Annotated in this window: 55 protein-coding genes and 3 pseudogenes (2 of these 58 running past the window's edge); 10 read left to right on the top strand and 48 right to left on the bottom strand. The window is 69.4% G+C overall.

All coding sequences use genetic code 11. The features are described 5' to 3' along the window. On the bottom strand, positions 1 to 944 hold the 5' portion of the coding sequence (locus WJ35_RS15730; protein WP_069239499.1) for an NAD(P)/FAD-dependent oxidoreductase. It extends 349 nt beyond the left edge of the window; only the first 944 of its 1,293 coding nucleotides appear in the window; it begins with the start codon at positions 942 to 944; the stop codon falls past the left edge of the window. Between the two features lie 109 nt (positions 945 to 1,053). Here WJ35_RS15730 and WJ35_RS15725 point away from each other — a divergent pair, with 109 nt between their 5' ends. Then, on the top strand, positions 1,054 to 1,773 hold the full coding sequence (locus WJ35_RS15725; RefSeq protein ID WP_069239498.1) for a class I SAM-dependent methyltransferase: 720 nt from the start codon (positions 1,054 to 1,056) through the stop codon (positions 1,771 to 1,773). Between the two features lie 46 nt (positions 1,774 to 1,819). Here WJ35_RS15725 and WJ35_RS15720 read toward each other — a convergent pair whose 3' ends face one another. The 38 genes from WJ35_RS15720 to WJ35_RS15535 all read right to left on the bottom strand — a co-directional run bounded on the left by WJ35_RS15720 (position 1,820) and on the right by WJ35_RS15535 (position 38,440). Further along, positions 1,820 to 2,254, bottom strand: coding sequence for an excinuclease ABC subunit A (locus WJ35_RS15720; RefSeq protein ID WP_011880101.1), 435 nt, complete (start codon positions 2,252 to 2,254; stop codon positions 1,820 to 1,822). Between the two features lie 10 nt (positions 2,255 to 2,264). Next, entirely contained in the window at positions 2,265 to 2,690 is a 426-nt protein-coding gene (locus tag WJ35_RS15715) for a signal peptidase (protein ID WP_069239497.1), read from the bottom strand. Between the two features lie 32 nt (positions 2,691 to 2,722). Beyond that, positions 2,723 to 3,949 (bottom strand): beta-ketoacyl synthase N-terminal-like domain-containing protein, encoded by a 1,227-nt coding sequence (locus WJ35_RS15710; RefSeq protein ID WP_069239496.1) that lies wholly within the window; start codon positions 3,947 to 3,949, stop codon positions 2,723 to 2,725. Between the two features lie 14 nt (positions 3,950 to 3,963). Next, the gene (locus WJ35_RS15705; RefSeq protein ID WP_069239495.1) at positions 3,964 to 5,193 is read right to left on the bottom strand and encodes a beta-ketoacyl-ACP synthase; all 1,230 of its coding nucleotides are present in this window, start codon (positions 5,191 to 5,193) and stop codon (positions 3,964 to 3,966) included. Further along, positions 5,193 to 5,918 carry a 3-ketoacyl-ACP reductase FabG2 gene (locus tag WJ35_RS15700; protein ID WP_069239494.1) on the bottom strand — a complete coding sequence of 242 codons (726 nt, stop codon included), beginning with the start codon at positions 5,916 to 5,918 and terminating at the stop codon, positions 5,193 to 5,195. The genes WJ35_RS15705 and WJ35_RS15700 overlap by 1 nt, the downstream gene beginning before the upstream one ends. Continuing rightward, entirely contained in the window at positions 5,915 to 6,418 is a 504-nt protein-coding gene (locus WJ35_RS15695; RefSeq protein ID WP_060231009.1) for a hotdog family protein, read from the bottom strand. The genes WJ35_RS15700 and WJ35_RS15695 overlap by 4 nt, the downstream gene beginning before the upstream one ends. Before the next feature lies 1 nt (position 6,419). After that, a complete protein-coding gene (locus WJ35_RS15690; protein ID WP_069239493.1) occupies positions 6,420 to 7,607 on the bottom strand; it encodes a beta-ketoacyl-[acyl-carrier-protein] synthase family protein in 1,188 nt (395 codons plus the stop codon). Then, the gene (locus WJ35_RS15685; protein WP_069239492.1) at positions 7,604 to 10,012 is read right to left on the bottom strand and encodes an MMPL family transporter; all 2,409 of its coding nucleotides are present in this window, start codon (positions 10,010 to 10,012) and stop codon (positions 7,604 to 7,606) included. Before WJ35_RS15685 ends, WJ35_RS15690 begins: the two co-directional genes overlap by 4 nt. Then, the gene (locus WJ35_RS15680; protein ID WP_155121923.1) at positions 10,012 to 10,680 is read right to left on the bottom strand and encodes an outer membrane lipoprotein carrier protein LolA; all 669 of its coding nucleotides are present in this window, start codon (positions 10,678 to 10,680) and stop codon (positions 10,012 to 10,014) included. Before WJ35_RS15680 ends, WJ35_RS15685 begins: the two co-directional genes overlap by 1 nt. After that, positions 10,671 to 11,099 carry an acyl-CoA thioesterase gene (locus WJ35_RS15675; RefSeq protein ID WP_069239491.1) on the bottom strand — a complete coding sequence of 143 codons (429 nt, stop codon included), beginning with the start codon at positions 11,097 to 11,099 and terminating at the stop codon, positions 10,671 to 10,673. The genes WJ35_RS15680 and WJ35_RS15675 overlap by 10 nt, the downstream gene beginning before the upstream one ends. Next, the gene (locus tag WJ35_RS15670) at positions 11,096 to 12,706 is read right to left on the bottom strand and encodes an HAL/PAL/TAL family ammonia-lyase (protein WP_069239791.1); all 1,611 of its coding nucleotides are present in this window, start codon (positions 12,704 to 12,706) and stop codon (positions 11,096 to 11,098) included. The genes WJ35_RS15675 and WJ35_RS15670 overlap by 4 nt, the downstream gene beginning before the upstream one ends. After that, the gene (locus tag WJ35_RS15665) at positions 12,693 to 14,399 is read right to left on the bottom strand and encodes a glycosyltransferase family 2 protein (protein WP_069239490.1); all 1,707 of its coding nucleotides are present in this window, start codon (positions 14,397 to 14,399) and stop codon (positions 12,693 to 12,695) included. The genes WJ35_RS15670 and WJ35_RS15665 overlap by 14 nt, the downstream gene beginning before the upstream one ends. Then, on the bottom strand, positions 14,399 to 16,096 hold the full coding sequence (locus WJ35_RS15660) for an AMP-binding protein (protein WP_069239489.1): 1,698 nt from the start codon (positions 16,094 to 16,096) through the stop codon (positions 14,399 to 14,401). Before WJ35_RS15660 ends, WJ35_RS15665 begins: the two co-directional genes overlap by 1 nt. Beyond that, positions 16,093 to 16,728, bottom strand: coding sequence for a hypothetical protein (locus WJ35_RS15655; RefSeq protein ID WP_060230994.1), 636 nt, complete (start codon positions 16,726 to 16,728; stop codon positions 16,093 to 16,095). Before WJ35_RS15655 ends, WJ35_RS15660 begins: the two co-directional genes overlap by 4 nt. Continuing rightward, complete coding sequence (locus tag WJ35_RS15650; protein WP_010092650.1) at positions 16,725 to 16,976, bottom strand: acyl carrier protein; 252 nt, start codon at positions 16,974 to 16,976, stop codon at positions 16,725 to 16,727. Before WJ35_RS15650 ends, WJ35_RS15655 begins: the two co-directional genes overlap by 4 nt. 3 nt (positions 16,977 to 16,979) lie before the next feature. Continuing rightward, on the bottom strand, positions 16,980 to 17,279 hold the full coding sequence (locus WJ35_RS15645) for a phosphopantetheine-binding protein (RefSeq protein ID WP_059715586.1): 300 nt from the start codon (positions 17,277 to 17,279) through the stop codon (positions 16,980 to 16,982). Next, positions 17,254 to 18,048, bottom strand: coding sequence for a lysophospholipid acyltransferase family protein (locus WJ35_RS15640; RefSeq protein WP_069239488.1), 795 nt, complete (start codon positions 18,046 to 18,048; stop codon positions 17,254 to 17,256). The genes WJ35_RS15645 and WJ35_RS15640 overlap by 26 nt, the downstream gene beginning before the upstream one ends. Continuing rightward, positions 18,032 to 18,736, bottom strand: coding sequence for a beta-ketoacyl synthase chain length factor (locus WJ35_RS15635; protein ID WP_069239487.1), 705 nt, complete (start codon positions 18,734 to 18,736; stop codon positions 18,032 to 18,034). The genes WJ35_RS15640 and WJ35_RS15635 overlap by 17 nt, the downstream gene beginning before the upstream one ends. 810 nt (positions 18,737 to 19,546) lie before the next feature. After that, positions 19,547 to 20,950, bottom strand: coding sequence for a PAS domain-containing sensor histidine kinase (locus tag WJ35_RS15630; RefSeq protein ID WP_080484349.1), 1,404 nt, complete (start codon positions 20,948 to 20,950; stop codon positions 19,547 to 19,549). A 54-nt stretch (positions 20,951 to 21,004) separates the two neighbouring features. Then, on the bottom strand, positions 21,005 to 22,462 hold the full coding sequence (locus tag WJ35_RS15625; RefSeq protein ID WP_011880080.1) for a nickel-dependent hydrogenase large subunit: 1,458 nt from the start codon (positions 22,460 to 22,462) through the stop codon (positions 21,005 to 21,007). 8 nt (positions 22,463 to 22,470) lie between these two features. After that, entirely contained in the window at positions 22,471 to 23,508 is a 1,038-nt protein-coding gene (locus WJ35_RS15620; protein WP_011880079.1) for an NADH-ubiquinone oxidoreductase, read from the bottom strand. Beyond that, a complete protein-coding gene (locus WJ35_RS15615) occupies positions 23,505 to 25,007 on the bottom strand; it encodes a sigma-54-dependent transcriptional regulator (protein WP_059475439.1) in 1,503 nt (500 codons plus the stop codon). Before WJ35_RS15615 ends, WJ35_RS15620 begins: the two co-directional genes overlap by 4 nt. Positions 25,008 to 25,127: 120 nt before the next feature. Beyond that, on the bottom strand, positions 25,128 to 26,204 hold the full coding sequence (gene hypE / locus WJ35_RS15610; RefSeq protein WP_011880077.1) for a hydrogenase expression/formation protein HypE: 1,077 nt from the start codon (positions 26,202 to 26,204) through the stop codon (positions 25,128 to 25,130). Next, entirely contained in the window at positions 26,201 to 27,337 is a 1,137-nt protein-coding gene (hypD, locus tag WJ35_RS15605; RefSeq protein ID WP_011880076.1) for a hydrogenase formation protein HypD, read from the bottom strand. The genes hypE and hypD overlap by 4 nt, the downstream gene beginning before the upstream one ends. Next, positions 27,334 to 27,591: a HypC/HybG/HupF family hydrogenase formation chaperone gene (locus tag WJ35_RS15600; protein ID WP_011880075.1), complete on the bottom strand. Its 258-nt coding sequence runs from the start codon at positions 27,589 to 27,591 to the stop codon at positions 27,334 to 27,336. Before WJ35_RS15600 ends, hypD begins: the two co-directional genes overlap by 4 nt. Next, entirely contained in the window at positions 27,582 to 28,757 is a 1,176-nt protein-coding gene (locus WJ35_RS15595) for a hypothetical protein (protein ID WP_011880074.1), read from the bottom strand. The genes WJ35_RS15600 and WJ35_RS15595 overlap by 10 nt, the downstream gene beginning before the upstream one ends. Then, entirely contained in the window at positions 28,754 to 29,791 is a 1,038-nt protein-coding gene (gene hypB, locus WJ35_RS15590) for a hydrogenase nickel incorporation protein HypB (RefSeq protein WP_011880073.1), read from the bottom strand. The genes WJ35_RS15595 and hypB overlap by 4 nt, the downstream gene beginning before the upstream one ends. Positions 29,792 to 29,820: 29 nt before the next feature. Further along, positions 29,821 to 30,168 carry a hydrogenase maturation nickel metallochaperone HypA gene (locus tag WJ35_RS15585; protein ID WP_011880072.1) on the bottom strand — a complete coding sequence of 116 codons (348 nt, stop codon included), beginning with the start codon at positions 30,166 to 30,168 and terminating at the stop codon, positions 29,821 to 29,823. Continuing rightward, positions 30,156 to 31,409 (bottom strand): hypothetical protein, encoded by a 1,254-nt coding sequence (locus tag WJ35_RS15580; protein ID WP_011880071.1) that lies wholly within the window; start codon positions 31,407 to 31,409, stop codon positions 30,156 to 30,158. Before WJ35_RS15580 ends, WJ35_RS15585 begins: the two co-directional genes overlap by 13 nt. Next, positions 31,406 to 31,954 (bottom strand): [NiFe]-hydrogenase assembly chaperone HybE, encoded by a 549-nt coding sequence (gene hybE, locus WJ35_RS15575; protein WP_080484347.1) that lies wholly within the window; start codon positions 31,952 to 31,954, stop codon positions 31,406 to 31,408. The genes WJ35_RS15580 and hybE overlap by 4 nt, the downstream gene beginning before the upstream one ends. Positions 31,955 to 31,956: 2 nt before the next feature. Next, positions 31,957 to 32,184, bottom strand: a complete 228-nt coding sequence (locus WJ35_RS15570) for a rubredoxin (protein WP_011880069.1) — start codon at positions 32,182 to 32,184, stop codon at positions 31,957 to 31,959. A 2-nt stretch (positions 32,185 to 32,186) separates the two neighbouring features. Continuing rightward, positions 32,187 to 33,050, bottom strand: a complete 864-nt coding sequence (locus WJ35_RS15565; protein WP_011880068.1) for a hydrogenase expression/formation protein — start codon at positions 33,048 to 33,050, stop codon at positions 32,187 to 32,189. 17 nt (positions 33,051 to 33,067) lie between these two features. Then, positions 33,068 to 33,601 (bottom strand): hydrogenase, encoded by a 534-nt coding sequence (locus tag WJ35_RS15560; protein ID WP_011880067.1) that lies wholly within the window; start codon positions 33,599 to 33,601, stop codon positions 33,068 to 33,070. Next, complete coding sequence (locus tag WJ35_RS15555) at positions 33,598 to 33,948, bottom strand: HypC/HybG/HupF family hydrogenase formation chaperone (protein WP_045579643.1); 351 nt, start codon at positions 33,946 to 33,948, stop codon at positions 33,598 to 33,600. Before WJ35_RS15555 ends, WJ35_RS15560 begins: the two co-directional genes overlap by 4 nt. After that, on the bottom strand, positions 33,939 to 34,616 hold the full coding sequence (locus tag WJ35_RS15550; RefSeq protein ID WP_014725812.1) for a HyaD/HybD family hydrogenase maturation endopeptidase: 678 nt from the start codon (positions 34,614 to 34,616) through the stop codon (positions 33,939 to 33,941). The genes WJ35_RS15555 and WJ35_RS15550 overlap by 10 nt, the downstream gene beginning before the upstream one ends. 7 nt (positions 34,617 to 34,623) lie before the next feature. Then, on the bottom strand, positions 34,624 to 35,334 hold the full coding sequence (gene cybH / locus WJ35_RS15545) for a Ni/Fe-hydrogenase, b-type cytochrome subunit (protein ID WP_011880064.1): 711 nt from the start codon (positions 35,332 to 35,334) through the stop codon (positions 34,624 to 34,626). A gap of 118 nt (positions 35,335 to 35,452) precedes the next feature. After that, complete coding sequence (locus tag WJ35_RS15540) at positions 35,453 to 37,309, bottom strand: nickel-dependent hydrogenase large subunit (protein ID WP_011880063.1); 1,857 nt, start codon at positions 37,307 to 37,309, stop codon at positions 35,453 to 35,455. A 57-nt stretch (positions 37,310 to 37,366) separates the two neighbouring features. Then, positions 37,367 to 38,440 (bottom strand): hydrogenase small subunit, encoded by a 1,074-nt coding sequence (locus WJ35_RS15535; protein ID WP_034192889.1) that lies wholly within the window; start codon positions 38,438 to 38,440, stop codon positions 37,367 to 37,369. Between the two features lie 658 nt (positions 38,441 to 39,098). Between WJ35_RS15535 and WJ35_RS15530 the strand changes: the two genes are divergently transcribed. From WJ35_RS15530 to WJ35_RS32150, 3 genes and pseudogenes are all read left to right on the top strand, one after another. Next, the gene (locus WJ35_RS15530) at positions 39,099 to 40,166 is read left to right on the top strand and encodes a HoxN/HupN/NixA family nickel/cobalt transporter (protein WP_011880061.1); all 1,068 of its coding nucleotides are present in this window, start codon (positions 39,099 to 39,101) and stop codon (positions 40,164 to 40,166) included. A gap of 31 nt (positions 40,167 to 40,197) precedes the next feature. Beyond that, a complete protein-coding gene (locus tag WJ35_RS15525) occupies positions 40,198 to 41,808 on the top strand; it encodes a carbamoyltransferase C-terminal domain-containing protein (RefSeq protein ID WP_046424893.1) in 1,611 nt (536 codons plus the stop codon). Between the two features lie 230 nt (positions 41,809 to 42,038). Continuing rightward, a pseudogene (locus WJ35_RS32150) lies at positions 42,039 to 42,606 on the top strand (IS3 family transposase); the annotation flags it as partial. A gap of 6 nt (positions 42,607 to 42,612) precedes the next feature. Here WJ35_RS32150 and WJ35_RS32145 read toward each other — a convergent pair. Next, a pseudogene (locus WJ35_RS32145) lies at positions 42,613 to 42,741 on the bottom strand (IS110 family transposase); the annotation flags it as partial. A gap of 63 nt (positions 42,742 to 42,804) precedes the next feature. Here WJ35_RS32145 and WJ35_RS32140 point away from each other — a divergent pair. After that, positions 42,805 to 43,131, top strand: a pseudogene (locus WJ35_RS32140) (IS3 family transposase); the annotation flags it as partial. On the opposite strand, the gene WJ35_RS15510 reads toward WJ35_RS32140, so the two are convergent. Further along, positions 43,128 to 44,063, bottom strand: coding sequence for a LysR substrate-binding domain-containing protein (locus tag WJ35_RS15510; RefSeq protein ID WP_011880059.1), 936 nt, complete (start codon positions 44,061 to 44,063; stop codon positions 43,128 to 43,130). The pseudogene WJ35_RS32140 and the gene WJ35_RS15510 overlap by 4 nt on opposite strands. 138 nt (positions 44,064 to 44,201) lie before the next feature. On the opposite strand from WJ35_RS15510, the gene WJ35_RS15505 reads away from it, so the two are divergent. Both WJ35_RS15505 and WJ35_RS15500 read left to right on the top strand, forming a co-directional pair. Further along, complete coding sequence (locus WJ35_RS15505; RefSeq protein WP_011880058.1) at positions 44,202 to 45,422, top strand: MFS transporter; 1,221 nt, start codon at positions 44,202 to 44,204, stop codon at positions 45,420 to 45,422. Continuing rightward, positions 45,419 to 46,315 carry an oxidoreductase gene (locus tag WJ35_RS15500; RefSeq protein ID WP_011880057.1) on the top strand — a complete coding sequence of 299 codons (897 nt, stop codon included), beginning with the start codon at positions 45,419 to 45,421 and terminating at the stop codon, positions 46,313 to 46,315. The genes WJ35_RS15505 and WJ35_RS15500 overlap by 4 nt, the downstream gene beginning before the upstream one ends. A 218-nt stretch (positions 46,316 to 46,533) precedes the next feature. Here WJ35_RS15500 and WJ35_RS15495 read toward each other — a convergent pair whose 3' ends face one another. Then, positions 46,534 to 47,472 (bottom strand): AraC family transcriptional regulator, encoded by a 939-nt coding sequence (locus WJ35_RS15495; RefSeq protein WP_196222102.1) that lies wholly within the window; start codon positions 47,470 to 47,472, stop codon positions 46,534 to 46,536. 88 nt (positions 47,473 to 47,560) lie between these two features. On the opposite strand from WJ35_RS15495, the gene WJ35_RS15490 reads away from it, so the two are divergent. Then, a complete protein-coding gene (locus WJ35_RS15490; RefSeq protein ID WP_230459703.1) occupies positions 47,561 to 48,088 on the top strand; it encodes a cupin domain-containing protein in 528 nt (175 codons plus the stop codon). Positions 48,089 to 48,380: 292 nt separating this feature from the next. Here the strand turns inward: WJ35_RS15490 and WJ35_RS15485 are convergent, their stop codons facing one another. Next, positions 48,381 to 48,713 carry a response regulator transcription factor gene (locus tag WJ35_RS15485; RefSeq protein WP_045579636.1) on the bottom strand — a complete coding sequence of 111 codons (333 nt, stop codon included), beginning with the start codon at positions 48,711 to 48,713 and terminating at the stop codon, positions 48,381 to 48,383. A 173-nt stretch (positions 48,714 to 48,886) separates the two neighbouring features. Continuing rightward, positions 48,887 to 49,336 carry a DUF3331 domain-containing protein gene (locus WJ35_RS30190; protein WP_043292624.1) on the bottom strand — a complete coding sequence of 150 codons (450 nt, stop codon included), beginning with the start codon at positions 49,334 to 49,336 and terminating at the stop codon, positions 48,887 to 48,889. A gap of 378 nt (positions 49,337 to 49,714) precedes the next feature. On the opposite strand from WJ35_RS30190, the gene WJ35_RS15475 reads away from it, so the two are divergent. Continuing rightward, a complete protein-coding gene (locus tag WJ35_RS15475) occupies positions 49,715 to 50,956 on the top strand; it encodes a PAS domain-containing sensor histidine kinase (protein WP_226098053.1) in 1,242 nt (413 codons plus the stop codon). Between the two features lie 196 nt (positions 50,957 to 51,152). On the opposite strand, the gene WJ35_RS15470 is transcribed toward WJ35_RS15475, so the two are convergent. The 3 genes from WJ35_RS15470 to WJ35_RS31280 form a co-directional block, all read right to left on the bottom strand. Beyond that, positions 51,153 to 51,794 (bottom strand): response regulator transcription factor, encoded by a 642-nt coding sequence (locus WJ35_RS15470; protein ID WP_011880051.1) that lies wholly within the window; start codon positions 51,792 to 51,794, stop codon positions 51,153 to 51,155. 583 nt (positions 51,795 to 52,377) lie between these two features. Continuing rightward, the gene (locus WJ35_RS15465) at positions 52,378 to 53,331 is read right to left on the bottom strand and encodes a GlxA family transcriptional regulator (protein WP_011880049.1); all 954 of its coding nucleotides are present in this window, start codon (positions 53,329 to 53,331) and stop codon (positions 52,378 to 52,380) included. Beyond that, entirely contained in the window at positions 53,289 to 53,699 is a 411-nt protein-coding gene (locus WJ35_RS31280; RefSeq protein WP_131754498.1) for a hypothetical protein, read from the bottom strand. Before WJ35_RS31280 ends, WJ35_RS15465 begins: the two co-directional genes overlap by 43 nt. A gap of 25 nt (positions 53,700 to 53,724) precedes the next feature. Between WJ35_RS31280 and WJ35_RS15460 the strand changes: the two genes are divergently transcribed. Next, positions 53,725 to 54,384 carry a carbonic anhydrase gene (locus tag WJ35_RS15460; protein ID WP_011880048.1) on the top strand — a complete coding sequence of 220 codons (660 nt, stop codon included), beginning with the start codon at positions 53,725 to 53,727 and terminating at the stop codon, positions 54,382 to 54,384. A 139-nt stretch (positions 54,385 to 54,523) separates the two neighbouring features. Here WJ35_RS15460 and WJ35_RS15455 read toward each other — a convergent pair whose 3' ends face one another. After that, positions 54,524 to 55,046: the 3' portion of a lipocalin family protein gene (locus WJ35_RS15455; protein WP_011880047.1), read on the bottom strand. Its footprint extends 47 nt past the window's final position; only the last 523 of its 570 coding nucleotides appear in the window; its start codon lies off the right edge, out of view; it ends in the stop codon at positions 54,524 to 54,526.

The following is a 55,046-nucleotide window of genomic DNA, read 5'->3' as shown; positions in this document are numbered from 1 at the left end:
CGCATGGCAATCGTGACGCCCGACGAGAAGATCGGATCGAGAAACTCGCCGGCATTGCCGAGCAGCGCATAGCCGGGGCCGTGCAGCCGCTCGACGTTGGCCGCATAGCCGCCGATATGGCGCACCGGCATCACGAACGGCTTCTCGCCGACGAGACGGGCGAGCGTCGGCTCCGTCTGCAACAGCTCGCGCAACAGCGCTTCGCGCCGCGCTTCCGGCACGTCGAGGAACGCCGCTTCGGCGACGCAGCCGACCGACGAGCGGCCGTTCGTCAATGGAATCATCCAGAACCACACGTCGCGCCGCTCCGGATGCACCGCGATGCAGATCTTGTCGCGATCGGTCGACCCGGCCGGCAGGCGATCCTCGACGTGCGAGAACAGCGCCGCGCGCGTCGGCATGCGCGTGGGCGCCTCGAGGTCGAGCAGCCGCGGCAGCACGCGGCCGAAGCCGCTCGCGTCCAGCACGAACGACGCTTGAACGGAATATTCGTGGCCGGCCTCGTCGACCACGTCGAGCCGCGGCGTATCGCCGGCGTGAAACGCACGCACGGCATGACCGAATCGCACCTGCGCGCCCTGCTTCTCCGCGCAGCGGATCAGCAGATCGTCGAACGCGGCGCGTTCGACCTGATAGGCCGTGCCCCAGCCGTCGGAGAACTTGTCGCGGAAATCGAACGACGACATGCGATCGCGATGCACGAAATACGCGCCGTTCTTGAACTGGAAGCCCGCCTCCACGACGGCCTGCAGCATGCCCGCCTCGTCGAGGTAATGCATGCTCTGCGGCAACAGGCTCTCCCCGATCGAAAAGCGCGGAAAATGCTGGCGCTCCAGCACGAGCACCGACCGCCCCGCCTTGCGCAACAGTCCCGCGGCCACCGCGCCGGAAGGCCCGGCGCCGATGATCGCGACGTCGACCGAATTCGATTTCATCTCGTTCATGCTTGCCCGTTCATTTCGATTGATTGGGTATCTTACGTTTCTCACGCCGCAACATGGCGTTGCAAACTACAATGGGCGCCAAACAAATCCCGGATTCCGACCAAGGCCCATGACGTCCCACCGTACGCACGCTCCCGCCTATGTTCCCGAAACCCGCTTCGGCGTCTGGTTCCTGCGCACGCACACCTGGGAACATCACGTGCTGCGGGTGGCCATCAACGACCTGAAGCGGCTCATTACGACGCCGCTGCCGGCCGCCCCGGTCATCCTCGACGCGGGCTGCGGCCAGGGCAAGTCGTTCAGGCTCCTGAACGATGCGTTCTCGCCGCGCAAGATCGTCGGCATCGAATGCCACGACGAATCGCTCGCGCAAGCGACGCACCAAGCCGGCCGCTGCGCCACGCCGGTCGAGCTGCATCGGGCCGACTGCACACAGATTCCGCTGGCCGACGCGAGCGTCGACATCGTGTTCTGTCACCAGACCTTCCACCACCTCGTCGAGCAGGAGCGCGCGCTGGCCGAGTTTCGCCGCGTGCTGAAGCCGAACGGCCTGCTGCTGTTCGCCGAATCGACCGACGCCTACATCAAGTCGTGGGTCATCCGGCTGCTGTTCCGGCATCCGATGCACGTGCAGAAGAGCGCGGACGGCTATCTCGCGATGCTGCGCGGCGCGGGCTTCTCGTTCGACGAGCGGAACGTATCGCTGCCGTACCTGTGGTGGAGCCGCGCGAAGGACTTCGGCCTGCTCGAGCGCATCGGCCTCTACACCCCCAAGCCCGGCAAGCGCCGCGAAACGCTCGTCAACGTGGCCGCATGCAAGCCTGCCTGAGCCCGACGAGGCCGCCTCGCGGCGGCCCGTTGCGGATCGACGCGCGTTACCGCTTCAACGTCACGACTTCGCCCGTCAACGCCACGCCGGCCACGAATGCGCCGGCGCCGCAGGTGTACGCGCTCGTGCTCGAGTGCAACACGTTCCGATAGTTGCTGTTGATGCCGATCACGGCATTGCCGCCTTCCTGCTTGGCGCGCGCCTGAAGCTCGATCACGGCCGACAGGAACACGTGCTGGCACGCGGCCTCGTCGCTCTTGCCGAACGCGTTGGTCTTCTTGTTGGTCGCGAACGTCCCGTACGACTTGAGCACGCGCGGATGCGGCCGATCGCCGAAATACAGCGCGATGCTGTCGTCGACCTTGCCCGGCTCGCTCGTCAGTGCGCTGTCGATCGGGTAGGTGTCGATCGTGTCGCGCGCGTAGGCGGCCGGGGCAGCAAACGACGCGGCGAGCAACGCCAGTGCGATGCGATGTTTCATCGGTACTCCGTTATCGGACGTTCAGTTTCACGACATCGCCCGACACGGCGATCGCGCCCGCGCTGGGGCTCACGCCGCACGTATAGCCGGTAGTCGAATTCGACTGGTTCTCGTGAAAACGCGTCGTCACGTTGACGACCGCATTCCCGCCGTGGTTCTTCGCATACGTGCGCAGGCGGCCCAGCGCCTCGGCGAGCGCCTGATCGCACGTCGGCTGCTCGTTCAGCGTGCCGCGCTGCACGCGCACGGACGCCGAATGCGGGCCGATGACGGCCTTCACGTCCGGATGCGGCTGCGCACCGAAGTAGACCGCGACACCGCTGCTGTCCGCCGCCGTCGCCGCTGCCGGCAAAGGCAGCGAACGCACCACCGTGCCGCACCCCGTCAGCAACGCAGCCGCGGCCAGCATGCCGGCCAGAAGTCCTGCTTGTTTCATGGTTATCGCCCTCTCAGCTCATCAGGTTCAGATCAATCGTCCTTCCAGGCGTCCAACAACAGGCTCGCGCAACTGCCGCCGAATCCGAACGAGACCGACAGCGCCCGCTCGATCCGCGCGTCGCGCGCGGTGCGCACGAGCGGCATGCGCCCGACCGCGGGATCGGGCGTCCCGTCGACGGCCGTGCCCGCGATGAAACCATCGCGCATCATCAGGATCGCGTAGATCGCCTCGTGCGCGCCGCTCGCGCCGAGCGGATGGCCGGTCATCCCCTTCGTCGACGAGAATGCGGGCACGTCGTCGCCGAACACGTCCGCGAGCGCCGCCAATTCCTCGACGTCGCCGAGCGGCGTCGACGGCGCGTGCGTGTTCACGTAGTCCGGGCGCCGTCCGCCGCCGGCTTCGACCGCATCGCGCATCGCGCGGGCGATACCGCGCGCATGCGGCGCCGCCATGCCCGCGTTGTCGGTGCACTGGCCGAAGCCGACCAGCTCCGCATGGATCCGCGCGCCGCGCGCGCGTGCGTGCTCGAGCGATTCGAGCACGAGGATGCCCGCGCCCGACGCGATCACGAAGCCGTCGCGGCCGATGCCGTACGGTCTCGACGCCTGGTCCGGCGTGTCGTTGAATCGTCGACCGGACAACACGCCCATCGCATCGAACATCAGCGTCATGTTGTCGTGCAGCGCGTCGCTGCCGCCCGCCAGCACGACGTCCTGGCAGCCGGACCGGATCAGCTGCATCGCCTGCCCGATCGCGAGCGCCGAGCTCGTGCACGCGGACGACGGCGAATACGCGACGCCTTCGATGCCGAACAGCTGGGCGACGCAGGCCGACGCGGTGCTGCTCATCGCCTTGGGCACGACGTAAGGCGGCGTCTTGTCGATGCCGCGCTGCGCGGCAATCGCCATCGCGTCGTCATAGGCGGCCATCGAGCCGATGCCGGAGCCGACGATCGCGCCCGCGCGCGGCGAACGCAATCGCGCGGGATCGAGCGCTGCGTCGTCGATCGCCTTCGCCGCCGCATGCGCGGCGAAGCGCGCGGTGTCGCCCATGAAGCGCTCGTGCTTGCGCGCGAACGGCGGCTCCGCCGCGACACTGGCGACGCCCGCGACCTGGCTGCGGAACCCGCGCGCGCGCCATGCATCGACGCGCGCGAGCGCCGAGCGGCCCGCGCGCAGCGCCGCCGACACGCCGTCGAGCGAATTGCCGAGGCACGACACGATGCCGAGCCCCGTGACGACGACGCGCGCAGGCATCGGGCGGGCGGCCGTCACGCGGCGATGCGCCGGAAGATCAACGACGTGTTGATCCCGCCGAACGCGAAGTTGTTGCTCATCACGAACTCGGCGTCGATCTCGCGCGCCGCGCCGACGATGTAGTCGAGCGCCGCGCACGCGGGATCGACGTTCTCCAGGTTCAGCGTCGGCGCATACGCGTTGCGCTTCATCATCTCGATCGTCCACCACGCCTCGAGCGCGCCGCAGGCGCCTAGCGTGTGGCCGACGTAGCTCTTCAGCGAGCTGATCGGCATGCGCTCGCCGAACACCGACGCGGTCGCGTGACTCTCGGCGACGTCGCCGCGATCGGTCGACGTGCCGTGCGCGTTCACATACGCGATCGCCGCCGGATCGAGCCCGGCGTCGCGCAGCGCGAGCCGCATCGCGATCGCCATCGTCTCGGCCGTCGGCTGCGTGATGTGCGCGCCGTCGGAATTGCAGCCGAAGCCGACCACCTCCGCATGGATCGTCGCGCCGCGCGCGATCGCGTGCTCGTATTCCTCGAGCACGAGCGTAGCCGCCCCCTCGCCGACCACGAGCCCGTCGCGATCGACGTCGAACGGGCGCGGCGTCAGCCTGGCCTCGTCATTGCGCGTGCTGGTCGCGTACAGCGTGTCGAACACCGCGACCGCCGGGCCCGACAGCTCCTCCGCGCCGCCCGCGAGCATCAGCGTCTGCTTGCCGGTCGCGATCGCTTCGTACGCGTAGCCGATCGCCTGGCTGCCCGACGCGCACGCGGACGACGTCGGCACGATCCGGCCTTTCAGGTCCCAGAACAGGCTGACGTTGACGGCCGTCGTGTGCGGCATCATCTGCACGTAGCTGTTCGACGTCACGTCGCGCATCGAACCCGTTTCGAGCATCGCGCCGAACGCGCGGATCGGCTCGACCGAGCCCGACGACGACCCGTACGCGACGCCCATCCTGCCGTCCTTGATCGACGGATCGTCCGCGAGACCGGCGTCGGCGAGCGCGAGCTCGCTCGCCCGCACCGCATACATCGACACCGGGCCCATCGACCGCGTCTTCTTGCGCGGATAGGACTTCGGCACTTCGAACGCCGGCAACGGACACGCGAGCCGCGTATGCAGCGCTTCGTAGCAATCCCATTCCGGCATGCGCCGCACCGCATTGCGCCGCTCGCGCAGGCGCGCGTCGATCTCGTGCCAGTGCTGGCCGAACGCGGTCACGCCGCCCATTCCCGTCACGACCACCCGCTTCATCAGATCATCCCGCCGTTGATGCCGATCACCTGCCGGGTGACGTAGCGCGCCGCATCCGACATCAGGAAGCCGACGACCGACGCGACTTCGTCGGGTTGCCCGACGCGCCCCATCGGCACCGTCTTCAACGCGTGCTCGAGCGGCACGTCGTCGAGCATCCCGGTATCGACGAGACCGGGTGCGACGCAGTTGACCGTGATGTTGCGCGACGCGAGCTCGACCGCGAGCGCCTTCGTCGCGCCGATCAGGCCGGCCTTCGCCGCGCTGTAGTTGACCTGCCCGCGATTGCCCATCACGCCGGACACCGACGCGATCGTCACGATGCGGCCGCCTTTGCGCAGCCGCACCATCGGCATCGTCAGCGGATGAACGACGTTGTAGAAGCCGTCGAGCCCGGTCTCGATCACGACGTCCCAGTCCTCGTCGGACAGCGCCGGAAACGCGCCGTCGCGCGTCACGCCCGCGCTGCAGACGATCCCGTAGTACGCGCCGTGCGCGGCCACGTCGGCCTCGAGCAGTTGCCGGCAGGCCGCGCGGTCGCGCACGTCGAACTGCAGCACGCTCGCCGTGCCGCCCTGCGCGCGAATCGTCTCGGCGACGGCCTCCGCATCCGCGCGCCCGCTGCGGCAATGCACCGTCACCGCGAAGCCGTCCGCCGCCAGTCGCAGCGCGACGGCCCGGCCAATGCCGCGGCTCGCGCCGGTCACGAGAACTCGCCGAGTCATGAATTGAAGCTCCCTTCGATAAAAGACTGAAAATCGTCCGGCTGGTACACCTTGACGATCGCTTCCGCGCAGCATTGGCCGTCGGCATGGATCGCGCATTCGTACGCGCCGTGCCCTTCGTCGCCGCGCAGCAGTTCGCGCGCCGCGATCCGCAGCGTCGCCCCCGCCTCGAACGCGGCCCGATGCGCGCTGTAGCGGTTCGCGCCGAGCAGCACGCCCGGCTTCGCGCGGCCGCCCGCGTGCCGCGCCAGCAGCCCGACGTGCGCGGCGATCGCCTGCGCCATCAGCTCGATGCCGATCCACGCGGGCATCGCGCCGTCGTCGTCCGCGTACCACGCGTCGCGGCGCGCGGTCGCACTCACCTCGATCGCGGTTTCGGAACAGCGCTCGATCGTGTCGAGCAACAGCATCGTGCCGCGATGCGGCAGCACGTCCCGCACGTCGCACACGGCGAGCTCCGCGCCGTCGTGCAAGGTTTCCATCAACGAACCGGTCTGCATGTCAGCGCCCCAGGATCAGGCTGGCATTGCTGCCGCCGAATGCGAACGAATTGCTCATCACGTACTGGCTTCCGGTGTGGCCGGCAAGCCGGCGCTCTTCCTGCACGAGATCCAGCGCCGGCAGCGCGGGGTCCGGCACGCCGTCCCACACGTGAACCGGCAGCGGCGTCCCGCGCGCGAGCGCCAGCCACGCGAACGCCAGCTCCGTCGCGCCCGCCGCGCCGAGCATGTGTCCGGTCAGCGGCTTCGTGCCGCTCGCGGGCACGCCGCCGGGAAACACGCGCGCCATCACGCGCGCTTCCATCTCGTCGTTCAGGCGCGTCGCCGTCGCGTGCAGGTTCACGTAGCCGAGCGCCGACGGACTCACGCCCGCGTCCGCGAGCGCCTGCCGCAGCGCGTCCTCCGCGCCGCGCCCCTCCGGGTCCGGCGCGGAGATGTGATGCGCATCGCTCGACTCGCCGACGCCGGCCAGCCGGATCTCCCCGTCGTCGCGGCTCATCACGAACACCGCCGCGCCTTCGCCGATGTTGATCCCGCAGCGATTGGCGCTCATCGGGTTCGTGCGCGCGGGGCTGACCGACTCGAGCGACGCGAAGCCCTGCATCGTCAGCGCGCACAGCGAATCCGCGCCGCCGACGACGACCGCGTCGCACAGGCGCAGGCGCAGCAGCCGGCGCGCGGCCGCGAACGCCTTCGCGCTCGACGTGCACGCGGTCGACAGCGTGTACGCCGGCCCGGCGACGCCGAGCGCCGCGCGCACGAACGGCGCGGCCGTGCCGATTTCCATCTGCCGGTAATCGAACGCCGGCGGCATCGCACCCGACGCGGCGCGCTGCGCGAACGCCTCCTCGGCCGCGCGGATGCCGGACGTGCTCGTGCCGATCACGACGCCGATGCGGCGCGGCCCGTAGCGCGCCACGGCTGCGTCGACGGCCGGCGCGATCTGCGCGAGCGCGGCCAGCAGCAGCCGGTTGTTGCGGCAATCGAAGTGCGCAAGCGCGGCCGGCGGCGCGCACTCGAGCGGTGCGGTCACGCGCCCGACCCAGCCGCCGGCCGGCGCATCGGCGCGCGGCGCCATCCCGGGCGCGACCCCGCGGCCCAGGGCGTCGACGATCGCGTCGGTCGTGGCGCCGAGCGCGTTGATCATGCCGGGCGCCGACAGGTAGACGGCCGTACGAGTCGAATTCATGCGCGGCGCTCCTGGCCAGATGGCGTGGCGAGCGGCGCGAACAGCACCGAGAACACGATCCCCATCGCGAGGGTCGTGCCGAAGCCGCGCAGCGCGGGCATCGCGCTCGCGCCCAGCATGCCGAACGACAGCAGCGTCGTCGCGGCGGAGAGCAGCACGCCGGTCCACACCGCGCCCAGGTTCGCGGCTTCCCGGATGCAGCCTTCGCGCAGGAAGACCGCATAGTTCGCGCCGACGCCGAGCACGAGCATCAGCGCGAGCCAGTTGAACAACGTGAGGGGGATGCGCAGATAACCGAATACCGCCAGCGTCAGGCCGATCGCGAGCACGATCGGCAGCGTCGTCGCGATCCCGCCGCGCACGCCGTAGCGCCACATCAGCAGCGCGGCGACCACGACGAGCGCGCCGCCCAGCCACCAGCCGCTGTCGATTCGGTACGCGCCGAACAGCTTCGACACGCCCGCCGCCTTGTCGACCCACGACACGCCCGGCAACGTGCGCGCGACGGCCGCGAACGTCGCGACGTTCGCCGCATCGACGCGCTCGGGAATCGCGAGCGCCGCGCTGACCGGGCCGGCGCCGCCGTCGATTCGACCGAGCCACAGATGCCGGAACGGCGCCGACCAGCGCGCGGCCAGCCAGCTGTCGACCGACAGCGTCGCCGCGGCGTCGGCGGAGAACGCGCGCAGCCACGCGTCGGCGACCTCGTCGCGAAAGCCCGCGTGCGCGAGCGTCGCGCGCAACGCAGCCCTATCGGCGAATACCTGCGTGGCGAGCACCGCACGGTCGCGCGCCTGCCGCTTCGCCGACGGCACGAACGTCGCGAGCGACTGCACGCGGCCGACGCGTTGCGCATCCAGCGCGCCGATCAGCGCCTCCGATCGCTCGAGCACCTGTTCGTCGGACGCGCCCTGAACGACGAAGAATTGGGCGGTGTTCGCGAGGCCCACCGCCGCACGAATGCTGCTTTCCTGCCGCGCGAGGTCCGCGTCGCGCTGAATCAGCAGATGAACGTCGTCGTCGCTTTTCAACAGCGCCCAGCCCGGGATGGCGACCAGCGCCACCAGCACGGCGACGGCCACCGCGCGCCGGCCGGCCAGCAGCGACTGCCAGCCGCTCAGCAAGCGGGCCGCGTTCGCGAACACGCGCGCCGGCACGCGCCGCGGCGGCCGGGTCAGCATCAGCGGCAGGAAGCCCGTCACCGCCGCGAACGCCGCCGCGATGCCGACGATCGCGAAGCACGCGATCTGCTTCAGCGCCGGGAACGGCACCCACGTCAGGATCGCGTAGCCGAGCAGGCTCGTCGCCAGCGCGACGGCGAGCGCCGGCCGCACGGCGGCCGCGCCGCGTCGCGCATCCCATTGCGCGCCCGACGACAGGTACACGACGAAGTACTGGATCGAGTAATCGACCGCCTCGCCGATCAGGCTCACGCCGAACACCAGCGTCAGCAGATGCAGCTTGCCGAACACGGCAAGCGTGGCCGCGAGCGCGCAGACGATGCCGAACGCGGTCGACGCGAACGCGAGCACCAGCAGGCGCGGCGTGCGGAACACGCTCAGCAGCAGCAGCGCGATGCCGCCCAGCGACACCGCGCCGATCACGTGCACGTCGCGCTCCGCGCTCGCGCGCGCGGCCTGCGCATAGAACACGGCGCCGGCGCGGTCGACGCGAACGCCGGCGAAGTCGGCCGCGAGCGCACGTTGCGCAGCGTCCGTCGCGACGCGTACCGCGTGCTGCACCGTCGATTCATAGGCCGACCCCGGCAGCGACGTCATCACCAGCACGCTCGTCGCGCCGTCGCGATGCGAGACCAGCATGCCGTCTTCCATCGACAGATCCGACGCCGCCAGCGGCAGCGCGCCGAGCCAGTGCTGGAGCCAGCCGAACGGATCGTCCGACACGGCGGTCGGCAGGCCGTCGACGGGCGGGCTGTAGAGCCGCCGCGTCAGTGCATCGGCGAGCGCGGCGTCGCCGCGCTCGAGCGACGCGCGGTCGGCATCCGTCAGCAAGCCGAAGCGGGCCGGCAGGTAGGTCGCCGCGATCTGCGACGGATCGAACGGCGGCACCTCGACCGTGACCGAGCGAAACGCGCCGCTCTTCGCGAGCAGCGCGCCGAACTGCTTCGCGGCGGCCTTCGCGCGCGCCGCGTCGCGGTCGGTCACGAGATAGACGGTGCGCTCGCCGAGCGCCGCCGACAACCGGTCGACCGCCTGCTCGGCAACCGGATTCGCCTCGGTCGCGGGCAACAGCGCCAGCAGGTTCGTCTGCAGCGGCGACGCTCCGGTGAAGCGCCACAGGATGATCGCCGCGGCAGCCAGCGTGACGAGCAGCCACGCGCCGCACAGCAAGCGCCGTCGCGCGCGTGCAGGTGCGCCGCCGCTCACGTCGCGCGTCGTGCTCATCAGCGCGCTCCGAGCCACGCGCGCTCGGCCGGCGCCGGCGCGTCCACCGGCGTCGGCCGCGCAAACTCCAGCACGCTCGCGTTGCCGTTCGCGAACGTCATGCCGAGCGCGCCCAGATACGCGCCGCCGCTCATCTCGAGCACGCGGATCGCCTGCGCGAGCTGCGGCTGGTTCGGCCGCAGCGTCATCCGCCAGCGCTCGCGCGTGCCGGTCGCGTCGACGTCGAACTGCGCATAGAGCGCCGACAGGTCGCCGCCGAGCATGTCGCGCATCATCCGCGACACCTGGGCGACGCCGCGGCCGCTCCCGCCCGCCGCGACGAGCCGTCCGTCCGCACCCACCTCGCGCATGCCGCCGTCGGTGATCACGTAGGTCGCCTTGTACGGCGTATCGATCCGCCAGACGACGCCGGACGCGCGGTCGAACAGCATCGATCCCGTGCTGACGAGCGGCTGCTTCATCGCCGCGAGCGTCTGGGTCTGCCGAAACTCCGCGCGGATCGCACCGACCCGCGCAAGCCGCGCGGCGATGTTCGACACGAGTGCGGCATCCGCGGATTGCGCCGCCGCGCTCGACGCCGGCGCGGCTACGGCTGCGCCGCCGGCCAGCGTCAGGCATGCGGCCGCGAACATCGTCACGAGCCGTCCGTTGCGCAGCATCAGGCCCATTGCGCACGCACCCGTTCGATCAGCGCCGCCGGCGACACGAACTGCAGTTCGCGCGTCGTCGCGTCGATGGCCAGTTGCACCGTATACCCCTTCGTCAAACGCTCGCCGGACACGGCATCGACGATTTCATAACCGATCTTCAGCCGGTTCTCGAATTCGAGCAGCGTCGCGCGCACATCGACGCGCTGGCCATAGACTGCGGGCCGCACGTACTTCAGGTGCGCTTCGACGACCGGCCACAGATAGCCGGACGCCTGCATCGCCGGATAGTCGTAGTCGATCGCGCGCAGCAGCGCCGCGCGTCCGGCTTCGAAATACTTCAGGTAATGGCCGTGCCAGCAGACGTTCATCGCGTCGACGTCGTGGAACGGCACTTCGACGCGTGCCGTCGCGGTCAGCGCCGGACGAGCTTCGTTCATGCCGCCTCCTCCTGCCCGATGCTCTCGCGCGATGCGCCGATCGCGTCGCACGCGGCGAGCCGCGCGGTCAGCGCGCGCAGCTCGGCTTCGAGCGGCCGGTCTTCGACGACGAGCGGCGAGCCCCGGTTCACGTCGTCGACGAACGCGCGCAACGGCGCCGACAGATGCGTGCCGGCAACCTCCCGCATCCGCAGGCGCACTGCCTGGACGGTCGCGAGCACGTGCGCGGCCGCGACCTGCTCGGTCAGCTCCAGCACGCGCAGGCAGTCGCGTGCGGCGATCGTGCCCATGCTGACCTTGTCCTGGTTGTGCGACTCGGTCGAGCGCGAGAACACGCTCGCCGGCATCGTGTGCTTGAGCGCTTCCGCGGTCCACGCCGACGCGGAGATCTGCACGGCCTTGAAGCCGTGGTTGATCGGCGCGCGATCCGGCGCCGCGCCCGTCAGGTTGCGCGGCAGGCCGTTGCTGAACTTGTCGTCGACGAGCAGTGCGAGCTGGCGGTCCATCAGGTCCGCGAGATTCGCGACCGCGGTCTTCAGCGCATCCATCGCGAACGCAATGTGCCCGCCATAGAAGTTGCCGCCGTGCAGCACGCGGCCGTCGTCCGGATCGACCAGCGGATTGTCGTTCGCGCTGTTGAGCTCGTTCTCGACGTCGCGGCGCACCCAGCTCAGCGCGTCGCGCACGACGCCGATCACGTGCGGCGCGCAGCGCACCGAGTAGCGATCCTGCAGCCGGCGGGTGGGCGATTCGTCGCGTCCCGCGAGATCCGCGCGAATCCACGCGGCCGCTTCGGCCTGCCCGGCGTGCGGCTTCGCGTCGAACAGCAGCGCGTCGAAATGGGCCGCGCGCCCGTCGAGCGCGACGGTCGTCAGCGCTGTGAGGCGCGCGGCGATCCGCGTCAGGTAGTCGGCCCGCGCGAACGCGAGACACGCGAGGCCCGTCATCACGGCGGTGCCGTTCATCAGCGCGAGCCCTTCCTTCGGCGCGAGCGTCAGCGGCTCGCGGCCGAGCGTGCGCCATACGGCCCGCGCGTCGCGCTCGCCGCCGTCGTGGATCACCGTGCGTTCGCCGGCCAGCGCGGCGGCGACGTACGACAGCGGCGTCAGGTCGCCGCTCGCGCCGACCGACCCTTCCGACGGAATGCGCGGCAGGATCCGGTAATTCACCAGGTCGGCCAGGCGCTCGAGCAGCATCAGGCGCACGCCGGAGTAACCGTAGGCGAGCGAATTGAGCCGCGCGGCGACGATCGCGAGCGTCTGCTGCGCATCGAACCACGCGCCCATCCCGCAGCCGTGATAGCGCGTCAGTTGCAGCGGCAGCGCGTCGACGAGTGCCGCGGGCACGTCGACGACGCATGCGTCGCCATACCCGGTCGTCACGCCGTAGACGGTCCCGCCGTTCGCGAGATGGTCGCGCAACCACGCCGCGCCGCGCTCGATGCGCGCGCGCCAGGCGGGCGCCGCGTTCAGTGCAAGCGGTGCCCCGTCGCGCGCGATCGCGACGACGTCCTCGATCGTCAGATGCCGTGCGCCGACCACGACGGCCGCCCGGCCCGCTGCCCCCGCGGCGCTTGCCGCGACGTCGCTCATCTCATGCTCGGCCACGCGGCCCTCCATCGGGCCGCGCCCAGAAATCGAAGAAGTTGAACCATTGATACGGCGCCTTGCGGCAATAGTGTTCGAGCCGCGCCGCATAGCGCTGCGCCCAGACGGCGACCTGCGCGGCCCGTTCGCGGCGCGGCAGCTCGATGCGTTCGGCGAACGGTTCGAAGTACAGACGGTATTCGCGCCCTTCCTTCAGGCAGAAGAACAGATAGACCGGGCAGCCGAGCGCGTGCGCGAGGATGTACGGCCCCTGCGCGAACGGCGCGTGCTCGTCGAGAAAGCGCGCGTCGACGGTCTTGCCCGCGTCGTGCGGCGGCACGCGGTCGCCGACGATCACGAGCAGTTCGCCCGCGTCGATGCGCGCCTGCATCATCATCGCGGTGTCGGGACCGAAATCCGCCACCTCGACGAGCTGCTCGCCGAACGCCGCGTTCGCCTGCGCGAGCATGCTGTTGAAGCGCTTCGCGTGGCTCGTGTAGACGATCGCGGTCACTTTCGCGTGCGCATCGCGCAACGCCAGCGCCCGCGTCATCTCCAGGTTGCCGAGATGCGCGCCGATCACGAGCGCGCCGCGTCCGCTCGCCGCGAGCGCGTCGAACGCCGCCGCATCGTCGAACCGCACCGCGAGGCGATCGAGCCGGCCGGACCACGCGACGAACTTGTCGAATCCCGATTGCGCGAACGCGAGCATGTGCCGGTATGCGCTGCGCCATCCGGGCTGCGGTACGGCCGCGGCATTTGCATCGCGCAGGCGGGCGATATAGGTATGCGACGCCGCGCGTGCGGTGCGATTCGTCAGCACGAAATAGCCGACGATCGGGTATAGCCAGAGCGACGTGAAGCGCGTGCCGAACCAGCGGCAGCTCCACGCCAGCAACGCCATGCCGGCGCGACTGCCGCGCTCCGGCGTGCGCCACCATGCGCGTGCGCGCGCCGTCGGCGCGGCGCCGCGCCGCCCGACGAGCCGGCGTGCGACGAGCAGCGGCGCGCGCACCAGCATCCCGGCCACCAGCCGCGTATGGCTAGCGCTGATGCGCACGTTGTCCCACAGCACGTCGAAATGCGACACGCCGTCGGCCGGATAGACGACGCGCGTCGGAATCGTGCGGAACGCGAGGCCGCGCCAGTGAAGCCTCACCAGGATCTCGCTGTCGAAGTCCATGCGGGTCGGCATCGACACCGCATCGATCAGCCGGCAGACGGCGTCGAGCGGATAGAGCCGGAACCCGCACATCGCGTCGGGAATGTCGAGCGACAGCGTCTCGATCCAGACCCAGACGTGCGTCAGGTAGCGGCCGTACAAGCGCGCCTTCGGCACGCTGTGGTCGAAGCGCGGACGGCCGAGGATCACCGCGTCCGGCGCGGCCTGCGCGGCGGCGACGAACGCCGGCACGTCGGCGGCATCGTGCTGGCCGTCCGCGTCGATCTGGATCGCATGCGTATGGCCTTGCGCGCGCGCCGCGCGCAGCCCGGCCATCACGGCGGCCCCCTTGCCGCCGTTGACGGGCAGGCTCAACAGCGTCATGCATCCCGCGTATTGCGCGGCGAGTGCGGCGAGCGTCTGCCGCGTCGCCGCATCGCTGCCGTCGTCGACCACGATGATCGGCAGCCCGTGCACGGCGAGCCGCGCGAGCGTCCCGCCGATCGCGTCGCGATGGTTGTAGATCGGAATGACGATGCAGACGTCGATCATCACGCGCTCGCTCCGTACACGATCGTGCCGGACGTGCACTCGCGCTCGCCGCGCCGGAACGCGAACTTCACGCAGCCGCGCGCCGGATCGTGCGCGATGCGCAGCGCGAGCACCGCGCCCGGCGGCACCGGAGCCTTGAATTTCAGATGCTCGACGCAACGCAGCTCGCGCACGGCCGGCAGCTCGCGCGCGGCCAGACGCGCCGCCCAATCGATCTGCACGACGCCGGGCAGGATCGGCATGCCCGGAAAATGGCCGTCGAAGTGCGCGAGCGTGGCGGGCACGCGCAGTTCGTAGTGCCATCCGTCGTCGTCATGCCGTTCGGCGAGCAGCTCGAAGCCTTCCGGCGTCGGCGCGAACGCGGCGGCGATCGCCGCGGCCGGCAGCTTGCCGCGCGCGTCGAACGGCATCGCGCGCCGGAAACGCCAGTGCCGCGGCAACGCGGCGGCGTCGAAGTACGCGCCGAGCGCATGGCGCAACGCGGTCGCCACGGCGACCCGTCCGTCGGCGGCCAGCGCGTCGCGCCCGGCCGCGGACAATACCGCGACGACGCCGACGTGCGCGCGCGTCGCGCCGTCGACCACCACGGCCGCCGCCTGCGCGACGTAGGCGTGCGCGAGCAGCCGCGCCTCGAGCTCGGGCAGCGACACGCGCTTGCCGTCGAGCTTGACCACGCGATCGCGGCGGCCCGTCAACTCGAAGCGGCCATGCGCGTCGAAGCGCGCCGCATCGTCGGTGCGGTGCCACCGGTCGTGGCCGAGATGCGCGGAGCGAACGCACAATGCGCCGTCGTCGTCGCAACGCACGTCGATGCCCGTCATCGGCTGCCATGCCTGCGTGCGGTCCTGGCGCCGCCATGCGATGCCGCCCGTCTCGGTGCTGCCGAAGATCTCGAGCGGCGCGGCGCCGAACGCCGCTGCGTACGCCGACGCCGCGTCGGCCGGCAACGGGCCGCCCGACGAAAAGAACACGCGCGGCGCGATGCCCGGCATCGGGAATCCCGGCAGCGCGGGCCAGCGCATCAAATGCGACGGCGTCGACACCACGATGCCGTCGCCGTATGCGGCCAGCCGCCGCTGCAGCTGCTGCGGGTCGAGCGACAGCGCGCGGTCGAACGCGCGGCCCGCCGCCAGCGGCCACATGATCCTGAACAGCAGCCCGTAGATGTGGTGATGCGGGACGCTCGACAGCGTCACCGCCGTGCCGACCCGCTCGGCCCACTCCCGCTGCAGGGTGCGCACTTCCGCGTCGAACTGGGCGAGCGACTTGCGCAGCGCCTTCGCCTGGCCGCTGCTGCCCGACGTGTACAGCGTGATCGCGGCATCCGCGTCGATCGCGCGCGACGGAACCGGCGCGCCGTGCTCCGCGCGGCCGGGCGCGCATGCCGCAAGTGCGTCGTCGTCGAGCAGCATGTCGTAGGCATGCGCGAGATCGCGGAGATAACCGGGCGCCGCGCTCGCCGGGATCACCGCTTCGCATCCCGTCGCCGCGACGGCGAACAAAGCGCAGGCGAATTCGTAGGGATCGTCGGTGGAGATCGCGACGCGGCGCGCGCCCGACGACTCGACCACGCGCGCGATCGCGTCCGCGCGGGCGCGAAGCTCGGCCAGCGTGATGCGCGCGTCGCCGTCGCGGCAGACGACCGTGCGTGCATCGGCGTCGGCATCGGCGGACAGGAGGTCGTGCAGCGCGATCATGCGGCCCCCGCCCCGGCCTGCCGGCCCGTGACGAACAGCCGGCGCCAGACCCATTCGCCGGCGATCAATGCGCCGATCAGCACATAGGCGATCGCACCGTTGTAGAGGGCCCATGCGGCATGGCTCCAGTACAGCGCCGTATAGACGGAGAACGCGCCGTTCAGCACGAAGAACGCGCACCAGACCTGCGTGACGCGCCGCGTATAGCGCACGACGGCCGGCGCGGGATCGGGATGGCTCAGCCGTGCGAACTTCTCGATCATCGACGGGCCGCGCCACAGCGTCGCGCCGAACGCGGCGAGCAGGCCGGCGCTCACGCAGGCCGGATACAGATGCAGCAGCCGCGCGCTGTCGGTCACGGCAATCGCGACCGACATGCCGGTCAGTGCCGCCGCGACGCACCAGTCGAGCGTCGCGAGCCGGCTGAGCGCGGCGGCGAACGGGCCCTTCCCGACCGTGCGCTGCAGCCACAGCAGCGCGAGCAGCAGGCAGCCGACGTAGCGCGGCGCCAGCCCGTGCCACGCGCAAAGGATCGCGAGCGGATAAGCGATCGCCAGCGCCGCCCGCGCCACGGCGCCGGCATAGCGCGGCAGCACGGGGCCGGTCGCACGCATGCGCGCCGCCGGCGTCATTGCTTGCGGGCGAGCAGCGCGTGAACCGCGGCGATCACGTCGCCGACGGTGCGCACCGACTTGAATTCTTCCGGCTTGATGCGCTGGCCGGTCATCTCCTGCAGCTTGATGGCCAGGTCGACGGCGTCGATGCTGTCGAGATCGAGCTCCTCGAACAGATGCGTGTCGGGCGTCACGCGCTCCGGCTCGATCGCGAAATTCTCGTTGAAGATCGCGCGGATGCGCTCAAGGATTTCTGCGTCGGTCACGTGTCACTCCCCGGTTGCCGGAACGGCGTGGTTCGATTGCTGATGCGCCTGCTGGCTCGCGATGAACGCGGCCAGCGTATTGATCGAGCGGAAATGCGCTTTCGTGCGCTCGTCGTTCGCGGCGATCGTCAGTTGGAATTTCTTGCGCAGCATGATGCCGACTTCGAGCGCGTCGACCGAGTCGAGCCCGACGCCGTCCGTCGAGAACAGCGGCGCGTCGTCGTCGATGTCGTCGACCGTCATGTCGTTGAGATCGAGCATCTCGATCAGCAGCTGCTTAATTTGCAGTTTTAAAGTATCCATGCTGAATGAGACTTTGAGTAATGTGCACTTCCACCTCGCGGGCAATGCTGCGCGCGGCGATCGACGGCGACGCGACGTTCGCTGCCAGCCGGTCCAGATCCATCGGTTCGAGCACGTCGATGCGCATGCGGAACGCCCGCGACGGCACGTGATACCAGCGCAGCTCCTTCGTGAACACCGGCGGATCGCAATCGATCAGGACCGGCTGGATCCGGCTGCGCGATTGAAGCGCCATGTGCGCGAAGCCGCGCGAAAACGCATGCAGGCGATTGGCGCCCGGGCTGCGCGTGCCTTCCGGAAAAATGATCATCGTGTAGCCGGCCGCCAGTTGGCGCGCGCCGGCATCGACCAGTTCGACCGCATCGGCATTGCTCACGTACTCGGCCGCGCGCACGATGCCCCAGAAACACGGGTTGCCCCAATGGCCGCGCTTGACCACGCAGCAGGCCTTCGGCGTCAGCGACAGCAACACCATCACGTCGAGCCAGGTCGGGTGGTTGGCGACGACGATGGCCGGGCCGCGCTGCGCCAGACGCTCGACGCCGCTCAGTTCGAGCGTCATCACGCCGATGCGCTGCAGCACGGCGACCAGCATGCGGAAGAAGTGATGGATGACGAGCGTCACGCCCCGTTGACGCGAGCGCCGGTGCGGCCAGAGCGTGCCCGCGACGATCGCCAGCAGCGAGAACGCGGAGCCGCACAGCGCGAAGAAGCCCAGGCACGCGCCGGTCGCGAACAGCCGCCAGCCGTAGTCAAGCCGCGTGCGCATGCCAGCTCCATCGCCACGATGCATGAGGGCTGCGCCACGACGCCGTCGTGCGCGTCGACAGGCAACGCAGCAGCGCGGCGCTTTGCGTGCCGGCTGCATCGTCGGCATCTTCGTGCGCGCAGTCGTCCGCATCCTCGGCGGCCATCTCGCAGGTCAGATAGCCGGCCGGTTTGGCCGCGCCCAGCAGGATGGCGAGGCCGACGCTCTCCGGATCGTCGTCGACATCGCCGTAGACGGGATCGGCAGGTTCGTGCGCGTAGACGAGCAGCACCGGCGACGCCGGCGAGGTTTCGTATTGGGAATAGGCTTCGAGCATCGCGTAGCCGAGCGTCTCCGGCCCGGCCGCGATCGCGGTCGCGGTCGAGCGGTCGCGCCTGGCGATGCCGAAGATGCCGGTGACCGCATTGAGAACCGAGAGGCTGAACGCCGTCGGCGACACGGGCTCGCGCGCGCCGATGGCGGCGAGTATGCCGGTGGTGCGCGCCAGCTCCCCGTGGCGCGATGCGAACACCATGCGCAGCGGATCGTCGTCCGATCCTGCGCAGTCGTACGCTGCCTGAAGCGCGACACGCGACAGCCGGCTCAATCGGCGGCGCACCATCGGATCGATAAATTCGACACCCGGCACCCCCGCGGTCGAAATCGACGTCCATCTGGCGATTGGCATGGTCCAATGCAAATCGGCCATTTTTTTGTTCTCTTTACGGTTACTTCGCTGAGGGTAGTTTTTTTAATGCGCCGCTCGCGATGCGCAGTCAGATGCCGTTTCATCCAGCATGCCGTCCTGCACGTCGGACTCGGCGGTTCGAGACATCGGCTTACCGGCTCCCCGGAGCCATACAGCCGATCACGCAGGAAATCGCGGCGTCACGCAACACAATCGACGGACGGCCGACCGTCGGGCGGTCTTGTTTCGGCGAGACTGTAACAGGACCGTCGTGCGAAATCAACGCGACGACGCCGGCGTCAGACGATATTTAATCCGATTTGTCAATTGTTATGAAACGCTCGATTCGAAAGCGTCAAACGGTCGGGAGTATAACGCGTTAGCGGTCGAGCGCATAACCGGCGAGCGCGATGCGGTGAACCGGATAGCCGGTGTCCATTAGGGCGCGCGTCTCGACGCGTTATGCGTGCGCATGCCGCCGCCGGGCGCACCGTTGCGTCGAACCGCGGGCCTCGTTCCTGACACTGATGCGTCTGGCGCAACCGGCGATGTAGTCGCGGGCATTTCGAGCGCGCCGAAGAACGCGCAATGCGGATCATTTATCCGAATCCAGTATCAGCCGCCGCGGAGGTATTCAATTACGTCGCGGGGTTTCCCCATTCGATACGGAGATACGATTCCACGAGCGGTTTGTCGCGTCTCGATGTGGCGATAATCTTGCCGTCGCGATGGCCGGTATTTTCTTGCAGCGAGACGGGCGTTGGTCTTCGCCTCGGTGTTTCCAAAATCGCTCGTTGGCGTCTGACTTGCCGAGCCCCGCCCGACGCCGCTTCAACTCTGCGGCAACGCCAGCGTGAAGATCGCGCCGCCCTGCTCCGCATTGCCGGCCGTCAGCGTTCCGCCGTGACGATCGACGATGCCGTAGCTGATCGACAAGCCGAGCCCCGTTCCGCGCCCCTGCGGCTTGGTCGTGAAGAACGGCTCGAACAGGTGCGGCAGATGCTCGTCCATGATGCCCGTGCCGTTGTCGCGCACCGTGACGATCACCTGGCCGTCACGGTGGGTCGCGTCGATCCAGATCTCCGGCGTGCCTCGATGCGCGCTCGACGCGGCGTCGCACGCGTTCTGGATCAGGTTCATCATCACCTGCAGCAATTGCCCCGCGCTGCCGTGCACGAGTTGCGGCTCGCCGGGCGACCAGTGAACGTCGAAATCCGGCCCCGCGCCTTTCCTGATCCAGTGAATCGCGCGCGTCACGACCTCGTTGATGTCGACCGCGCCGAGCTCCTCGCGATCGACCGCGGAGAACCTGCGCAACGCGCTGACGATGTCCGCCGTGCGCTGCGCGCCTTCGACCATTCCGTCCACCAGCGACGGCAAGTCGGCCAGAATCGGATCGATCCGCAACTCCGTGCGCAGCCGGGTGCGCTCGGCGGCCGATAGCGGCTGCGCCGTCGCATCGATGAAGCGCGTCAGGCGCTCGCCATACCGCTTCAGCACATGCACGTTGCCGAGCACGAAGCTGATCGGGTTGTTCAGCTCGTGCGCGACGCCGGCGACCAGACGCCCGAGCGCCGCCATTTTCTCCGAGTGAAGCAGTTGCTGTTGCGCGTGCTTGAGCGCGTCGTGCGCTTCGCGCAGCTGCCGATACGCGCGTTTGAGCTCGCCCGTCGGGCGGCCTACCAGCAGGTAGCCGAGCCTGCGGCCGCGCGGCCCGCCACGCGGCGTACAGCTGAAGTCGACCGGCACGGCCGCGCCTTGCCGATCGCGCATGTTCAGTTCGACCACCGTGCCCTGCGCCGGCGTGCCCGACGCCGTGACGGCGCGCAGCGCGGTGACGCTCGCGTCGTCGGCGAGCCAGCTCTCGAAGCGCGATCCGCGCAGCACGCTGTCCGGCTGCCCGAGCAGTTCGCACATCGCGGCATTGGTTTCCTCGACCTCGCCGCGCGCGTTGCACGCGGCCAGCACGTCCGACATCGACGACAGCAGCCCGAGAATGAACTGCTGCGATTGCTCGAGCTGCGCGTTCTTCTCCTCGAGCGCAATCTCGTCCTGCACGAGCTGCGAGTAGACCTCGTCCATCTTGTGGATCACTTCGAGCCAGGCTGCGTCGTCGAGACCTTCGGCATCGGGCCGGGCGTCCGGCCCCGCGGCGGCGTGGCTCAGCGCATCCGCGCCGGGCGCCGCGCGGCGCTTCGCCGCCGGTTTGGGTGGGTTCGATCGATTGCTCGCCATGACGCTGTCAGTACGCTGTTCGTAATCCGGGTTCGGCCGACCGTGGCGGCCGGCTCAATGCACCGTGCAGACCATGCACGGGTCGAAGGACCGCACGATGTGCTGGACCGCCACGGGCGTCGTCTCGCCCGGCTCGACCGGCGCGCCGATCAGCGCGGCTTCGAGCGCGCCCGGACGGCCGCCGGCATCGCGCGGCGAGAAATTCCACGACGTCGGCGCAATGATCTGATAATTCGCGATCCTGCCGTCCTTCACCGCCAGCCAATGGCCCAGACTGCCGCGCGCGGCTTCGTTGAGGCCGACCGCGCGGCCCTCGTCCGGCAGCGCGAAGGCCGCGCAATACGGCATGCCGGGCGCGAGCGCGCGCACCCACTGCTCCATCATCGGCACGACGCGGGCCAGCTCCAGCAATCGCGCCAGCACGCGCGTGTACACCGAGCCGCCGCAACGCGCGACGGCGTCGGCGATCAACGGGTGACCATCCGCCAGTTGCCGCGCGATCGCACCGGTTTCCAGCACCGCGCCGTTCAGCCGCGGCGCCTTGTTCCAGGTGTAAGCGCCCGGCTTGTCCGCGCGCGGCTCGGTGAGCCCCGCAAACGGATGCCGCGCGCCGCCCGCATCGTCCAGCCATGCATGCGTCGCGTCTTCCGTGATCGCGTCGAGATCGAGCGCATCGGCCTGCTTGCGCTGCGCGTCCCAGACGCCGCCGCGGAACGCGTGCGCGCCGTCCGGTTGCGGATACGCGCCATACGACAGGTACAGGTCGGGGCCGGCGCCGAGGCGGTCGAGACCGAGATCGTCGGCGAGCGTCAGGAAGAACCGCAAATCGCCACGCCGTTCGCCGCGCGCGCGCCAGGCGGCGAGCGCGGCTTCGCTGTCGAGCTGCGCGATCTCCTCGAGTGGCGCGTCGAACAGCACCTCTTCGAGAAACTGCCGGAATTCGCCGATGAACCCCAGCAGGCGGATCCGCTCCGCGTTGTCGATCGCGCGCGCGCTGCCGCCGGGCTGGATCGAACCGGTGTGCGGCCACTTGCCGCCGAGCGTGCCCATCAGGCGTAGCCAGCGTTGCCGCGCGGCAAGCGAGGCGCGGTGCCGTTCGCCCTGATAAGGCGTGAAGCGCGACACCGCTTCGGCGTGCCACGCGCGCGCCGCATAGACCGGCCGCACGAAATCCGGCATGAAGAACAGATAGAAGTGACTGAGGTGATCGGCGAGGTTCTCGGCGGCGAGCATCAGGTTCGTCGCGATCTGGCCGTTCGGCGCGGGCGTCACGCCGGCCAGGTCGGCCAGCGCGCGCGCGGCCGCCACGCCCTGCGACACCGAGCAGATACCGCAGATGCGCGGCACGTAGACGAGCGCATCGAGCGGATCGCGATCGAGCAGGATCTGCTCGAAACCGCGAAACATCGTGGCGTTCACATGCGCGTCGCTGACCCGGCCGTCGACGACCTCGATGCGCACCTCGAGGTCGCCTTCGACGCGATTGAACGGACCGATCACGAGTCGAGACATCAAGACACCTATTTATTACGGGGCCGCGAACGGACCGCGGGCGCGACTTTCAGATGATCGGCCGTCGCGTTTTCGCGCACGCGCTTCGGCGTCGCGGCCTTCGACAACGACGCGAGCGCGACGAACCACGCCTTCGGCATGTCGCTCGGCAAGCCGATCGGGATGCCCGCGACGTTCGGCGTGCGGTGGAACGCGTGGCCGGGCTCCTCGAAGCCCGGCTCCGTGCAGTTGATGCACGCATAGCCGCCGCGCGTGCACGAGCCGTCGCCGTTCCACAAGCGCGTGTTGCAGTCGGCATGCGCCTGCGTGCCCTTGCAGCCCATGTGCTCCATCATGCAGCCGAGATCGGACGGACGCACGGCGCTCGCCTTGTACTCGTAGAACTCGTTGCGCGTGCAACCGTGATGGACGAGCTGGTCGGCATAGAAGCGCGGCCGGCCGAGCGTATCGAGCGCGGCCGGATCGAGCAGCGACATCGACAGCGCGCTCAGCGTCTCGACGACCCAATCCGGATGCGTCGGGCAACCGGCCACGTTGACGACCGGAAAGCCGCTGCGCGACCGGTACGCCGCGCCCAGCAGCCCGCCCGGCTGATCGCCGTCGTACTGGAGCCCGCAGGCATCGGCCGGATTCGCGCCGGCCGCGGTGATGCCGCCGTAAGCGGCGCAGGTGCCGATCGCCACCGTGTAATGCGCGACGCTCGCGAGCCGGGCGACCCAGTCGATCATCGGCACCCCGGTGCCGGCCAGCACGTGAAAACGCCCCGTGCCGTTCGGGCCGCGCAGCATCGCGCCTTCGACGCACAGCGCATGCAGCTCGACGGTACCGTCGAGGCACGCCAGCAGCACGTCGCGGGCGTCCGCGCCGGTTTCGAGCGACAGCGACGGATGCCACAGCAGCCGAATGCCGGCGCGCGACAGCATGCCGGAGAAGTCCGGCGTGTCGGCGCACAGCAGCGACATGTTGCAGCCGCCGCAGCCGCCCGACTGCAGCCACAACACGTTGAACGCGCCGGTGCCGTCGGGCGCGCGGGTATCGACGCTCATTTCTTCTCCAGACCGAATCGCTGCATTTTCTGGCGCAGCCCGGCGCGCGACAGGCCCAGCTCGGACGCGGCGCGCGTCTTGTTCCACCGGTGCCGCAACAGCGCCTCCTTGATCAACATCGTCTCCATCGCATCGAGCCGCTCCTGCAACGTGCCGGCCGACGCAATCTGCGCTTCCGGCCGGCGTGCGGCCGGCCCCGACTGCCCGCGCAGCACCTTCGGCGAAAACGCGTCGGCGCGGATCAGGTCGTCGTCGCTCAGCGCGACCGCGCGGTAGATCTCGTTGCGCAGCTCGCGAATGTTGCCCGGCCACGCATAGCCGAGCAGCACCGCCAGCGCATCGCGGGCGAAGTCCAGCCCGGCCGGGCGCGACTCGTGCTCGGCGATGGCCTGCAGCAGCCGGTGCGCGATCGGCACCAGATCGCCGCTGCGCTCGCGCAGCGGCGGCAGCGCCAGCGTGGCCGTCGCGATCCGGTAGTAAAGATCCTCGCGGAAACGCCCGGCCTCGACTTCGCGCTCGAGGTCGCGATGCGTCGCGGCGATCACGCGGACGTCGACCGGCACCGCGCGCGTCGCGCCGACCGGCCGCACCTCGCCTTCCTGCAGCACGCGCAGCAGCCTGACCTGGAAGGCGAGCGACGTGTCGCCGATCTCGTCCAGGAAGATGGTGCCGCCGTTCGCGCGCTGAAATAGCCCCGCGTGGTCGTGAACCGCGCCGGTGAAGGCGCCGCGCTTGTGGCCGAACAGCTCCGATTCGAGCAGCGTGTCGGCCACGGCCGCGCAGTTCTCGACGACGAACGGGCCGGCCGCGCGCGGGCTCGCGTAGTGGATCGCGCGCGCGAGCATCTCCTTGCCGGTGCCGGACTCGCCGAGGATCAGGATCGACAGGTCGTAGCGCGCGAGCTTCGACGCGAGCTTGCAGATCGGATCGAGCGGGCTGCCCGGCGCGCGCACGATCGCATCGAAGCCGAGCGTGTTCTGCACCTGCGCGAGCTTCTCGTGGCTGCGCTGCCGCAGCAGCGGGACGCTGTTGCGCAACTCGAGGTCGAGCCGATGCATGTCCTGCTGCAGCGACTGCGCCTCCGCGGCCTGGCGCACCGTGTGGAGCAGATGGTCGGGCATCCACGGCTTCAGCACGAAGCGGTGGATGCCGGCCTGGTTGATGCCCGCGACGATGTCCTCCGAATCCGTGTAGCCGGACACGATGATCCGCACGGTGTCGGGCCACGTCTCGCGCACTTCGGACAGGAACTCGACGCCCGTGCGCCCCGGCATCCGCTGATCGCAGAGAATCACGGCGACCGGCTGCTGTTGCAGGATCGCCCGCGCCTCGTCGGCGGAACTCGCGGTGAGCACCTCGAACTCCTCGTCCAGCACGCGGCGAATGGTTTCCTGCGCGCGCAGCTCGTCGTCGACGACCAGCACGGTGGGGGGCCTGCGCAGCGGCGCCGGATCGGGTTCGGGGTCGGTGCTGGGATGGACGGGTAAAGGCGAGCTCATGGGTCGATCGAGGCCGTGCAGATCCGGCCGATTCAGGCCCGCCGCACGCGGAATGCGGCAGCAGGCGGCCTGACAACGCGCATGATACCCGCGTCGGACGATCCTCGCCGTTCCGCGGCGTCAGCAAATGCGCGGCAGCTGTTCGCCCGACAGCCAGTCGGCGATCCGCCGTCCGCCGAACTTCGTCTCGACCTGCACGAAACCGTGCGCGTCCTCGGTCACCTCGCCGATCTGCACGGCGTGCGCGCCGAGCGGATGCGCACGCATCGCGGCCAGCAGCGCGGGCGCGTCCTCGGCCGCGCAGACGGCGACGAGCTTGCCTTCGTTGGCCACATAAAGCGGATCGAGGCCGAGCAGCTCGCATGCCGCGTCCACTTGCGGCAGCACCGGAATCGCGTCCTCGCGGATCAGCATGCCGACGCCCGACTGGCTCGCGATCTCGTTGAGCGTGGTCGCCAGCCCGCCGCGCGTCGGGTCGCGCAGCACGCGCACGCCCGGCACGGCCGCCAGCATGCTCGCGACCAGCGTGTGCAGCGCGGCGCTGTCGGAGCTGATCTCGACGTCGAACTCGAGCGCCTCGCGCGTCGACATGATCGCGACGCCGTGTTCGCCGATGGTGCCCGACAGCAGCACCGCATCGCCCGGGCGCGCGAGCGCGCCGTCGATCCGGATGCCCGCCGGCACGACGCCGACGCCCGTGGTCGTGATGAACACGCCGTCGCCCTTGCCGCGCTCGACGACCTTGGTGTCGCCGGTGACGATCGGCACGCCGCACTCGCGCGAGGCGTTCGCCATCGATTCGACGATGCGCTTCAGGTCCGCCAGCGCGAAGCCTTCCTCGATGATGAAGCTGGCGGCCAGGTACAGCGGCCGCGCGCCCGACATCGCGACGTCGTTGACCGTGCCGTGCACGGCCAGGCTGCCGATGTCGCCGCCCGGAAAGAACAGCGGCGACACGACGTGCGCGTCGGTGGCCATCACCACGCGCTCGCCGGGCGCCGTCGCAGGCGGCGCGAACGCGGCCTGATCGTTGCCTTGCCGCAGCCATTCGTTGTCGAAGGCGGCGACGAACAGCTCGCGGATCAGCTGCGCCGACGCGCGGCCGCCCGCGCCATGACCCATGTCGATCCGGCCGTCGCGGAAATTGAGGGGCCGCACGTACGCGGGCTTGGTGCGAGGGGTCGGTGTCGAGCTCATGCGGGTACCAGCGGAATGTCCTTGAAACGGCCATACGAGTAATGCGCGGCGCACGCGCCCTCGCTCGACACCATGCACGAACCCATCGGATTCTCGGGCGTGCACACGGTGCCGAACAGCGAGCAGTCGCGCGGCTGCTTGAGGCCGCGCAGGATCGCGCCGCACTCGCATTTGCGGTGGTCGGCGACGGGCCGGTAGACCAGCCCGTAACGCGCTTCGGCGTCGTGGCGCGCGTATTTCGCGCGGATCCGCAGGGCGCTGGCCGGCACCTCGCCCAGGCCGCGCCACTCGAAGCTCTCGCGAGCCTCGAACACGTCGTCCATCAGCGCCTGCGCGGCGGCGTTGCCGGCACGCGTGACCGCCCGCGAAAATTCGTTCTCGACCTCGGCGCGGCCGTCGTTGACCTGGCGGATCAGCATCAGGATCGCCTGCATCACGTCGAGCGGCTCGAAGCCCGCGATCACGACCGGCTTCCGATAGTCGCGCGCGAAGCCCTCGTAGGGCGCCGAGCCGATCACGATGCTGACGTGCGCGGGGCCGATGAAGCCGTCGAGCGGCACGGCGTCGGCCGCCACGGCCGGCGCCGCGAGCAGATGCGTGATCGCGGCGGGCGTCAGCACGTGGCAGCACAGCACGCTGAAATTGTCGACGCCGGCAGCGGCCGCGTCGCGCACGATCAGCGCGGTGGGCGGCGTGGTGGTCTCGAAGCCGATCGCGAAGAACACCACCTCGCGATCGGGATTCAGGCGCGCGATCTTCAGCGCGTCGAGCGGCGAATAAACCATCCGGATGTCGGCGCCGTGCGCCTTCGCGCGCATCAGCGACATCCCGCCGGAGGCCGGCACGCGCATCGTGTCGCCATAGGTGCAGACGATCACGCCGCGCTCCAGCGCGAGCTGCACCGCGAGATCGATGCGTCCGACCGGCAGCACGCAGACGGGGCAGCCGGGGCCGTGGATCATCCGCACGTTGTCGGGCAGCAGGTCGGTCACGCCGTAGCGGGAAATCGCATGCGTGTGACCGCCGCAGAATTCCATGAAGTGATAGCGCGTGCCGGGCTGCGCCTCCGCCTGAATGCGCGCGGAAATGCGTTCGGCGAGCGCGCGGTCGCGGAATTCGTCGATGTACTTCATTGCGGCGCTCCGCTCGGATGCACGTCGCCGTCGCCGGCCGCGTGCGCCAATTCGCCGAACAGCGCGAGCGTACGCTCGGCCTCGTCCGGATCGATCCTGCCGAGCGCGTAGCCCACGTGCACGATCACGTATTCGCCCAGCCGCGCGTCGGGGACGAGCGCGAGCGAGATCGTCTTGCGCACGCCGCCGAGGTCGACGACGCCCATGTCGGCGTCGCGCAGCTCGACGACGCGTGCGGGAATGGCTAGACACATGTCGAAACTCCTTCGGACGTCGCGCGCACGGCGCCCGACGTCAATGTATGCGCGGCGACCCATGCCTGGCCCAACGCCAGGCCGGCGTCGCCGCATGGCACCGACGACGGCGCGCAGCTGCGCACGCCGCGCGCGTCGAGCGCGGCGCGCAAGCGCGCCGACAGCAGCCGGTTGGCGAAGCACCCGCCGCCGAGCAGCACGGCACGTCCGTGCGCGGCCGCGGCGGCCCACGCGGCGAGCGCGTCGGCGAGCGCGAGATGAAACAGCGCGGCGCCGTGCGCGCTCGCGCCGGCATCGGCCAGTTCGAGCACGCGAACCAGCAGCGGGCGCAGGTCGAGCTCGCCGTCGTCCGCGATGCGCCACAGTCCGTCCGTATCGGGCTCGGGATGGTCGCGCAGATAGTCGGCGGCGTGTCGTTCGAGCGCGATGGCAGCCTCCGCCTCGGTGCACTGATGGCGGCAGACGCCGAGCAAGCCGGCGGCCGCGTCGAACCACCGGCCCGCACCCGTGCTCGGCGGACAGTTCAGGCCGCGCGCCAGCATCGTGCCGATCGTGCGCGCCGCGCGCGTGCCGACGTCGCCGCCGAGCCGCGCTTCGATCTCGTCCGCGCGGCCGAGCGTGTGCAGCGCCGCCGCGGCCATGCGCCACGGCTCGCGGGCCGCGACGTCGCCGCCGGGCAGCGCGAGCGGCGTCAGATGCCCGAGCCGCCGCCAGCCGTCCGGCGCGACCTCGAGCAGTTCGCCGCCCCAGGCGGCGCCGTCGGTGCCGAGCCCGACGCCGTCGAGCGCGAGGCCGACGACCGGCTCCGCGAGCCCATGCTCGGCCGCGACCGCGCCGATGTGCGCATGGTGATGCTGCACCGCGATCGCCGGCACGCCGAGGCGCTCGCTCCATTCGACGGCCAGCCGCGAGCTGTGGAAATCCGGATGCAGGTCATGTGCGATCGCGCGCACCGGCCGACCGGCTTGCCGGGCCGCATCGACGAGCGACGCGACGGAGGCCTCGAGCGCGACGCAATGGCGCGGATCGTCGAGATCGCCGTGCAGCGGCGACCAGTACACGTCGCCGTCGACGTACACGCACGCGGCATTCTTCAGCCACGCGCCGGTCGCGAGCACGGTGTCGGCGCCCCACGCGCGCGGCAGGCGTTCGCGCCGCAGCGTCATGCCGCGTCTCCGGCGCGACGCTGCTGCGCGCGCAGCGCCGCCAGCTCGGCCTCCAGCTCGCCGATTCGCGCGGCCAGCGGACCGCGCGCGTCGCCCGTGCGCAGAACCCAGTCGAGCCACGCGTCGATCCCGTCGCCGGTGGTCGCCGACACGCAGATCACGTCGAGCGCCGGATTGATGCGGCGCGCGTATTCGATGCAGCGCTCGACGTCGAACTGCACGTACGGCAGCAGGTCGGTCTTGTTGACGATCATCAGCCGCGCGGCGGCGAACATGTCCGGGTACTTGAGCGGCTTGTCCTCGCCTTCGGTCACCGACAGGATCGCGACCTTCGCGTCCTCGCCGAGATCCCACAACGCCGGGCACACCAGATTGCCGACGTTCTCGATGAACAGCACGCTGTCGGGCTGCTGCGCCGCGCCGCGGCGCTCGGACGAAGCGTGCGCGTCGTGCGGGTGGTGATGATCGTGATCGTGGTGGTGATGTTCGTGGCCGTGGCCATGCGCGTGGCCGTGATCATGACCATGCGCGTGCAGCGGCAGCCGTTCATAGGCCGCCGCGACCATCGCCGCATCGAGATGGCATCCCTTGCCGGTGTTGACCTGGATTGCCGGCGCGCCGGCCGCGCGAATGCGCTCGGCGTCGTTCGCGGTTTGCTGGTCGCCTTCGATCACGGCGATCGGCAACGTCGGCGCGCGCGCGCGCAGCGCAGCGATCGTCGCGCACAGCAGCGTCGTCTTGCCCGAGCCGGGGCTCGACACGAGATTCAGCGCGCGTACGCCGTGCGCCGCGAAATGCCGCCGGTTGTGCGCCGCATGGCGATCGTTCTCGCCAAGCACGTCCTGCTCGATGCGCACCGTGCGCCCCTGATCCAGGCCATGCACCGTGACGCCGGCCGGCCCGAGGCCGTAATGCAGGTCACCGCTCGCCGCATCGGCGCGCACGTGCGCTTGAGCGTCGTGGTGCGCGTGATGCGCATCGTGCCGATCCAGGTGCGCCCCGTCGGGGCTGTCGCAGCCGCATACCACGCACATGTCGTTCTCCTTCCGCAATTCGGTTGATTTCAGGCATCGTCGACGAGCATGTCGACGATGCGCAATTCCGTGCCGCCGTTCGGCTGCAGCCAGTAGCCGCCGCAGCGGCCGCACGGCTCGCCGCGCGCGGCCAGCGGCACGTCGCAATGACAGTTCAGGCACCACGCGCGGCCCGGCGGCTCCGCAATCTCGATGCGCGCGCCGGCCAGGCACGTGCCGGGCGCCATCGCGTCGAGCGCGAAGCGCAGCGCGTCGACCTCGACGCCCGCGAGCCGACCCACTTCGAGCCGCAGCACGTTGACGCGCGCGAAACGCTCGCGCGCGGCGGCTGCCTCGACCGCCGCGAGCACGCCGCCCGCCAGACTCACTTCATGCATGTCGATCGGTTTCCATTCGTATGATCATCGTCGCGCCGAACCGGCGCGGCGGTTTCGAGAGCATAGGCGATGCACGGATCGAACGCGCCCATCAATGCGCCGACGCGTGCCGCGAGCCCGGCATCGCCGCCGCCGTCCGGCCGCACATCGACGCGTGCGAGCGCGTGCGCGAGCGTGCCGTCCGGATGAAAATTCCACTCCGTCGGCGACGCCACGCGGTAGTCGGCGACGCGCGCGGCGTCGCCGGGCACGAGGCGGACCCAGTGGATCAGCACGCCGCGCGCCGTCTCGCACCATGCCAGCGCCTCGCCGGGCGCGAGCGCCAGCGCGCCCGATCGCAGCGCGAACGCGGCCGGGCCGCCGGCGGCGAGCCGCGCCAGCTCCGCGACACGCGCGCCGAGCCGCAGCCATGCGCTGTCGTAAGCGGCTGCGTGCGGATCGCCGCAGCGGGTCCAGACGCCGGTTTCGGCCGGCGCGCCGTCCTGTTCGGGCCGCTGCGCGAAGCGCGGGTCGCCCGCGATCGCCGCGCCGATCCGGCGCAGCCGCGCGCGGTCCGCGCCGTCGATACGCAGCGCGCGCGGCGGCATCCGCAGCGCGTCGGCGACCGTGCGGCAGTGCAGCAGCAGCGACGCCGGGAAGCTCGTCGCGCGCGCCGTCCATGCGCTCAGACAGGCGCGCGGATCTTGATCCCAGCGGGCGAGCCAGCCGTCGGCCGGTTCGCCGAGCACGTGACGTTCGATCCATTCGCGCGTGCCGGCCGCCCGTACGTCGGGCAGCGCGCACGGCGCGCCGCCGACGAGGCGCGCGGGCCAGTCGAGCCAGATCCGGCGCAGATGCTCGGCGATCGTTTCGCGCGCGAGCGTGGCCGAGCGTGCGTCTTCGCCGTCGCGCTCGCCTTCACCACGGCTCGCGTCATGGTCATCGCCCGCGCCGTTGCGATCGACGTTGCCATCAGCGTCGCCTTTGCCACCGCAATCGCCAGCCGCGCCGCCCGCATTCGCATATGCGCCGGCCGCCGTCACGGCAAGCTCGGCGCACAGCGCATGCGCGCGCCCGCAGAGCGAGAACACCGCGGACAGCCGCGGCGCGGCCAGCGCGGCCGGCTGACCGGCGAGCAGCAACCCGGCGAGCGGCGGCCGGCCGCCGTCGATGCTCGGCGAGCGGCCCGGGCGCACGACGTATCGCCCGGCCAGCGCGGCGAACCCGGACGTATCTTCGCTCGTGCTCGCGACGCCCGTCATGCGCCGGCCTCGCGCGTCGCGGGCCGGCGCAGCAGGAACTCGCGCCGGCTCGTGCGCGGCGGCGCGTCGGCGGCCGCGGAGCGCAGCTGGGCGAGCACCGCGCGCGCAGTCGCCACCGCGCTCGCGTGATCGCTGAAGTCGAACATCGGCGAAAACAGCGAACAGCACGCGTGCGCGCCGGCCTGCGGCACGTGCGCGCCGATCCAGTCGAACTCGACGGCGCCCACGCGACGCGCGGCCAGCTGCCCCGGCGACGGGCACGGGTGAGCCGCGCTGTTCCCCCCCGGCAGCCACACGAGGTTCATGAACCACGGCGTGACGAGGATGCCGAGCAGATCGCCGCTGGCATCGCCGCGCGCAGGATACGGCCCGAACGCCACGGCCTCGACCCGCAAGCCGGGATGCACGACCGGCATGCCGAGCATCGTGGTCGCCGCGACCGTCGTGTAGTGCGCGACGAGCGCGCCGATGCGCGGATCGGACGGTCCGCCCGGCAGGGATGCACGCAACGCATCGCCGTCGCGGGTCGGGCTTCGCGTGGTCAACGTCAGTCCCTCAGCACCATGAATTGCTCCGCATCGCCGTCGCAGGTCGGGCAGCGCCAGTGCGCCGGCAGCGCGGCGAACGGCACGCCGGGCGGAATCTGCCAAACCGGATCGCCCTGGCGCGGATCGTAGATCCACCAGCAGATCTTGCATTCGAGCCGCGTATCGGCCGCGATCCGGCTGCGATCGCCGAGATAGCTGCCTTCGAACAGCGCCGCGGTCTGGTTCATGGTCACGCCTCCTCGACCCAGTCGATCAATTGTGCGAGACGCTCGTGCGAGTCGTCGATGTCCTCGGGCGCCGCCTGGACGATCTCGGGCAGATCGGTGATCTCGATCGTGTTCAGGATCAGCGTGTCCTGCGAGTTGAAGTACGCGATGCGCCAGCAATGAACGACGCCGGTGCTGGCGATCCGGCAATTCCCGTAGCCGCGCGACAACACCGACACCGGCCCGCCGCCGAGCACCGCGTCGATGAACGCGCCGTCTTCGGACGACAGCGGCAGCAGCGTCAGGTTGATCACGTGCGGCGCAGCGCCGGCACGCCAGCGGGCGACCTGGTCGCGCACTTCGGTGAGGATCGCCGGCGCGTTCATCACGCCGCTCGGGTGCGTGTCGGACACCGGCAGCTCGGGCGCGGCCGCTGCGTGCGCGGCCGCTGCCAGCGCGGCCGGCGCGCCGCCGACCTCGATGCGCTCGGCGCGGCCGGCCGGGCCGTCCTCGGCGATGCGCCACACGCCCGCGAACACGGTCTCCTGGATCAGCACGCTGCCGGCGTCGGCGGTGTCGATGCGCGCGCTGACCTCGCCTTCGCCGAGCACCGCGTTCAGGATGCGCAGCGCATCGGCGTCGCAGGCCGTCAGATCGATCGGCGCGGGCTGTTCGCCGCGGCGGCATGCGTCGAGCGCGTCGAGCACGGTGAGCAGGATGCCGCGCACCACGTCGAGCGCACGCGCGTCGGCGCGCTCGGGCAGCGACGGCGCGACGAACGTGTGCATCGCCTGCGGCATCGGCATGTAGTCGAGCACCGCATCGCCTTCGGGCTGGCTGCCCGGGCCGAACGGCACGACGGGGACGGGAAAGGTTTTCATCTGCATGGTCGGCGAGCGTGAATTCAGTGGCAGCCGGACGAGCCGCCGGCGACGTTGACGGGAATGCCGATCGACGGCGCACGCGTGGTCGGGCCGGCGAGCGCGTCGGCGACGCACTTCACGTAGTCGTCCCAGTCCATCATGCCGGACAGCACCGTCACGTACTGGCCGTCGCGCAGCCACAGCAGCGCGGGCCAACGTAGCGAGCCGAAGCGGCGCGCGATCGCGTTCTCGCCGGCGCGCGTCGCCACCGCCAGCCGCAGCGCCCGGCCGAAGCGGACCGCCGCGACGTGCGCGAGCTCCGGCAGCACGGCCGCGACGTCGAGCGATTCGGGAAACCGCACCGGGTCGCCCATCAGCAGCACGACGCACTCGCCGCCGTCGGCGAGCCAGCCGTCCAGCGTGTGCTCGTCGACGAAGGTCGCGTGCGCTTGCTCGATCAGCCGCTGCACGACGGCCGGGCAATCCTGGCCGGCCGCCGCTGCGTTCGGCACATTCGGCACATTGGGCGCGTCGGCCTGCGTTGCTCCGGGCACGGAGCCGCTTGTTTCGCTCATTTCGATTCCTCAGGAACAGCAAGGCTGCCGGCCGCGCGCTGCGGGCCGCCGACGAGCCGGTTCAATTCATCCACGCCGAGCGCCGACGGCAGCGCGAACGCGGCCGGGCTTGCCGCGCCGCCCTCGCCCGCCATCACCGACTCGATCAGCGCGAGCGTCGCGTCGATTTCGGCCGCGCGTGCGGCGTCGAGCCGTTCGCGCGCCGCATCGAGAAACACCAGCAGCCAGTCGCCGGGCGCACACGGCCCGACCAGCGCGGTGTCGACGCGGCGTCGCACGCCGCGGCCGACGCACCACGCATGGCCGGGTTGCGCCTCGACGACCTGCATCGGCAGCCCTATGCACATGACGGCGGCTCCTTGGCGAGCGCGCGCACCAGCACGCGTTCGTCGCCGATGCGGCACGCGTCGGCTTCGCTCGGGCGCTCGCCTTCGTAGCGCGCCAGCGCCAGATGGTGCAGCGTGACGGCTTCGTCGTCGCGCAGCGCGGTGCGTCGCGGCAGCGGCGCGCCGCCCCACTCGCGCAGATACGCGACGCCCGCGTCCAGCGCCCGCTCGAGCGCCGCCTTCACGCACGGACGCAGGCTGCCGCCGTAGTCCTCGATCTCTTCCGGCTGGCAGCCGATCAGCACCACGCGGCGCGGATACTTGCCGGTCAGTTGCGCGAGCATCAGCACTTCCTGGAAGCCGGTCTGGTGCAGGCTCATCTTGCGCACGCCGAGAAACTTCGGCACCTCGTCGTCCTCGACGATCTTCAGCTCGCCGGGCGCGAGGCCGTAGTCGACCGCATCGAAGATCAGCAGGAAGTCGGCCGCCTGCACATGCTGGATCAGATAGAGGCCCTGCGTGCCGCCGTCCATCAGCGTGACGTTCGGCGCGCATTCGAAGCGCTGCTGCAGCGCCTCGATGCAGCGCACGCCGAAGCCTTCGTCGGCCCACAGCACGTTGCCGATGCCGAGCGCGACGATCGCGGCGCCGTCCTGCGCCGACGGGATGGTTTGCGGGGAAGTGTCCATCGGCGCGTCAGTCCTTGAACGTGCGGTAGCCGGAGATCATCGAGCCGACCACGCTCTGGCGTCCCATGATGTCCTCGCGGATCGCCGCATACACGTGAAGGATCACGAACAGCAGGATCGCCCACATCCCGAGGTGGTGCCACGTATGGACGCCCTGCGACTGGCCGAGCAGCGGCCGGATCCAGCCGAACGTGCGCTGCTGCCAGGAGCCGGCCTGTGCGCCTTCGCCGTACAGCGCGAAGCCGGTCACGACCATGAACAGCGAGACGGTCAGAAACACGAAGAACATCGCGAAGCGCGACAGCGGATTGTGGCCGCTGTACTGCCGCGGACACGGGCCGAGGAACATGTAGTAGCGCAGCATCCCGAACACGTCGAGCCAGTAGTCGCGCGTGAACACGGGCACCCAGAACATCTCGCGCGCGTGGTGGTTGCCCACCAGCGCCCAGTACGCGCGGCCCGCGAGGCCGACCGCGAACAGGTACGCGGCCGCGAAATGCGCGAACCGGATGTACCCCATCAGGAAATGGGCGCTGGCCTCGCCCGGTTGCGTCGCGAGCGGCGAGCCGATCAGGTAGCCGGTGATCGACAGCACTGCGATCGACGCCGCGTTCATCCAGTGCCAGATGCGCACCGGCGCTTCGTACACGTAGATCGCCTTGGCGGCCGGAACGGTATCGGGCGCGCGGCCGCGCCGCGACTGCGTTTGCATCGTCATCATTCTTCCTTGCCGCGCGGGCCGGCCGAAGCCGGCCGCGACGGCGTCCTGTTGTTACCGGTGGTGCGTCAGGCGACGGTGCGTCGACGCGGGAAGTATCGCCAGCGGCGCGGCACGATCAACGCACCGTGACGGTGGTCATTTCCGCGCCGTCTTCGCTCATCACGTGCGTCGAGCAGGCCATGCACGGATCGAACGAGTGCAGCGAGCGCAGAATCTCGACCGGCTGCTCGGGGTTCGCCATCGGCGTGTTCATCAGGCTCGCCTCGAACGCGCCGATCTGGCCTTTCGCGTCGCGCGGGCCGCCGTTCCACGTGCTCGGCACGACGCACTGGTAGTTCTCGATGCGGCCGTCCTTGATCTTGATCCAGTGACCGAGCGCGCCGCGCGGCGCGGCGACGGTGCCCACGCCCTTCGCCTCGGCCGGCCACGTCGACGGATCCCACTTCTCGACGTTGGCGGTCGACGTGTCGCCGTTGCGGATGTTGTCGACGAGCCGCTGCCAGTCGTCCGACATCATCTCGGCGCAGTACTGCGCTTCGAGCGCGCGCGCGAGCGTGCGGCCGATCGTGGTCGGCAGCAGCTGCTTCGCGCCGAGCGTCGTCTCGGGCAGCCCGAGGAGCTTCGGCATGTCCTGGTTGACCGACTGCAGCGCCGCGTCGATCTGCTCCTTGATCCGCGCGCCGTGCGGGTTGCCCTGCTTCGCATGCGCATAGCCGAGGATGTAGCGCGCGAGCGGCCCGACCTCCATCGCGTGGCCGCGCCAGCGCGGCGCCTTGACCCACGAATACTTCGCGCTTTCGTCGACCGATTCGATCGCCGTGCGCGTGCCCTTCGTGTTCGGCCCGAGCTCGTAGTGCGGCTCGGTCATGCCGTCCCACGGATGCAGGCCGCGGTCGTTGTCGGGGTACTGGTACCACGAATGGGTGACGAACTCCTGCACCTGCTCCGGATCGCGCGCGTCGACCGGCAGGATGTTGTCCCAGTCGCCGTTCAGGATCGCGCCGCCCGGCATCTGGTTGGTGGACGGGTCGTAGTTGACGAGCGGATACGTGCCGTAGTCCATCACGTTGGTGGCGGCGAGGCCGCCGCCATGCAGCCAGCCGCGCGCCTTGTAGATCGTGCCGATCGCGAGCAGATCGGGCACGTAGACGTTGCGGCAGAACGTCTCCGCCTGATCGATCAGCGAGCGCACGAAGTTCAGGCGCTCCATGTTGATCGGCGCACCGGCCGCGAGATCGCCGTCGATGTTGATCGCGCACGGCACGCCGCCGACCAGGTAGTTCGGGTGCGGGTTCTTGCCGCCGAAGATCGTGTGGATCTTGACCCACTCCTTCTGCAGGTCGAGCGCCTCGAGGTAATGCGTGACGGCCATCAGGTTCGCTTCCGGCGGCAGCAGATAGGCCGGATTGCCCCAGTAGCCGTTCATGAACGGGCCGAGCTGGCCGCTTTCGACGAACTTGCGCAGCCGCGTCTGGATGTCGCGGAAATAGCCCGGCGACGACATCGGATGCGACGGCGACACGCGCTGCTGGAGTTCGGAGGTGAGCTTCGGGTCGGCCTTCAGCGCGGACACGACGTCGACCCAGTCGAGCGCGTGCAGGTGATAGAAGTGCACCGCGTGGTCATGCACCTGCAGCGTCTTCGCCATGATCTCGCGGATCAGGTGCGCGTTCGGCGGAATCCGGATGTCGAGCGCGTCCTCGACCGCGCGAACCGACGCCAGCGCGTGGCAGCCGGTGCAGACGCCGCAGATGCGCTCGACGAACGCCCACGCATCGCGCGGGTCGCGGCCCTTGAGAATCACTTCGAGTCCGCGCCACATGGTGCCGGTGGACACCGCGTTGCGGATCACGTTGTTCGAGTCGACGTTCACTTCGACCCGCATGTGGCCTTCGATGCGCGTCACGGGATCGACGACGATCCGGCGTCCGCTGTTGTCGAGCTGAAAACCCTGGGTGGAATAGGCTGTCATGCTGTTGTGTAGTTCCTGTGCGTGTGGGGGCTGCGCGTGGCGTCGGGCGGCTAACCGCTAGCGGCCGTCGCGATCGCGTTTCGAGCTGACGCGCTGAATCGCCGAGGCGGCCGCATGCGCGGCGGCGGCGGCGCCCAGGACGACGGCCGCGGTGCCGCCGATCTTGTCGGCGTTCGCTTCGACGCCGAACTGGTTGATGTGGGTCAGGCGGTCGTAGAACGATCCCTTGTCCCAGAAGCCGTCCTCCGAGCAGCCGATGCAGCCGTGTCCGGCCTGGATCGGGAAGCTGGTGCCGCCGTTCCAGCGCACCGTCGAGCACGCGTTGTAGGTCGTCGGACCCTTGCAGCCGACCTTGTACAGGCAGTAGCCGCGCCGCGCGGCGTCGTCGTCCCAGGCCTCGACGAACTGTCCGGCGTCGAAGTGCGGGCGGCGGTAGCACTTGTCGTGAATGCGCTGGCTGTAGAACATCTTCGGCCGGCCCTGGCGGTCCAGCTCGGGCACGCGGTCGAACGTCAGCATGTAGGTGATGACGCCCGTCATCACTTCCGCGATCGGCGGGCAGCCGGGCACCTTGATGATCGGCTTGTCGGTGATCACCTTGTGGATCGGCACCGCCTGCGTCGGGTTCGGCTTCGCGGCCTGCACGCAGCCCCACGATGCGCAGGAACCCCACGAGATCACGGCCTTCGCGTCCTTCGACACGCGGCGCAGCTGATCGACGAACGGCTTGCCGCCGATGATGCAGCTCATCCCGTCCTGGTTCAGCGGCGGATTGCCCTCGACGGCGAGGATGTAGTTGCCCTTGTACTTCGTCATGACCTCTTCGAGGATCGCCTCGGCCTGATGGCCGGCCGACGCCATCAGCAGATCGTCGTAGTCGAGCGAGATCATCGACAGCACGACGTCCTTCGCGAGCGGATGCGCGGAGCGGATGAACGATTCCGAGCAGCACGTGCATTCGAGGCCGTGCAGCCACAGCACCGGCGTGCGGGGCTTCGTTTCCATCGCCTCGACGATCCTCGGCATGAAGGCCGGCCCGAGGCCGAGCGACGTGGCGGTCAACGAGCAGAACTTGAGGAAGCTGCGGCGCGAGATGCCCTGGCGGCGCATGACCTCATAAAACGTTTCAATCACGGTGTGGTTCCTTGATGGCCATCTGGCCGACGGCCCGGCATGCGGGGGCGCTGCCGGAGCGGGCGCCGGAGCGTGGCTTCGGCGTGAATGCCGTGCTTTAAAACAAGAACCGTGCCAGGGCCGCGCCGACACGGTACGGGCAGGCCCGCTCGGCGCCATTGATCTGTATCAAAAAGGAAAAATCGGCGCCGGGGCCGGTGCGGCGGCGGCGCACGCCGGTTGGGCGGGTAGTCACGGCGCATCCGGTTGGCCGGCCAAACTGGCAATGGCGTGACCAGCGCGTTCGCACGGCCGCGCGGCGGCACGCGGCGCCCGGCTCGGCGGCGATGCCCGGCGGCATATGCGCGCGGTCGGGCGTGATTCCAATTGGAACGGAAGTTGCATGAGTCAGCGGCTTTGTCGCGCCGCGCGCTCATGTGCCGCTCATGGCGCGCGGTCCAGCAAAGCGGCACAATGCGGGCCGCTGCCGCACGCGCCATTGGCCCATTGCGCGGCAACGCAACCGCTTCGACTCAGACACGATGGAACTTTCCGTGAACGCCTTCCTCCCGCCGCAGCGACGCTCATGCGCCGCGCCTCTCGCGCCGTCACGCCACGGTGAGCGCGCCGCACCGCACGCGGCAGCCCGTGTACCGGCCGTGCGCCGGCGGTCGTCATGACCGCGCCCGTCCCGCCCGGCGCCGGCGTTCGCGCAAGCGGCGCGCGCGGCAAGCTCGTCCTGCTGCTCGCGGCGCTCGCGGCGTTCAACCTGGCCGCCTGGGGCTGGGCCGTCGCCGTGTTCGGCGGCCAGCCCACGCTGATGGGCGCCTGCGTGCTCGCCTACACGTTCGGGCTGCGCCACGCGGTCGACGCCGACCACATCGCCGCGATCGACAACGTGACGCGCAAGCTGATGCACGAAGGCCGGCGTCCGCTGACCGTCGGGCTGATGTTCTCGCTCGGGCACTCGACCATCGTGATCGTCGCGTCGGCCGCCATCGCGGCCGCGGCCTTCGGGTTGCGCGAGCGCCTCGCCGCGTTTCACGACATCGCCGGCACGATCGGCACGCTCGTGTCGACGACGTTCCTGCTCGCGATCGCCGTCGCGAACCTCGTGACGCTGCATTCGGTCGTCCGCACGCTGCGCCGCGTGAAACGCGGCGAGCGATACGCGGACGCGCATGCCGACACGGCGCTGCACCACCACGGATTTCTCGCACGGCTGCTGCGGCCGGTCCTCCGGATGGTCACGAAAAGCTGGCACATGTACGTGCTCGGCGCGCTGTTCGGGCTGGGTTTCGACACCGCCACCGAGATCGGCGTGCTCGGCATCTCCGCCACCAGCGCGGCGCACGGAATGTCCGCGTGGTCGATCATGGTGTTTCCCGCGCTGTTTACCGCGAGCATGTCGCTCGTCGACACCGCCGACAGCATGCTGATGCTCGGCGTGTACGGCTGGGCGTTCCGCGAGCCGGTGCGCAAGCTCTACTACAACGTCGGGATCACCGCGCTGTCCGCGGCGGTCGCGCTGCTGATCGGCTGCGTCGAGGGCTTCGCGCTGCTCGGCGACACGTTCGGGATCCGCGGCGCGTTCCGCGATGTCGTCGATGCGTTGAACGCGCATCTCGGCGCGCTCGGCTACGCGATCGTCGTGCTGTGCGCGGCGAGCTGGCTCGTGTGCGCGGCGATCTATCGGTTCAGGCGCGGCAGCTTCGCGCCGCTCGCCGAGCACGATCACGGCTAGGCGCCGCGATTTTCAGGGAAGTACGTCGTCGATGTCACACCGAATTCCGCCCGCACCCGCCGATGGCGTGCTGGGCGTGCAGACCGGCCCCGCGCCGAACACCGGCGCCGCATGGGTCGCGACGGCGGCCGGCGCGCGCCGCATCGCGCATGCGGGGCAGGAGCGTTTCGACCGCATCAAGCAGTCGCGCGCGTATCCGGCCGCCGCGGTCGACGCGTGCCGCATCGCGCTCGACCTGCCCGCCGACGCGCGCCCGTCGCTCGTCGCGTGCGTCGACACCGGGCAGGCCGCGCCGCTGCCGCCATATGTCGATACCGTGCCGCAGCTGCGCGTCGAACACGCGCTCTGCCATGCCGCCGCCGCGTACTACTGCTCGCCGTTCGACGAAGCCGCGATTCTCGTCGTCGACGGCCATCGACGCGAGCAAGGCGCGACGCCGTCGTCGCACAGCGTGTGGATCGGCTGGAACGGGCGCATCGAGCCCGTGATGCGCAGCGCGTCGTGCGGCATCGGCGCGCTGTACGAGGCGGTCACCGTCGCGATCGGCTTCGGCGCGCACGAAACCGGCAAGACGATGGGGCTCGCGCCGTATGGCGACGATGCGGCCGCACCGGACCTCGGCGGACGCCTCGACGGCCTGGCCGTGGATTACGGCGCCCGCTGCGATGCCGACGGCGTGCGGCTGTTCGGCCTGTCGCCGCTCGCGGGCGCGACGGACGACGAAAGCCTGGCCGCGCGCGCCACGCTCGCCCGCGCGGCGCAGCGGGAATGCGAGCGCGCCATGCTGCATCTCGCGCGGGCCGTGCGCGAGATGACCGGGATGCGCCGACTCTGTCTCGCGGGCGAGGTGTCGCTCAACGGGCGCGCCAACGATCTGGTGTGGCGCGACGCGGGCTTCGACGCGGTGTTCGCCGGGCCGGCCGGCGCCGATTGCGGAACGTCGCTGGGCGCGGCGCTGTGGGGGTATCACGGTGTGCAGGGCGTGCCGTTTCGGCCCGGACCGGTTTCTCCGTACGGCGGACGGCCGTACAGCGATGCGGACGTGGACGCCGCGCTCGCCGCACTGCCCGATCGCGCGCGCTACCGCGACACGCGCGGCACGATCGACGAACTGGCCGAACGCACGGCGGCGCTGCTGGCCGCCGGGCAGTGCGTCGCGCTGCACGCCGGGCGCGCCGAGATGGGCCCGCGCGCGCTCGGCAATCGCTCGCTGTTGATGAGCCCCGCGCACGCGGACGCGCGCGACCGGATGAATCTGCGGGTGAAGCGGCGTGAGGCGTTCCGGCCGTTTGCGCCATGCGTTCCGGTCGAGGACGCCGCGCGCTATTTCGAACTCGACACGCCGAGCCCGTACATGCTGCGGATCTGCGCGGTCCGGCCGCAGTGGCGCGCGCGCATCGCCGCGATCACGCACGTCGACGGCACCGCGCGGCCGCAGACCGTTTCGCCGCAAGACAACCCGCATCTCCATCGGTTGCTGCGCGCGTTCGAACGCGTGGCCGGCATCCCGGTGCTGCTCAATACGTCGTTCAACGTCGCGGGCGAGCCGCTCGTCGAGACGCCGGCCGATGCGCTGCGCGGCTTCGCGCGCAACGACATCGACGCGCTGTGGATCGGCGACCGGCTGCTCGAGAAACGGTGATGCGGGCGCTCGGGTGGAACGTGCCGCGCACGTGTCAGCCGAACTGCGCAATGCGGCGGCCGATGTAGTTCACCGAGAAGTGCTCGTCGAGACTCTGCGCGCCGCACTTGTCGCGAGCGGGCCAGTTCATCACCTCGCAGACCAAAGGTGGCCGCGCAAATTCGGACAGTCGGATAAGTGGTTTGGCCGGGGCCAGAGCCAGAGATAATGCTGGCAAAGGAACCGAGGAAATGACGAAGAGAACCGGACGGACGCACTCAGCGGGGCGTTCAAAGCAAAGCTGGCGCTGGCAGCGGTCAAAGGCGAGCAGACGCTGGCCGAACTGGCGCAGCAGTTCGATGTGCATCCGAACCAGATCACGGAATGGAAACGGCAGTTGCAGGAGCGCGCTGCGGATGTGTTCGGCGCAGCGGGCCCGGCATCGAACGAATCGCCGGTAGATGTGAAGACGCTGCATGCGAAGATCGGCCAGTTGACACTGGAGAACCATTTTTTGTCCGGAGCGCTCGGCAAGGCCGGACTGCTGAGCGCAAAGCGATGATCGACCGTACGCATGCGCTGCCGGTTTCGCGACAGACGCGGCTGGTTGGCATTGCGAGATCGAGCGTGTATTACCGACCGCAGCCGGTCAGCGAGGTCGATCGGTTGCTGATGCGACGAATCGACGAACAGCACATGGAGTTTCCGTTTTCCGGAGCACGGATGCTAGCGCGCCTGTTGCGCCGGGAAGGCCATGAAGTGGGTCGCCGTCGCGTGCGCACGCTGATGAAGCGCATGGGCGTCGAGGCGCTGTGCCGTGACCGCAAATTCTGCCAGTTGGCCTCGGTTGAGCTTCTTGCGGAATAGTTCAGTACCTCGCTCGTCGTTCGCTACGAGGTGGAACCAATTCTTGCCGAGATCAATGCCAATGACATAGACGCGGTGATCGTTCATGGTCGCTCTCCCAGGGTGGACGCGCCTAGTATCGCGCAGGAGGTGGGGCAGACCATTCCATTAGGCTACCGCGCTCTTGATGTCGGAAGGCATCGAACGTACGAAGTAATTGATCAGATTGGCGCAAGCGAATCGGTCGAGCTGATCTGCGCGGTATTCGACGTGTCGCGGTCCTGCCTGTATGCCCACCGAGGGCGAGCCCGACGTGTTGATGCCGAGCGAATGGCACTGCGTAGCCGGGTACGCGAGCTGTTCATCGAGAGTCGAAGCTCAGCCGGCAGTCGCAGCATCATGGGCATGATGCGCGAGGAAGGTACGACGATTGGCCGCTTCAAGGTCAGCCGCTTGATGGAAGAGCTGGGGTTGATTTGCAAGCAACCCGGCAGTCACACGCCGCCGTCGCGGCCCGCCATGCGCTCGATCCATTGCTCGAACGCGGCTACCGCCGGATCCGCGCCGCGATCGGCATTCGTCACCAGCATGTAGTCGTCGGCGCGCCATATCGGCGCCGCAAGCGGACACACGAGGCGCCCCTCGGCGAGATCGCGACCGATCAGCGGCAGCGACGCCAGTGCCACGCCAAGGCCCTCGACGGCCGCGCAGAGCTGAAGATTCACGTGATCGAATTCAACGTGGCGCGCCGCCCGCAGATCGGCAGCGCCGGCCGCCTTCAACCAGTGCGACCATGCAGAGCGCGTGGTGGCCGAATGCAGCAGCGTGTGATGGCGCAGGTCGGTCACGCTCTGGATCGGATGCTGACGCAACAATGCGGGATCGCACGCCGGCACACGCAAGTCGGCCATCAACGATCGCGACACCACGCTCGCGCCTTCCTCTGCACCGGACCGGACACCGATATCGAACGCGTCGGCGACATAGCGCAGCTTGCGCGATGTCGTCGACACCCGCACGTCGATGTCGGGGTAACGCGCATGGAAATCGGCGAGCCGCGGCAGCAGCCAGCAAAACGCGAAGCTCATCGGCACGTTCACCCGCACGACGCCTGATATCCGCTGCGTCGATGCGTGCTGGCGCAGCCGCACAGCCGCAGTCCCGAGGCGCTCGAACGCACTGCTGACGTCGCCGAGCAACGCGGCGCCGTCGTCGGTCAGCACGACGCCGCGCGGCCGACGGTCGAACAACGGGCGGCCGAACCAGTCTTCCAGCAAGCGGATCTGCTTTCCTACGGCCCAGTGGGTGACGTGCAGTTCGACCGCGGCGCCCGCGAAGCTGCCGTGCCGCGCGACCGCGTCGAACGCGCGCAGCGCATTGAGCGGCGGCAGCTCGTCCCGATACTTCGCAATTTCTCCGATTCCGCCCATGACGTGACTTTTTCTCTCCAATGGCGCGATTTTAGCTCAATTGAAATGCCATTGAGCTCGGTCATAGAATTCGCATGGCGAGGCTGAAATCGACACTACGAGCGGCTCCCACCTCCCTCGCGTACGGAGAGAACCACGATGCGCTTGCCGGATTTTTCCCCTCCGATGGCCGCGGCCGCTGCGCAATCGCGGCCGCGCGTGCTGTGGCTATCGTGCATTGCGCACGCATTGCACGACGGCTATACGGACATGATTTACGCCTTGCTGCCGGTGTGGCAGGCGGAGTTCGGGCTCGACTTCGCCGCACTCGCGATCGTGCGCGGCGTCTATGCCGGCACGATGGCGACGCTGCAATTGCCTGTGGGGCGTCTCGCGGAACGCTTCGGCAGTCGCGCCACGCTCGCCGTCGGCACGCTGCTGGCCGCGCTGGGCTATGCGCTGGCGGGGATGTCGGGCGGGCTGCTCGGTTTGTCCGCGGCCTTGGCGCTTTCGGGTGTCGGGTCGAGCACGCAGCATCCGATTGCATCGGCGGCCGTGTCGCGCAGCTATGGGCGCGACGCGAGAGGCCCGCTCGGTATCTACAACTTTTCGGGCGATCTGGGGAAATCCGCGCTGCCGGCGGCCATTTCGCTGTTCGCGACGATGATGCCGTGGCGTCACGCGCTGTGGATCGTCGCCGGATTAGGCTGCGTACTCGCCGCGGTCATCGCGTCGTCGTTTCCCGCGGTGCCGTCGGCGGCTCGCGACGTGACGGCCGGCGCCGCGGCGCCGGCTCGCCGCGACGGCGCCGTGGGAAGCGGATTCCGCGCGCTGTTCTCGATCGGCGTGCTCGATACGGCCGTACGCATGGGCTTGCTCACGTTTCTACCGTTCCTGCTCAACGCAAAGGGCGTGTCGCCGCCACTCGTCGGCACGGCGCTCGCGCTCGTCTTCATCGGCGGGGCGGCCGGCAAATTCATGTGCGGCTGGCTCGGCGCGCGCACCGGCGTGGTGACCACGGTGCTGCTCACGGAAGGCGGGACGGCCGCGTGCATCGTCGCGGTGATGTATCTGCCGTTGACGCTTACCATGGTGCTGCTGCCGATCCTCGGCATGATGCTCAACGGCACATCGTCGGTGCTGTACGGAACCGTTCCGGAGATGTCGTCACCCGACCGCACCGAGCGCGCTTTCGCGATCTTCTACACGGGGACGATTGCATCGGGCGCGCTTTCGCCGGTGCTCTACGGCTTCCTCGGCGACGCGATCGGCGTGCGCGCCGCGACCTATGCCACCGCATTGACCGCGCTGGCGATTTTTCCGTTCGCCGTCGCACTGCGTCCGCATCTGGCGCATGACCAATCAGGAGGAACACGATGACCAAGCGTGACCATCCAACCATCGCCGTCGTGGGCCCGGGCGCGATCGGAACCACCATCGCCGCCGCGCTTCACGAAGCCGGCCGCACGCCGGCGATCTGCGGCCGCTCGGCGCACGCGCAACTGAAATTGCGCTTCGATGGCGGCGAGATCGTCGTGCCGGGGCCCGTCATCACCGATCCGCATGCGATCCGCGAACGGTTCGATCTCGTGTTCGTCGCGGTGAAGTCGACCCAGGTGGCGAGCGCCGCACCATGGCTCGCCGCGCTCAGCGATACGAACTCCGTCGTTTGCGTGTTGCAGAACGGCGTCGAGCAGCAAGCCGCCTTCGCCCCGTATGCGGCGGGCGCGACGGTCGTGCCGTCGGTGGTCTGGTTTCCGGCGCAACGCGAGTCGGGCGCGTCGGTGTGGCTGCGCGCCGCGCCGCGTCTCACCGTGCCCGATACGCCGGCGAGCAGCGTGGTGGTGTCGGCCTTGCGCGGCACGCGCTGCTCGGTCGAGGTCGCCGAGGATTTCATCTCGCTCGCGTGGCGCAAGCTGCTGCAGAACGCGGTCGCGGGGCTCATGGTGCTGACCGGCCGTCGCGCCGGAATGTACGCGCGAAGCGACATCGCCGATCTGTCGCTCGCCTATCTGCGCGAATGTCTGACGGTCGCCCGCGCGGAAGGGGCGAAGCTCGGCGACGACGTGCCGCAGGAAATCGTCGATGCATTTCAGGGCTATCCGCCCGATCTGGGCACGTCCATTCTCGCCGACCGGCAGCACGGTCACCCGCTCGAATGGGATTGCCGGAACGGCGTCGTGCAGCGATTCGGTCGATCTCACGGCATTCCGACGCCGATCAGCGATCTGGTCGTACCGCTGCTTGCCGCCGCCAGCGATGGGCCGGGCTAGGCGCAGGGAACCGGCACGCGAGCGAATCGAGCCGCACCGTTCGGCAAACGCAGTTACGCATATCCCGAACTGGTTGACCGGATTCACCACGGACATGCGCGCGTTCTCTGCATCGACGGTGGCCGCGATCTGTTCCCCGTCGTATCGCCTCCGAAGCACGCGGCTGTGCTGAATTTCCGCGTTCGCGATCCCGGCCTCGACGCACTGCCAATGCGGCGCTACCGCCACCGCTGCGGGGGCCGACCGGTCCACGCGCGAAACGCGCGCGAAAAATGCGCGGGATCGCTGTAGCCGAGTTCATACGCGATCTCGGTCACGCGCATCCCGGCTGCGAGCAGCGCGTGCGCCCGTTCACAGGAAACCGCCTGACGAATCGTCCGGAAATCGCGCCCGTGCATCGCCAACTGCCGCTGCAGGGTTCGGCTCGATATGTCGAGCCGTTTCGCTACCCAGTCGACGCGCGCCTGTTGGTCCAGCAACGTGCTGGTACGAACCAATTCGGTCACGGTACCGACGAAGTCGTCCTCGTCCGGCAGCGACGGCGGAATGCGCAGCGGGCCGGTTGTGCGCATCGGATTCGGCGCGTCGAGCAGCTCCATCGGCATGGCGAGCGTGGCCACTGCGCCGCGCGCGATCCCCACGCCCAATGCCTGTTCGACCGCCACCTGCGCCATCAGCTCGCCCGGCATCACCAGGAACTCGGGCTGCCAGTCCTTGCCGACGAACATCCGCACCAGGTCGCGCATATAGCCGAGCGCCAGCAGTTCGTTCGCCTGCCGGCCGAATTCGACCGGCTCGGCGACATGGTAGGTCCAGCGCGCGTCGCGACCGTGCCGGGCGATCTGCATCTTCGTGGCCGTCTGCAGCGCACGGTTAATCAGACGGCTCGCGCAGTCGATCGCGTCGCCGAGCGTCGCCGTGGTCCGCAGCAGCGCCGCGAACGGTCCGAGGACGTTCACGCCGCCGTCCGACGACAGCCGCACCGGCAACGTCGCATCGCCGAGCTCGCGCCGCGCGTGCTCGACCAGTGCCAACTGGTCCCGCAGCGGAATCAGATGGTCCGGGTCGTCGATCAATCGCGACGGCAAGCCGGCCCGCGCGAACAGGCGCTCGACCGATGCGCCGCATTGCACCACGGCCTCGACCAGCGGCCCCATCGACCGCGCGCGCGTCAGGCCTACAGCCGACATCGCGCCGATCCGGTGAACCACCGCATCGGCACGTGGCGCGAAATGGCAAGTGTGGGTGCGATCCGGCGCATATCTTGATGGGACGTTTCCGCCCCACCCCAAGGAAACGAACATGATCCATTCAGGAGACAGACGCATGACCGTTAGCAATTTCGACGCCAGCGCAATTGATTGGCAGCCCTTCGGCGAATTCCCGCACTTCGCGTTCTTCATCATGAACGTCGACATGGAGCAGCGAATCGCCGATGTGATCTTCAGGTTCGATGCGGGCCGGCAGATCGTTTCGCATCGCCATACATCGCTGAACCATACGTTCGTCGTGCAAGGCGAGCACCGCATCTACGAACACGACGGCAGCCTGCGGGAAGCGCGTCCGGCCGGCAGCTACACGATCACGCCGGCGGGCGAGACGCCGCATCGCGAAGGCGGCGGCGATGAGGACGCCATCGTGCTGTTCAGCATGCGCCCGCGGCCCGGTGAACTGCTGTATGAAATCCTGAGCGACGACGGCACGCCGATCGCGGAGATCTCGCTCGAGCTTCTGCACGGCATGTTCGAAGCACAGCAGGCGGCGCGCGCGTGACGGCGCGCCACCGATCACGTGTTGCCTAAAGTGACAGCCGCTCGCGGCAGTGTGTCGCCGTGGAGCATGGCGGATACGACGCGAGCGGCGCATCGGCGGCGCTCGCTATGGCGGCGCCCGCCGCCTCGTCGGCGCCGTACGATCGCGATGGTATGGCCCACATCCGGTTCGCACGCTGCACGGCAACACGGCCGACGCGTCCCGGCGAATGGATCGCGACCACGGTGGAAGCGGCACAACGCACCTCCGTCAGAGCGCATGCACGCAGTCAAGGTGTCCCGCTGCCGCCCTGTCAGCAACCCGCGAGCGCCCACATCAGCCGCTGCACGAGTTCCCCCGGATCGAACGGCTTCTCCAGCACGCACAATGCGCCGAGGCGTTGCGCGTCGCCCAGCCGCCGCGCGCTCAGATGCGCGGTCACGAAGATGAACGGCACGTCGCAGCAACGCGCGCGCAGGCACGCGAGCAGTTCGATGCCCGACATACCGGGCATCTGGATATCGCATACGATGCAGTGCAACGGCGCGCCGCTTCCGTGCGCGAGAAACGCTTCGGCCGACGCGTACAACATCACGCGCACGCCCATCGAGCGCACGAGCGATTCCAGCGACTGCCTTACCGCCATTTCATCGTCGATGATGCAAACCGTCTTGTCGTGCACAGCATGTCTCGCGTGACGCCACGCTCGCCGGCCGGGCCGGGAACGCAACCGGATTTCGGGCAACGTATCGTCGGCGCGCTGCCGCGACGGTCATGCCCAGGTGGAAGTGTGCGATACCGGCCGCGGTCCCTCGTGCGTCACTGACCGTCCGACATGCACGAAATGCCCGGCGCGACGGCCGCCGCGTGGATCATCCTGTCCCAGTTGCACGGCACGGTACGGCCGCGCCCCTGCGGGCGGTACACACGGTCGCCGCAATGGATCGGCACACCGGTCAGCACGCAGCGCGACGCCATCCGCGCGGTCACGCAGCGCCATACCTGTTCGCCGAAATGCCCGAATCGCGGATCGCTCCAGCGCACACTGACCGACGTCGCCGACAGAATCTCGACGATCCTGATCTTGACGGCCGCAGGTGCCGTCATGTCGGCCGCGTCGGTCGCAACGTCGCCGGTCGCCCCGCGCCGCGTGCGCCGCGCTGCCGCGTCGGCCACGCCATCGCACGCGCCGGCGCCTCTCGACGGATCGAGCAAGCGCATCAGTGCACGTTCGAACACATCGTCGTATGCAAACGTTGGCTGCGTCATATCTTCCGTTCCCCTTGCATCGACCGCGCATGCGGCGCCCGCCATCGGTGCGTTGCGCCGACGAAACCGCGAAGCTGCCGCCTCGCCGATTCCCCGCTTCGCGGCACCACGCCCTTCACTCACGTCGAAGGCGAGTCTAGTGGAACGATTTCGTCTGAACCATCAGCCGGTGGTGGATGCCGTCTCATACCAAGGTTTGGGTTGCCGATCGGCTACCCGCCGCCCGCGGCACGCACTGCAACGCGCAACGATCTACCTTATAGTTGCACTTGCATTCGAACGCACATGCAACGCATCGATCGCCGGCCCGATGCGTCACGTCTGTCCATCCGGTTTTTCGCGCGCAACGCGAGCCCACAGCGCAAGCACCTGGTCCTCATGCCCACGTCCGCAACCCTCACGCTCAAGCCGCCAGGCGACTCACCTCCGGCGGAAAGCGAGCTCTTTCTGTCGGCGCCGATACCGATCCTGATCGAAGACTGGTCGCACGTTTATCGGGCGGTGCAGGCGCTGCGGCGGTCGGGCATCGTCGATCTCGACCGCTATTTCGACGAGCATCCGCACGCCGTCGCGGAGCTGCGCGCGCAGCACACGCTGGTGGCCGTCAACGACGCGGTGGTGAGCCTGTTCGAAGCGGAGTCGAGAGCGCATTTCCTCGAGCATGCGCAGATCCTGTTGCCGCCCGATCGATTGAGCAACCGCGCGGTGCTGCGCGCCATCTACGACGCTAGCCCCGCGTGCCAGGGCGAGCGCACGCTGCTGACCTTCAAGGGCCGCAGCGTGCCGATCGTGTGGCGCTGCTCGCTGCCGAAGCACGAGGACGGCTACCGGCGCCTGCATTTCTACGCGTTCGACGTGACCGAACAGAAGGAGCACAGCGACCGGCTCGACGCGTTGCGCGCGGAAGCCGCGCGTGCCGCGCGCGTGTCGCTGTTCGGCGAGATGTCCGCGTCGATCCTGCACGAGGTGAGCCAGCCGCTGTCGGCCGTCGGTTCATCGGCCGAAGCCGCGTTGCGCTGGCTCGCTCGCGACGAGCCCGACATCGGCGAAGCGACAGCCGCCATCGCCCGCGCCGCGCGCTGGGCGCGCGACGCGACCGAGATATGCCGCAAGATTCGCGGCTTCATCGCCAAGGCGCCGGTCCAGTTCGTCGAGTTCGCGGCGTCGGACGCCGTGCATGCCGCGCTGTTCCTGGTCTCGCCCGAAGCCGGCGCAAAGGACGTCCGCATCGAACGTTCGATCGATCCGGACGCGCGCGTATTCGCCGATCCGGTTCTGATCCAGCAGGTGCTCGCGAATCTGCTGCTCAATGGCATCCAGGCGATCGATATCGGTTCGTCGCGCGAGCGCGTGCTCAGCGTGTCGGTCACCGCGAATGCCGACGAAGTCGTGTTCGACGTCTGCGATACGGGCCCCGGCGTCGAACAGGCGACGATCGACCAGCTTTTCGAGCCGTTCTTCACGAGCAAGTGCGACGGCATGGGAATGGGCCTCACCGTCGCTCGCTCGATCGTCGACGCGCACCACGGCAGGATATGGGCACACGGCGAACCGGGCGCGGGCTGCCGCTTCTCGTTCGCACTACCCGCGCGCCGGCCAGCCGAGGCCGCCGACGGGTGACGAAAGCCGTATCGACAGACGCGGTTTTGCTGAACGCTTGCCCTCGTCGCCGTGGGGCGGCTTAACGCGCGGTTCGCCCAAGCGCCGGATCAACACGACGGCCGCCACATAGGCGGTCCCCGATAGATTCGAGCCTGGCACCTCGATCGGCAAGCCGAACTGGAACCACACCGAACCGGCGTCATCGCCGCGCCGCCTAGCCCGCCGCCGGCGCGTGCACGCCGATGGCTTCCGACTTGCGCACGAGGTCGGCTAGCGACGACGCATTCATCTTGCGCATCACCGACGCGCGATGCTGCTTGACGGTGATCAGACTCAATCCGAGCTGCGAAGCGATCTGCTTGTTCAACGCCCCGCTGACCACGTGCGCGAGCACCTCGCGCTCGCGCCGCGTAAGCTGCTCGAACAACTGCTGCAGCCGCCGGCGCGTGCTGTCGTTCGTACGCCGAGCCGTATCGAGCGACAGCGCGAGGTTCACGGCGTCGATCAGCTCCTGGTCGGTAAACGGCTTCACCAGAAAATCGACGGCGCCGCCCTTCAGCGCCTTGCGACACACCTCGACGTCGGCGAAGCCGCTGATGACGACGATCGGCACCGGCGGCCGATCATGCGCCTGCTGGAACACCAGCCCGCTCTCGCCGCGCAGCCGGACGTCGAGCAGCAGACAACTCGACGCGTCCGCCCATTGCGTAGCGCGCAATTCGGCCGTGCTCGCAAACGTCGCGACGCGCATGCCCATCGAGCGCAACAGCGTATCGAGCGACGCGCGCACCGCGGCATCGTCGTCGACGATGTACACGACCGGCGTCGAACCGTCTTGCGTCGCTACCTCTGCCATATCCTGCGTCTCAACGGTCCATTCAGTCTTGGTTCAGTGCCGCGAATGCGGGCCGCGACGCATCTCGCGCCGGCGTGTCCGACGGCGCTTGCGTCACCGGTGCTCGATGCTTGCCGCGGGCAATTGCGTGCGCTGCGCGGCGGACGAGCGCGTTCGCGTCCGAACCCGGCACGCGCCCGACCGACCGCGCCCCTTCGCCGCCGAACCAGCGAGCACGCCCGGCCGCAGCTCGTACCCGACGCGCGGCCGGCCGTCGTGCGGCGAGCGTCGCGTCGAGGTTGGGGGGCCGCCATCGCTGGATCGGCGAGCACCAGCTTCGACGCCCCGTGCGCGAACGCAACCGGACGCAGCCGAGCACGGCACTGAAATCGGGTGCGGAAAGTTCGTCCAACTGGCGGGAACGATGTCGACGGGTTGAAGCGAGATCTGCTGGATGCGTCCCGTCGGCTGCGAGGCCCCGGCCGGCGGCATCCCGGAACCGATGCCATCCGGACAGCGCTCATTTTATTTATCAACGATGCGCGCGGAGGGACGCAGTTCCCTCGTTTCGCGCCATGCTGGATGCGACATCCGCCGGCACGCGTCAGTCGGAATCCACGGGCTCGGTCGCGGCCGGTCGCCGCAGCGCCTGCGGCGGCTGCCCGAACGCGCGCACGAAGGAGCGCCTCATGCGCTCCGGATCCGCGTATCCGGTTTCGCGCGCGATCGTGTCGATGGTCCATGACGAACTCGTCAGGAAATCGCGCGCCGTTTCGAGCCTGATGCGATCGACCGCCTTGGCCGGCGTCAGGCCCGTTTCGTCCTTGAAGCGACGCGTGAACTGGCGCTTGCTCATTCGCGCCACGTCGGCGAGCTTCTCTACGGTCAGTTCGGTGCCGAGATGCTGCCGGATGTAGGTGATGACCTCGTGGATCCGGTTGCTGCGCGCCGGATGCTCGAGCAGCACCGACGTCTGCGGCTGCGCGCCCGAGCGCCGCCACCGTTCAATCACGAGATCCTTGGCGACCTCCAGCGCGGCATCCGCGCCGAGATCCTCCTCGAGCATCGCGAGCGCCATGTCGATGGCCGTGCTCATCCCGGCCGAACTCCAGATCCTGCCGTCACGCACGAAGATGCAGTCCTTCTCGACGCTCACCGCCGGAAAGCGCTCCCTGAACTGGTCGACGTACGCCCAGTGCGTCGTGGCGCGGCGCCCGTCGAGCAAGCCGGCGTCGGCCAGCAGAAATGCGCCGAGGCAGATCGAGGCCATCCGCTCGACTTTGCCGGAGAGATCGAGCAGCAACTGGCGCATGCCGTCGGTCAGCGGCGGCTTCGACAACGACGCCCCGACGAATACGGTGTGCAGCTCCGCCGCGTGAGCCGGCCGGGTCGACGCGCACATGCCGAACGACGCCTCCACCGGGCCGCCATCCTCCGAGATGACGCTGACCTCGTACAGCGAGCGCCCGGCCCGCAGATTGGCGATGTCGAACACGGATAACGCTAGCAAACTCATCACCTGGAACTGCGGGACGAGGACGAGCCCAATGCGACGCATACTGACCTCATGTGAATCGGCACCGCCGGCCGACCCGGCATGACCGCGACAAACAGGAAAAAACCGGCTGGCAGCGGCGCTCGCTGCCTGCCCGCTGGCACGCCGGCGATGCTACAAGATTTTTCCGGCGCGGGAGAATGGCCATACGGCGAGCCGGGAAAACGGCGCCGCGTGCCGATCGGCACGCTTCGCGCGGGCCTCTCGTTTTCGGTGCGACCCCAAAAATCCAGCGGAATCTGCGCAGCAGCATTTGCGCGCGAGCGTTCTGCCCCCACACGAAGGCTCGCGAAGGCGCGATACCACACCGGCTCGATATCGGGATAATATTGCGCGCCGCGCAGGGGCACGTGCCGCTTCTGCGCCGGCATCCGAACTTGAAGCCTTGGAGCAAGCATGCAAGACATCATCGACGGTTTTCTGCGTTTTCAGCGCGACATCTTTCCGCAACGCGAGGCGCTGTTCAAGCAACTCGCCACGTCACAGAGCCCCAAAGCGCTGTTCGTCACGTGCTCCGACAGCCGCGTCGTCCCCGAGCTGCTCACGCAGCGCGAACCCGGCGAACTGTTCGTCATCCGCAATGCCGGCAACATCGTGCCGTCGTACGGCCCCGAGCCGGGCGGCGTGTCGGCCACCGTCGAATACGCGGTCGCCGTCCTCGGCGTGCGCGACATCGTGATCTGCGGCCACTCCGATTGCGGCGCGATGGGCGCGATCTCGCGCTGCACGTGCCTCGATCATCTGCCGGCCGTCGCGAACTGGCTGCGCCATGCCGATGCCGCGAAGGTCATCAATGCCGCCCATGAATACGACACGCCGCGCGCCAAGCTCGACGGGCTGGTGCGCGAAAACGTGATCGCGCAGCTTGCGAACCTGCGCACCCACCCGTCGGTCGCGCTCGCGCTCGAGCAAGGCCGCATGAACCTGCACGGCTGGGTCTACGACATCGAGAGCGGCGGCATCGACGCGCTCGACGGCGCGACGCGGCGCTTCGTCCCGCTTGCGGAATCGCCGTCGGTGGTCGCCGTGAACGCGCGCGATCGCGGGCAGGCTTAGTCGCTTACCGGCTCGCGCCGGCAGTGGCCCGGCGCGAGGCGGGTTGCAGGCCGGTCCGCGCGCGCGCCATGCGCTTCGATCGGCCGCGCGCATGCGGCTTGCGCGTGCCGCCTCGCTGGGCCGACCTCGCGCGGCCGCCCTAATGCGCGGTGCGGCGCAACATCTTCGTGTCGTACCCGAGCGTGCGCACGCGCTCGATCAGCGCCACGGCTTCGTCGGCAGAAGGCTTCGCGCTGCGTGTGAGGATCCACAGGAACCGGCCCGACGGCTCGCCGACGATCGACCATGCATAGTCGTCGGCGTGATCGAGCACCCAGTAATCGCCGAAGAAGAACGGCCCGAAGAACGACACCTTCAGTTTCGCGTCGCCGCTGCCGGCGACGATTCTCGCCCGCCCTTCGGAACTCCGCACCGGCCCGTTCGGGCCGCCTTCGCGGCAGCTGTTGCGCACGCCGATGAGGCCGTCCTCCCGCTTCGCATAGTCGGCCGTCACGCCGTCGCATCCCCGTTCGAAGCGGTTTTCGTAGCGCGCGAATTCGTACCATCGGCCGACGTAGCGATCGAGATCGACGGGCCTGGCCGGTTGCGGCACCTGCGCATTGCCGCTCGGCCCGCCGGCCAGGCCGGTGCATCCGGCGAGCAACAGTGCTGCGCCGGCGACG

Origin of the sequence: Burkholderia ubonensis, assembly GCF_001718695.1 — a bacterium.
Lineage (GTDB): Bacteria > Pseudomonadota > Gammaproteobacteria > Burkholderiales > Burkholderiaceae > Burkholderia > Burkholderia ubonensis_B.
The sequence above is the reverse complement of the archived record's forward strand: the minus strand, read 5'-3'. Positions and strand labels throughout refer to the sequence as shown.

Excerpts from the sequence above, each read along its gene's own strand:
- WJ35_RS30190 (WP_043292624.1), bottom strand. The coding sequence starts at position 49,336 with ATGACGCAGCCAACGTTTGCATACGACGATGTGTTCGAACGTGCACTG.
- WJ35_RS15570 (WP_011880069.1), bottom strand. The coding sequence starts at position 32,184 with ATGAACCAGACCGCGGCGCTGTTCGAAGGCAGCTATCTCGGCGATCGC.
- WJ35_RS15695 (WP_060231009.1), bottom strand. The coding sequence starts at position 6,418 with ATGCAGACCGGTTCGTTGATGGAAACCTTGCACGACGGCGCGGAGCTC.
- WJ35_RS15595 (WP_011880074.1), bottom strand. The coding sequence starts at position 28,757 with ATGACGCTGCGGCGCGAACGCCTGCCGCGCGCGTGGGGCGCCGACACC.
- WJ35_RS15565 (WP_011880068.1), bottom strand. The coding sequence starts at position 33,050 with ATGCAGATGAAAACCTTTCCCGTCCCCGTCGTGCCGTTCGGCCCGGGC.
- WJ35_RS15660 (WP_069239489.1), bottom strand. The coding sequence starts at position 16,096 with ATGATCGCGCTGCACGACCTCCTGTCCGCCGATGCCGACGCCGATGCA.
- WJ35_RS15635 (WP_069239487.1), bottom strand. The coding sequence starts at position 18,736 with ATGGCCGATTTGCATTGGACCATGCCAATCGCCAGATGGACGTCGATT.
- WJ35_RS15705 (WP_069239495.1), bottom strand. The coding sequence starts at position 5,193 with ATGAAGCGGGTGGTCGTGACGGGAATGGGCGGCGTGACCGCGTTCGGC.
- WJ35_RS15495 (WP_196222102.1), bottom strand. The coding sequence starts at position 47,472 with ATGGGGCCGCTGGTCGAGGCCGTGGTGCAATGCGGCGCATCGGTCGAG.
- WJ35_RS15505 (WP_011880058.1), top strand. The coding sequence starts at position 44,202 with ATGCGCTTGCCGGATTTTTCCCCTCCGATGGCCGCGGCCGCTGCGCAA.
- WJ35_RS15470 (WP_011880051.1), bottom strand. The coding sequence starts at position 51,794 with ATGGCAGAGGTAGCGACGCAAGACGGTTCGACGCCGGTCGTGTACATC.
- cybH (WP_011880064.1), bottom strand. The coding sequence starts at position 35,334 with ATGACGATGCAAACGCAGTCGCGGCGCGGCCGCGCGCCCGATACCGTT.
- WJ35_RS15585 (WP_011880072.1), bottom strand. The coding sequence starts at position 30,168 with ATGCATGAAGTGAGTCTGGCGGGCGGCGTGCTCGCGGCGGTCGAGGCA.
- WJ35_RS15710 (WP_069239496.1), bottom strand. The coding sequence starts at position 3,949 with ATGCCTGCGCGCGTCGTCGTCACGGGGCTCGGCATCGTGTCGTGCCTC.
- WJ35_RS15530 (WP_011880061.1), top strand. The coding sequence starts at position 39,099 with ATGACCGCGCCCGTCCCGCCCGGCGCCGGCGTTCGCGCAAGCGGCGCG.
- WJ35_RS15675 (WP_069239491.1), bottom strand. The coding sequence starts at position 11,099 with ATGAACGAAGCTCGTCCGGCGCTGACCGCGACGGCACGCGTCGAAGTG.
- WJ35_RS15600 (WP_011880075.1), bottom strand. The coding sequence starts at position 27,591 with ATGTGTCTAGCCATTCCCGCACGCGTCGTCGAGCTGCGCGACGCCGAC.
- WJ35_RS15500 (WP_011880057.1), top strand. The coding sequence starts at position 45,419 with ATGACCAAGCGTGACCATCCAACCATCGCCGTCGTGGGCCCGGGCGCG.
- WJ35_RS15620 (WP_011880079.1), bottom strand. The coding sequence starts at position 23,508 with ATGAGCGTCGATACCCGCGCGCCCGACGGCACCGGCGCGTTCAACGTG.
- WJ35_RS15555 (WP_045579643.1), bottom strand. The coding sequence starts at position 33,948 with ATGTGCATAGGGCTGCCGATGCAGGTCGTCGAGGCGCAACCCGGCCAT.
- hypE (WP_011880077.1), bottom strand. The coding sequence starts at position 26,204 with ATGAGCTCGACACCGACCCCTCGCACCAAGCCCGCGTACGTGCGGCCC.
- WJ35_RS15625 (WP_011880080.1), bottom strand. The coding sequence starts at position 22,462 with ATGTCTCGACTCGTGATCGGTCCGTTCAATCGCGTCGAAGGCGACCTC.
- WJ35_RS15540 (WP_011880063.1), bottom strand. The coding sequence starts at position 37,309 with ATGACAGCCTATTCCACCCAGGGTTTTCAGCTCGACAACAGCGGACGC.
- WJ35_RS15550 (WP_014725812.1), bottom strand. The coding sequence starts at position 34,616 with ATGGACACTTCCCCGCAAACCATCCCGTCGGCGCAGGACGGCGCCGCG.
- WJ35_RS15725 (WP_069239498.1), top strand. The coding sequence starts at position 1,054 with ATGACGTCCCACCGTACGCACGCTCCCGCCTATGTTCCCGAAACCCGC.
- WJ35_RS15525 (WP_046424893.1), top strand. The coding sequence starts at position 40,198 with ATGTCACACCGAATTCCGCCCGCACCCGCCGATGGCGTGCTGGGCGTG.
- WJ35_RS15640 (WP_069239488.1), bottom strand. The coding sequence starts at position 18,048 with ATGCGCACGCGGCTTGACTACGGCTGGCGGCTGTTCGCGACCGGCGCG.
- WJ35_RS15485 (WP_045579636.1), bottom strand. The coding sequence starts at position 48,713 with ATGGCGGTAAGGCAGTCGCTGGAATCGCTCGTGCGCTCGATGGGCGTG.
- WJ35_RS15690 (WP_069239493.1), bottom strand. The coding sequence starts at position 7,607 with ATGAATTCGACTCGTACGGCCGTCTACCTGTCGGCGCCCGGCATGATC.
- WJ35_RS15580 (WP_011880071.1), bottom strand. The coding sequence starts at position 31,409 with ATGACGGGCGTCGCGAGCACGAGCGAAGATACGTCCGGGTTCGCCGCG.
- WJ35_RS15465 (WP_011880049.1), bottom strand. The coding sequence starts at position 53,331 with ATGCGTCGCATTGGGCTCGTCCTCGTCCCGCAGTTCCAGGTGATGAGT.
- WJ35_RS15720 (WP_011880101.1), bottom strand. The coding sequence starts at position 2,254 with ATGAAACATCGCATCGCACTGGCGTTGCTCGCCGCGTCGTTTGCTGCC.
- WJ35_RS15630 (WP_080484349.1), bottom strand. The coding sequence starts at position 20,950 with ATGGCGAGCAATCGATCGAACCCACCCAAACCGGCGGCGAAGCGCCGC.
- WJ35_RS15700 (WP_069239494.1), bottom strand. The coding sequence starts at position 5,918 with ATGACTCGGCGAGTTCTCGTGACCGGCGCGAGCCGCGGCATTGGCCGG.
- WJ35_RS15510 (WP_011880059.1), bottom strand. The coding sequence starts at position 44,063 with ATGGGCGGAATCGGAGAAATTGCGAAGTATCGGGACGAGCTGCCGCCG.
- WJ35_RS15560 (WP_011880067.1), bottom strand. The coding sequence starts at position 33,601 with ATGAGCGAAACAAGCGGCTCCGTGCCCGGAGCAACGCAGGCCGACGCG.
- WJ35_RS15685 (WP_069239492.1), bottom strand. The coding sequence starts at position 10,012 with ATGAGCACGACGCGCGACGTGAGCGGCGGCGCACCTGCACGCGCGCGA.
- WJ35_RS15665 (WP_069239490.1), bottom strand. The coding sequence starts at position 14,399 with ATGATCGACGTCTGCATCGTCATTCCGATCTACAACCATCGCGACGCG.
- WJ35_RS15645 (WP_059715586.1), bottom strand. The coding sequence starts at position 17,279 with ATGGATACTTTAAAACTGCAAATTAAGCAGCTGCTGATCGAGATGCTC.
- WJ35_RS15715 (WP_069239497.1), bottom strand. The coding sequence starts at position 2,690 with ATGAAACAAGCAGGACTTCTGGCCGGCATGCTGGCCGCGGCTGCGTTG.
- hypD (WP_011880076.1), bottom strand. The coding sequence starts at position 27,337 with ATGAAGTACATCGACGAATTCCGCGACCGCGCGCTCGCCGAACGCATT.
- WJ35_RS15655 (WP_060230994.1), bottom strand. The coding sequence starts at position 16,728 with ATGACGCCGGCGGCGCGCATGCGTGCGACCGGCCCCGTGCTGCCGCGC.
- WJ35_RS15615 (WP_059475439.1), bottom strand. The coding sequence starts at position 25,007 with ATGAGCTCGCCTTTACCCGTCCATCCCAGCACCGACCCCGAACCCGAT.
- WJ35_RS15475 (WP_226098053.1), top strand. The coding sequence starts at position 49,715 with ATGCCCACGTCCGCAACCCTCACGCTCAAGCCGCCAGGCGACTCACCT.
- WJ35_RS15460 (WP_011880048.1), top strand. The coding sequence starts at position 53,725 with ATGCAAGACATCATCGACGGTTTTCTGCGTTTTCAGCGCGACATCTTT.
- WJ35_RS15680 (WP_155121923.1), bottom strand. The coding sequence starts at position 10,680 with ATGGGCCTGATGCTGCGCAACGGACGGCTCGTGACGATGTTCGCGGCC.
- WJ35_RS31280 (WP_131754498.1), bottom strand. The coding sequence starts at position 53,699 with ATGCCGGCGCAGAAGCGGCACGTGCCCCTGCGCGGCGCGCAATATTAT.
- hypB (WP_011880073.1), bottom strand. The coding sequence starts at position 29,791 with ATGTGCGTGGTATGCGGCTGCGACAGCCCCGACGGGGCGCACCTGGAT.